The organism is Paenibacillus sp. FSL R7-0312, from assembly GCF_038004445.1.
In the GTDB taxonomy this organism is placed as follows: domain Bacteria; phylum Bacillota; class Bacilli; order Paenibacillales; family Paenibacillaceae; genus Paenibacillus_AQ.
In genome coordinates, this window is the sequence record NZ_JBBORE010000001.1 from 1498255 (window position 1) to 1553815 (window position 55561).

General features: G+C 51.9%; 59 protein-coding genes (2 of these 59 running past the window's edge). 31 read left to right on the forward strand and 28 right to left on the reverse strand.

Annotation, left to right across the window (positions count from 1 at the left end; all coding sequences use genetic code 11):
- Together MKX70_RS06480 and MKX70_RS06485 are read left to right on the forward strand one after the other, a co-directional pair.
- Positions 1-1059 carry the 3' portion of an amino acid permease gene (locus MKX70_RS06480; RefSeq protein ID WP_340839715.1) on the forward strand. The gene continues 318 nt to the left of window position 1, outside the view, so only the last 1059 of its 1377 coding nucleotides appear in the window; its start codon lies beyond the left edge, outside the window; its stop codon occupies positions 1057-1059.
- Positions 1060-1122: 63 nt separating this feature from the next.
- Positions 1123-1719: a Crp/Fnr family transcriptional regulator gene (locus MKX70_RS06485; protein ID WP_340839716.1), complete on the forward strand. Its 597-nt coding sequence runs from the start codon at positions 1123-1125 to the stop codon at positions 1717-1719.
- On the opposite strand, the gene MKX70_RS06490 is transcribed toward MKX70_RS06485, so the two are convergent.
- Positions 1676-2383, reverse strand: coding sequence for a DUF4386 domain-containing protein (locus MKX70_RS06490; protein WP_340839717.1), 708 nt, complete (start codon positions 2381-2383; stop codon positions 1676-1678). The two genes, MKX70_RS06485 and MKX70_RS06490, sit on opposite strands and share 44 nt — an antisense overlap.
- A gap of 268 nt (positions 2384-2651) precedes the next feature.
- Here MKX70_RS06490 and MKX70_RS06495 point away from each other — a divergent pair, with 268 nt between their 5' ends.
- Positions 2652-3377, forward strand: a complete 726-nt coding sequence (locus tag MKX70_RS06495) for a methyl-accepting chemotaxis protein (RefSeq protein WP_340839718.1) — start codon at positions 2652-2654, stop codon at positions 3375-3377.
- A gap of 23 nt (positions 3378-3400) precedes the next feature.
- On the opposite strand, the gene MKX70_RS06500 is transcribed toward MKX70_RS06495, so the two are convergent.
- Positions 3401-3769 carry a DUF1304 domain-containing protein gene (locus MKX70_RS06500; RefSeq protein ID WP_042240955.1) on the reverse strand — a complete coding sequence of 123 codons (369 nt, stop codon included), beginning with the start codon at positions 3767-3769 and terminating at the stop codon, positions 3401-3403.
- A 146-nt stretch (positions 3770-3915) separates the two neighbouring features.
- On the opposite strand from MKX70_RS06500, the gene MKX70_RS06505 reads away from it, so the two are divergent.
- Positions 3916-4419, forward strand: a complete 504-nt coding sequence (locus MKX70_RS06505) for a GNAT family N-acetyltransferase (RefSeq protein WP_042240954.1) — start codon at positions 3916-3918, stop codon at positions 4417-4419.
- Between the two features lie 119 nt (positions 4420-4538).
- On the opposite strand, the gene MKX70_RS06510 is transcribed toward MKX70_RS06505, so the two are convergent.
- From MKX70_RS06510 to MKX70_RS06520, 3 genes are all read right to left on the reverse strand, one after another.
- Positions 4539-5945: an S-layer homology domain-containing protein gene (locus MKX70_RS06510; protein WP_063840089.1), complete on the reverse strand. Its 1407-nt coding sequence runs from the start codon at positions 5943-5945 to the stop codon at positions 4539-4541.
- 121 nt (positions 5946-6066) lie between these two features.
- Positions 6067-6993 carry a phosphotransferase enzyme family protein gene (locus tag MKX70_RS06515; RefSeq protein ID WP_042240951.1) on the reverse strand — a complete coding sequence of 309 codons (927 nt, stop codon included), beginning with the start codon at positions 6991-6993 and terminating at the stop codon, positions 6067-6069.
- 170 nt (positions 6994-7163) lie between these two features.
- Complete coding sequence (locus MKX70_RS06520) at positions 7164-8798, reverse strand: histidine kinase N-terminal 7TM domain-containing diguanylate cyclase (RefSeq protein WP_340841626.1); 1635 nt, start codon at positions 8796-8798, stop codon at positions 7164-7166.
- Positions 8799-8976: 178 nt separating this feature from the next.
- On the opposite strand from MKX70_RS06520, the gene hprK reads away from it, so the two are divergent.
- A complete protein-coding gene (gene hprK / locus MKX70_RS06525; RefSeq protein WP_042240949.1) occupies positions 8977-9894 on the forward strand; it encodes an HPr(Ser) kinase/phosphatase in 918 nt (305 codons plus the stop codon).
- Positions 9895-9958: 64 nt separating this feature from the next.
- A complete protein-coding gene (locus tag MKX70_RS06530; protein WP_340839719.1) occupies positions 9959-10243 on the forward strand; it encodes an alpha/beta-type small acid-soluble spore protein in 285 nt (94 codons plus the stop codon).
- A gap of 74 nt (positions 10244-10317) precedes the next feature.
- On the opposite strand, the gene MKX70_RS06535 is transcribed toward MKX70_RS06530, so the two are convergent.
- From MKX70_RS06535 to MKX70_RS06545, 3 genes are all read right to left on the reverse strand, one after another.
- Entirely contained in the window at positions 10318-10896 is a 579-nt protein-coding gene (locus MKX70_RS06535) for a class I SAM-dependent methyltransferase (RefSeq protein ID WP_042240943.1), read from the reverse strand.
- 24 nt (positions 10897-10920) lie between these two features.
- Positions 10921-12420, reverse strand: a complete 1500-nt coding sequence (locus MKX70_RS06540; protein WP_340839721.1) for a GNAT family N-acetyltransferase — start codon at positions 12418-12420, stop codon at positions 10921-10923.
- A gap of 62 nt (positions 12421-12482) precedes the next feature.
- Positions 12483-13280, reverse strand: coding sequence for an AIM24 family protein (locus MKX70_RS06545; RefSeq protein ID WP_340781606.1), 798 nt, complete (start codon positions 13278-13280; stop codon positions 12483-12485).
- Positions 13281-13497: 217 nt separating this feature from the next.
- On the opposite strand from MKX70_RS06545, the gene MKX70_RS06550 reads away from it, so the two are divergent.
- The 5 genes from MKX70_RS06550 to MKX70_RS06570 all read left to right on the forward strand — a co-directional run bounded on the left by MKX70_RS06550 (position 13498) and on the right by MKX70_RS06570 (position 18811).
- Complete coding sequence (locus MKX70_RS06550; RefSeq protein WP_042240936.1) at positions 13498-14736, forward strand: ATP-binding protein; 1239 nt, start codon at positions 13498-13500, stop codon at positions 14734-14736.
- A gap of 90 nt (positions 14737-14826) precedes the next feature.
- The gene (locus tag MKX70_RS06555; protein ID WP_340839723.1) at positions 14827-15276 is read left to right on the forward strand and encodes a tetratricopeptide repeat protein; all 450 of its coding nucleotides are present in this window, start codon (positions 14827-14829) and stop codon (positions 15274-15276) included.
- 20 nt (positions 15277-15296) lie between these two features.
- Positions 15297-16109, forward strand: a complete 813-nt coding sequence (locus MKX70_RS06560; protein ID WP_340839724.1) for a sugar phosphate isomerase/epimerase family protein — start codon at positions 15297-15299, stop codon at positions 16107-16109.
- Positions 16110-16444: 335 nt separating this feature from the next.
- A complete protein-coding gene (locus MKX70_RS06565) occupies positions 16445-18151 on the forward strand; it encodes an ABC transporter ATP-binding protein (RefSeq protein WP_042240929.1) in 1707 nt (568 codons plus the stop codon).
- 78 nt (positions 18152-18229) lie between these two features.
- A complete protein-coding gene (locus tag MKX70_RS06570; RefSeq protein ID WP_042240926.1) occupies positions 18230-18811 on the forward strand; it encodes a GNAT family N-acetyltransferase in 582 nt (193 codons plus the stop codon).
- A 413-nt stretch (positions 18812-19224) separates the two neighbouring features.
- On the opposite strand, the gene infC is transcribed toward MKX70_RS06570, so the two are convergent.
- On the reverse strand, positions 19225-19737 hold the full coding sequence (gene infC / locus MKX70_RS06575; protein ID WP_340839726.1) for a translation initiation factor IF-3: 513 nt from the start codon (positions 19735-19737) through the stop codon (positions 19225-19227).
- Between the two features lie 192 nt (positions 19738-19929).
- Between infC and MKX70_RS06580 the strand changes: the two genes are divergently transcribed.
- Both MKX70_RS06580 and MKX70_RS06585 read left to right on the forward strand, forming a co-directional pair.
- Positions 19930-20511: an RNA polymerase sigma factor gene (locus MKX70_RS06580; RefSeq protein WP_042240923.1), complete on the forward strand. Its 582-nt coding sequence runs from the start codon at positions 19930-19932 to the stop codon at positions 20509-20511.
- Positions 20504-21349: an anti-sigma factor gene (locus MKX70_RS06585; protein WP_340839727.1), complete on the forward strand. Its 846-nt coding sequence runs from the start codon at positions 20504-20506 to the stop codon at positions 21347-21349. The genes MKX70_RS06580 and MKX70_RS06585 overlap by 8 nt, the downstream gene beginning before the upstream one ends.
- A 189-nt stretch (positions 21350-21538) precedes the next feature.
- On the opposite strand, the gene MKX70_RS06590 is transcribed toward MKX70_RS06585, so the two are convergent.
- Together MKX70_RS06590 and MKX70_RS06595 are read right to left on the reverse strand one after the other, a co-directional pair.
- Positions 21539-22792 carry an MFS transporter gene (locus MKX70_RS06590; protein ID WP_340839728.1) on the reverse strand — a complete coding sequence of 418 codons (1254 nt, stop codon included), beginning with the start codon at positions 22790-22792 and terminating at the stop codon, positions 21539-21541.
- Positions 22789-23961: a serine hydrolase domain-containing protein gene (locus MKX70_RS06595; RefSeq protein WP_340839729.1), complete on the reverse strand. Its 1173-nt coding sequence runs from the start codon at positions 23959-23961 to the stop codon at positions 22789-22791. Before MKX70_RS06595 ends, MKX70_RS06590 begins: the two co-directional genes overlap by 4 nt.
- A 177-nt stretch (positions 23962-24138) precedes the next feature.
- Between MKX70_RS06595 and MKX70_RS06600 the strand changes: the two genes are divergently transcribed.
- From MKX70_RS06600 to MKX70_RS06630, 7 genes are all read left to right on the forward strand, one after another.
- Positions 24139-24597 carry an Lrp/AsnC family transcriptional regulator gene (locus MKX70_RS06600; RefSeq protein WP_042240909.1) on the forward strand — a complete coding sequence of 153 codons (459 nt, stop codon included), beginning with the start codon at positions 24139-24141 and terminating at the stop codon, positions 24595-24597.
- Positions 24598-24735: 138 nt separating this feature from the next.
- Entirely contained in the window at positions 24736-25782 is a 1047-nt protein-coding gene (locus MKX70_RS06605) for a DUF4097 family beta strand repeat-containing protein (protein ID WP_340781617.1), read from the forward strand.
- Positions 25783-25806: 24 nt separating this feature from the next.
- Positions 25807-26484 (forward strand): response regulator transcription factor, encoded by a 678-nt coding sequence (locus tag MKX70_RS06610; protein WP_081956746.1) that lies wholly within the window; start codon positions 25807-25809, stop codon positions 26482-26484.
- Positions 26485-26493: 9 nt separating this feature from the next.
- Complete coding sequence (locus tag MKX70_RS06615; RefSeq protein WP_340839730.1) at positions 26494-27876, forward strand: sensor histidine kinase; 1383 nt, start codon at positions 26494-26496, stop codon at positions 27874-27876.
- Between the two features lie 149 nt (positions 27877-28025).
- The gene (locus MKX70_RS06620) at positions 28026-28349 is read left to right on the forward strand and encodes an ArsR/SmtB family transcription factor (protein WP_042140481.1); all 324 of its coding nucleotides are present in this window, start codon (positions 28026-28028) and stop codon (positions 28347-28349) included.
- Between the two features lie 19 nt (positions 28350-28368).
- Entirely contained in the window at positions 28369-28878 is a 510-nt protein-coding gene (locus MKX70_RS06625; protein ID WP_042240902.1) for an SRPBCC domain-containing protein, read from the forward strand.
- 251 nt (positions 28879-29129) lie between these two features.
- Positions 29130-30860 carry an Imm51 family immunity protein gene (locus tag MKX70_RS06630; protein WP_042240899.1) on the forward strand — a complete coding sequence of 577 codons (1731 nt, stop codon included), beginning with the start codon at positions 29130-29132 and terminating at the stop codon, positions 30858-30860.
- Between the two features lie 87 nt (positions 30861-30947).
- Here MKX70_RS06630 and MKX70_RS06635 read toward each other — a convergent pair whose 3' ends face one another.
- Positions 30948-32789 (reverse strand): collagen-like triple helix repeat-containing protein, encoded by a 1842-nt coding sequence (locus MKX70_RS06635; protein ID WP_197073013.1) that lies wholly within the window; start codon positions 32787-32789, stop codon positions 30948-30950.
- A 1013-nt stretch (positions 32790-33802) separates the two neighbouring features.
- On the opposite strand from MKX70_RS06635, the gene MKX70_RS06640 reads away from it, so the two are divergent.
- Positions 33803-33928, forward strand: a complete 126-nt coding sequence (locus MKX70_RS06640; protein ID WP_269322084.1) for a hypothetical protein — start codon at positions 33803-33805, stop codon at positions 33926-33928.
- Between the two features lie 2 nt (positions 33929-33930).
- Here MKX70_RS06640 and MKX70_RS06645 read toward each other — a convergent pair whose 3' ends face one another.
- On the reverse strand, positions 33931-34134 hold the full coding sequence (locus tag MKX70_RS06645) for a hypothetical protein (RefSeq protein ID WP_042240897.1): 204 nt from the start codon (positions 34132-34134) through the stop codon (positions 33931-33933).
- Between the two features lie 142 nt (positions 34135-34276).
- Between MKX70_RS06645 and MKX70_RS06650 the strand changes: the two genes are divergently transcribed.
- Positions 34277-34648: a RidA family protein gene (locus tag MKX70_RS06650; protein ID WP_042240894.1), complete on the forward strand. Its 372-nt coding sequence runs from the start codon at positions 34277-34279 to the stop codon at positions 34646-34648.
- A 331-nt stretch (positions 34649-34979) separates the two neighbouring features.
- Here the strand turns inward: MKX70_RS06650 and MKX70_RS06655 are convergent, their stop codons facing one another.
- The 8 genes from MKX70_RS06655 to MKX70_RS06690 form a co-directional block, all read right to left on the reverse strand.
- Positions 34980-35792: a hypothetical protein gene (locus MKX70_RS06655; protein WP_042240891.1), complete on the reverse strand. Its 813-nt coding sequence runs from the start codon at positions 35790-35792 to the stop codon at positions 34980-34982.
- Positions 35793-36009: 217 nt separating this feature from the next.
- On the reverse strand, positions 36010-36216 hold the full coding sequence (locus tag MKX70_RS06660; protein ID WP_197073012.1) for a hypothetical protein: 207 nt from the start codon (positions 36214-36216) through the stop codon (positions 36010-36012).
- Complete coding sequence (locus MKX70_RS06665) at positions 36206-36454, reverse strand: helix-turn-helix domain-containing protein (RefSeq protein ID WP_042240885.1); 249 nt, start codon at positions 36452-36454, stop codon at positions 36206-36208. The genes MKX70_RS06660 and MKX70_RS06665 overlap by 11 nt, the downstream gene beginning before the upstream one ends.
- A 5-nt stretch (positions 36455-36459) precedes the next feature.
- Positions 36460-36624, reverse strand: a complete 165-nt coding sequence (locus tag MKX70_RS06670; RefSeq protein ID WP_197073011.1) for a YvrJ family protein — start codon at positions 36622-36624, stop codon at positions 36460-36462.
- The gene (locus tag MKX70_RS06675; RefSeq protein WP_042240882.1) at positions 36617-37231 is read right to left on the reverse strand and encodes an RNA polymerase sigma factor; all 615 of its coding nucleotides are present in this window, start codon (positions 37229-37231) and stop codon (positions 36617-36619) included. Before MKX70_RS06675 ends, MKX70_RS06670 begins: the two co-directional genes overlap by 8 nt.
- A 246-nt stretch (positions 37232-37477) precedes the next feature.
- Positions 37478-38083 carry a hypothetical protein gene (locus tag MKX70_RS06680; protein WP_156123429.1) on the reverse strand — a complete coding sequence of 202 codons (606 nt, stop codon included), beginning with the start codon at positions 38081-38083 and terminating at the stop codon, positions 37478-37480.
- 413 nt (positions 38084-38496) lie between these two features.
- Positions 38497-39630 (reverse strand): SMP-30/gluconolactonase/LRE family protein, encoded by a 1134-nt coding sequence (locus MKX70_RS06685; protein ID WP_340839731.1) that lies wholly within the window; start codon positions 39628-39630, stop codon positions 38497-38499.
- A complete protein-coding gene (locus MKX70_RS06690) occupies positions 39630-40430 on the reverse strand; it encodes an SDR family NAD(P)-dependent oxidoreductase (protein WP_042240877.1) in 801 nt (266 codons plus the stop codon). The genes MKX70_RS06685 and MKX70_RS06690 overlap by 1 nt, the downstream gene beginning before the upstream one ends.
- Before the next feature lie 295 nt (positions 40431-40725).
- Here MKX70_RS06690 and MKX70_RS06695 point away from each other — a divergent pair, with 295 nt between their 5' ends.
- Entirely contained in the window at positions 40726-41421 is a 696-nt protein-coding gene (locus MKX70_RS06695) for a TetR/AcrR family transcriptional regulator (RefSeq protein ID WP_197073010.1), read from the forward strand.
- The gene (locus MKX70_RS06700; RefSeq protein WP_340839732.1) at positions 41418-42176 is read left to right on the forward strand and encodes a nucleotidyltransferase family protein; all 759 of its coding nucleotides are present in this window, start codon (positions 41418-41420) and stop codon (positions 42174-42176) included. The genes MKX70_RS06695 and MKX70_RS06700 overlap by 4 nt, the downstream gene beginning before the upstream one ends.
- Positions 42177-42265: 89 nt before the next feature.
- Here the strand turns inward: MKX70_RS06700 and MKX70_RS06705 are convergent, their stop codons facing one another.
- From MKX70_RS06705 to MKX70_RS06715, 3 genes are all read right to left on the reverse strand, one after another.
- A complete protein-coding gene (locus MKX70_RS06705) occupies positions 42266-42913 on the reverse strand; it encodes a Vat family streptogramin A O-acetyltransferase (RefSeq protein ID WP_042240869.1) in 648 nt (215 codons plus the stop codon).
- 140 nt (positions 42914-43053) lie between these two features.
- On the reverse strand, positions 43054-44322 hold the full coding sequence (locus MKX70_RS06710; RefSeq protein WP_042240866.1) for a sensor histidine kinase: 1269 nt from the start codon (positions 44320-44322) through the stop codon (positions 43054-43056).
- Positions 44322-44999 (reverse strand): response regulator transcription factor, encoded by a 678-nt coding sequence (locus tag MKX70_RS06715; protein WP_042240863.1) that lies wholly within the window; start codon positions 44997-44999, stop codon positions 44322-44324. The genes MKX70_RS06710 and MKX70_RS06715 overlap by 1 nt, the downstream gene beginning before the upstream one ends.
- A 332-nt stretch (positions 45000-45331) precedes the next feature.
- Between MKX70_RS06715 and MKX70_RS06720 the strand changes: the two genes are divergently transcribed.
- The 3 genes from MKX70_RS06720 to MKX70_RS06730 are packed head-to-tail and all read left to right on the forward strand — an operon-like array spanning position 45332 to position 48986.
- A complete protein-coding gene (locus MKX70_RS06720; RefSeq protein WP_340781629.1) occupies positions 45332-46075 on the forward strand; it encodes a polyphosphate polymerase domain-containing protein in 744 nt (247 codons plus the stop codon).
- Positions 46068-46751: a DUF4956 domain-containing protein gene (locus tag MKX70_RS06725; RefSeq protein WP_039295048.1), complete on the forward strand. Its 684-nt coding sequence runs from the start codon at positions 46068-46070 to the stop codon at positions 46749-46751. The genes MKX70_RS06720 and MKX70_RS06725 overlap by 8 nt, the downstream gene beginning before the upstream one ends.
- A 27-nt stretch (positions 46752-46778) precedes the next feature.
- Positions 46779-48986: a carbohydrate-binding domain-containing protein gene (locus tag MKX70_RS06730; RefSeq protein ID WP_340839733.1), complete on the forward strand. Its 2208-nt coding sequence runs from the start codon at positions 46779-46781 to the stop codon at positions 48984-48986.
- 101 nt (positions 48987-49087) lie between these two features.
- Here MKX70_RS06730 and MKX70_RS06735 read toward each other — a convergent pair whose 3' ends face one another.
- Positions 49088-50002 (reverse strand): phosphatidate cytidylyltransferase, encoded by a 915-nt coding sequence (locus MKX70_RS06735; protein WP_042240854.1) that lies wholly within the window; start codon positions 50000-50002, stop codon positions 49088-49090.
- A gap of 391 nt (positions 50003-50393) precedes the next feature.
- Here MKX70_RS06735 and MKX70_RS06740 point away from each other — a divergent pair, with 391 nt between their 5' ends.
- The 3 genes from MKX70_RS06740 (at position 50394) to MKX70_RS06750 (ending at position 52654) form a co-directional block, all read left to right on the forward strand.
- Positions 50394-50939, forward strand: a complete 546-nt coding sequence (locus tag MKX70_RS06740) for a hypothetical protein (protein WP_039295040.1) — start codon at positions 50394-50396, stop codon at positions 50937-50939.
- A 110-nt stretch (positions 50940-51049) separates the two neighbouring features.
- A complete protein-coding gene (locus MKX70_RS06745) occupies positions 51050-51526 on the forward strand; it encodes a DinB family protein (RefSeq protein ID WP_042240850.1) in 477 nt (158 codons plus the stop codon).
- A 243-nt stretch (positions 51527-51769) separates the two neighbouring features.
- Positions 51770-52654, forward strand: a complete 885-nt coding sequence (locus MKX70_RS06750) for a phosphotransferase family protein (protein WP_042240846.1) — start codon at positions 51770-51772, stop codon at positions 52652-52654.
- Positions 52655-52666: 12 nt separating this feature from the next.
- On the opposite strand, the gene MKX70_RS06755 is transcribed toward MKX70_RS06750, so the two are convergent.
- The 3 genes from MKX70_RS06755 to MKX70_RS06765 form a co-directional block, all read right to left on the reverse strand.
- Positions 52667-53554: a diacylglycerol/lipid kinase family protein gene (locus MKX70_RS06755; RefSeq protein ID WP_042240843.1), complete on the reverse strand. Its 888-nt coding sequence runs from the start codon at positions 53552-53554 to the stop codon at positions 52667-52669.
- 144 nt (positions 53555-53698) lie between these two features.
- Positions 53699-54658, reverse strand: a complete 960-nt coding sequence (locus MKX70_RS06760) for a catalase family peroxidase (RefSeq protein WP_340781632.1) — start codon at positions 54656-54658, stop codon at positions 53699-53701.
- A gap of 80 nt (positions 54659-54738) precedes the next feature.
- Positions 54739-55065, reverse strand: a complete 327-nt coding sequence (locus tag MKX70_RS06765; protein ID WP_340839734.1) for a GNAT family N-acetyltransferase — start codon at positions 55063-55065, stop codon at positions 54739-54741.
- A gap of 295 nt (positions 55066-55360) precedes the next feature.
- Here MKX70_RS06765 and MKX70_RS06770 point away from each other — a divergent pair, with 295 nt between their 5' ends.
- A protein-coding gene (locus MKX70_RS06770; RefSeq protein ID WP_039295098.1) for a zinc ribbon domain-containing protein YjdM crosses the window boundary here: on the forward strand, positions 55361-55561 show its 5' portion. The gene runs 141 nt beyond the window's last position; 201 of the gene's 342 nt are visible here — the first part of the coding sequence; its start codon is at positions 55361-55363; its stop codon lies off the right edge, out of view.

Sequence of the window (55561 nt, forward strand, 5' to 3'; positions counted from 1 at the left end):
ATTGCGGTGGGCGTCTATGTGCAGTACTGGTTCGATATCCCGCAGTGGGTACCGGCAGTCATCTGCCTGATTATTCTGTTAGGACTCAATCTGCTAACGGTCAAAAGCTTCGGCGAACTCGAATTCTGGTTTGCCCTAATCAAAGTCGTCACGATTCTTGCCTTAATCGGCCTGGGAATCATTCTGCTGGTCATCGGGTTCAAGACGGATGCAGGATCGGTGAGCGTTCGCAATCTCTGGGAGCACGGGGGCGTGTTCCCGAACGGTGTTAAGGGCTTCTTATTTTCCTTCCAGATGGTTGTGTTCGCTTATGTCGGTGTGGAGCTTGTGGGTGTATCAGCCGCAGAAACAGCGGATCCGGAGAAAAATATCCCCTCGGCGATTAACAAGATTCCTCTGCGGATTCTCTTCTTCTATGTGGGCGCGCTCTTCGTGCTGCTGTGCATTAACCCGTGGACCCAGCTCAGTGCGGCTGAAAGTCCTTTTGTGCGAACCTTCAGTCTAGTCGGGATTCCAGTTGCTGCGGGCATTATCAATTTCGTCGTCTTAACCTCAGCGGCTTCCGCCTGCAACAGCGGGATGTTCTCGACCAGCCGGATTCTGTATAATCTGAGTCGAAGAGATCAGGCATCCCCGCAGCTCGGCAAGCTGAACCGAAATCATGTGCCCGCGAACTCATTATTTATTTCTACATTTGTAATATCGGCCGGGGCGCTGCTCAGCAAGATTATTCCAGGCCAAGCGTTCGGCATCGTTACAACGATCAGCGCCATTTGTTTCATCTGGGTGTGGGGTGTTGTGCTCGTATGTCATATCAAGTATAAGAAGAACCGCCCGGACTTACATGCCTCGTCCAAATTCAAAGCACCGTTCACACCTGTTATCAATTATGCGGTTTTAACGTTGTTTGCCGCCATTTTGATCATTATGCTGTTCGCAGATGAGACCCGTCCGGCGCTGCTGTGTACGCCTCTATGGTTCATTCTGTTGTTCGTCCTGTACTCCATGCGGAGCAAGAAGGAGAAAAGTGATGCGGAAGTTAGTATAATCAATACATGAGTGAAAGAATGTTCAAACGCTACTGACATGTTGTCAGCAGCGTTATAAGGAGGAATCCGAAACATGAAGCATAGATTGCTCCAATATATGACCCGGCTGACCTCCCTCAGCGAAGAGGAGCAGCAGGCTATTCTGGATGAGATTCTTGTCGAGGAATACAGCAAGGGAACCATTCTGCTTAGGCAGGGTGAGGTTCCCGGTCATTGCTATTTCGTGTTAAAAGGCTGTGTGCGGCAGCATAGTGTAGACGTTACAGGCCGCGACATCACCTCGAACTTCTACACAGAGGAGCAGGCGATCGCTATCTTCAATGCGCATAAAGAGGAGGCCTCGTCAGAATATAGCCTGACTTGCCTGGAGGATTGCGTACTGGTTGTCGGTGCGCTGAATACCGAGACGGAAATGTACGCCAGACACACGCAGCTGGAGCTGATGACACGCCGGATGATCGAGGAGAATTTCGGACAGGTGCAGGCGGAATTCGCCGCCTTCATTGCGGCATCCCCCGAAGACCGACTCAAGGCACTGCTGCATCGGAGGCCCGGCCTGATCAGCCGCGTCCCCCAGCATCAGCTGGCCAGCTATCTCGGGATGACACCGGAGTCGCTCAGCCGGATTAAGAAGCGGCTTGAGCGCGAGCACGCGCAGCCGGGACTTTGAACAGCAGCCAGATGCCAAGCCCCAGCTCCCCTGCGGTCATCGGCAGCATGAACACCCATTTGATAATTTGAAGGAATTCCACATACCCGGGCACAAGTGTGCCGCACAGATGAACCACAATATAGCCGAAGCCTGCCAGCAGCAGCAGAACACTGATGGGCTTCGGAATATTCTCCGACCATACCGCCAGCATACCGATAATCAGCAGATGCCCCCCGAACAGAATTAAACCAGCCGACCATACCGCTTCAAAAGCATGAAGAATAAGCATGACCTCGGCCTGCAGCTCCCCTCGTGTGAAACCGGAAAGCGCAACCTCCCTGTTACCGGTAAGAAGTGATACCATGATCAGACTGGAGACAGCAATCCCCAACACTGCCGTATAAGCCAGGCGCAGCCATGCTCCCAGCAGGGACAGGCCCGGATGCACAGGCTTCAGCACCAGATATAAGGCCCAGGCAGCTGCCACATCACAGGCCATAATCAGTACCCAGCCCAGAATCCCGGCCCTGAACAGCGACGGAGAGGCCTGAAGATTGGCGAAGGTTGCAGCGGCATCTCCATCCACTACCAGACTCCCATGGACATATCCGTACGAGAGCGCGGCAGCAACCGCCATTACAATGAGGGATATTCCCCCGGTTCGAGCCACTGCAGCAGACATCAACATAACCCCCTGATTGATTATTGATTGTGGTTATATTGTACTAAGGCGCCTGCAGGGCTTCATTGACTTAAGTTAAGAGGAGATGATTAAATTTTAAATAATAAGTTTTTGAATAAAGGATAGTCATTGGAAAATGTCGAAGCGATTAATAAAGGAGAACCCACATCCATGAAGAACATTATCCGCTCCTTTGAAGATATAGTGAACCTGGCGCCGATCCTGAAAGCTGCCTTTCCCTACGACGTATCTATTGCTGCCCTGTGATGTGGAGAAGTTCATCGCGTATTTCCCTGGTACGTCCATTGATCTGGGAATTCGGGCAGGGCAGATAATTCTCGCGGACGAACCTCTGTACCATGCGCTGAGAAATGATGAATTCTCGAAAGCTAATGTCCCTAAGGAGTACTACGGGTATGAATTCGCCGGGACGGTTCTTCCGGTACACGGAGAGGATGGAAGCGTCTGCGGGGCGGTCTGTATCCAGGTCCGCAGACAGACCGAGCTGCGCGAAATCGCCGATCAGATCTCCGTCTCCCTAAATCAGGCACATGCCCGGATTGGGCATGTGGCAGAGGGCTCGGGACTGCTTGCCGATTACTCGCAGAAGCTGCTGCTCCAGTCAGAAACGACCGCCGAAAGTGTCAAAAAAAGCGATGAAGTGCTGGCTGTCCTCAGAAAGGTCGCCGACCAGACGAATCTGCTCGGGATTAATGCAGCCATTGAGGCCGCCCACGCCGGGGAAAAAGGGCGGGGATTCGATGTTGTAGCGAAAGAAATCCGCAAATTCTCGAAGGAAACCGAGCAGTCCGCGCAGCGGATCCGGGATACCCTGGGGGAGATCCAATCCGCGATGAAGCAGATCAGCCAATCCATCCATCAGATTGCGTCAGTCGGGCCGGAGCAGGCTGCTTCAACGAATGAAATCTCCAGCTTCATTGAGGAGATCCGGACGATGTCCGAGCAGCTGAACCAGTTCGCACAGAAGCTGTGAGGGAAGAGCGGCCATTCTAATAATTACAGATTCGCCAGAACAACGGCAAGCAGAGCAATGAAGGCCGGGAGGCCTTGAACCAAAAGAATGGATTTCTTGGCCGTGATGCCGCCATAGATGGCTGCAACTGCAACACAGATCAGGAAGAACAATTGAAGCTGAACACTGAAGGTATCGTTCGGATGCAGCAGGCTCCAGACTAGACCGGCCGCCAGAAAGCCGTTATACAATCCCTGGTTGGCAGCCAGCGATTTCGTTTCCCGGGCGAACTGCGGGGTGGTGCCGAACGATTTTTGCGCCCGCGGGGTAGTCCACAGGAACATTTCCAGCACTAGAATATACACATGCTCCAGTGCAACTAGGGCCACGAGTATTACACTCACCATCATCATAGTAAATCCCTCTTTTCATAATTATGTAAGATTGATCAACGGAAAAATTAAATTGTTTAAAATATAATTTTACACTGTCTAAATATAGCCAAATTCTGCAATTTTGTCAATTTGGAATCCATAAATTCCTTGAGGAGGCAAAACCGTTGTACCTAAGAATGCTGACATCTGTGGATGCGGAGGTTTACCGCGAGCTTCGGCTACAGTCGCTGCGGCTGCATCCGGAAGCCTATCTCAGCTCCTATGAATCGGAAAAGAAGCTGTCTATAGTCACCACCCGCATCAGGCTGGAGCCCTCGGAGAATAATTTCACACTGGGAGCTTTTGATGGTGAGGAGAAGCTGGTGGGTATCGTCACTTTCTTCCGGGAGAGCCGGCCCAAAATTGATCATAAAGCTAATATATATTCAGTATATGTGGATTCGGATGTCCGTAAACAAGGAGTGGGCCGCCGCTTGATGGTGGAGCTGATTGCCCGGGCGAGGCAGTTGCCGGGGCTCGAAATTCTGAATTTAACGGTAACCTCGAATAATGTAGCTGCCAAAAGACTATACGAATCTCTTGGATTCATCTGCTATGGCACAGAGCCGAAGGCGATGAAGCTTGGGGATGAATATCTGGATGAAGACCTGATGATTCTGATGCTGTAGCCTCTATCGTGTTGACAAGCATCCGGGCGGCGATCATAGAATATGCCAAAAAGCACAAGCCGTTGACTTGTGCTTTTTGAGCTGACTATAGCTGGCGGGAAATTGGAATGTTCCGGGTATTATTGATGGGCAGCAGCCCGTTTCAGGATCTCCTGAACCTGGCTAACCATAGCGGCCGCGTCTGTACGGGTGATTCCAGCCTGCGGATTGAACTTGCCGTCAGCATCCAGCTTCACGATCTTCAAGGCAATGGCCGTCTGAATGGCTCCCGAGTTCAGGATATTGATCTTGTCATTATCCTTGATCTCTACCGGAATCAGATTCAGCAGCGGCAGCTGGCCGCTGGTCTGGAGGGTATGCACCAGCAGGTAAGTGAACGATTCGCGGGACATGCTGGCTGCCGGATCAATCTTGATCTGCAGGTCCGCCTTCGGTCCTGCGGCTTCCTTGATCAGTTGAACAGCTTGCTCAGCCGTGAGAACTTCGCTCTCTGCTGCGGGTGCTTGATGAGTCTTCAAGTATTCCACCGCTTTATTCACGATATCCGTACCGGCGGTGCGTGTAATATCACCCTTTGGATTGAAATTGCCGGACTCATCCAGTGTAACGAAGCCAAGCGCCAGCGCGGTTTGAATAGCGCCCGAATTGGAGATATCCATCTGACTCGCATCCTTGACTTCAACCGGAATGAGCTTGATCATCGGCAGCTGTCCGCTGGTCTGGAGGGTATGCACCAGCAGGTAGGTGAACGATTCGCGGGACATGCTGGCTGCCGGATCAATCTTGATCTGCAGGTCCGCCTTCGGTCCTGCGGCTTCCTTGATCAGTTGAACAGCCTCTTCGGCAGTAAGCGTCTCACTCACCGCAGCCGGTGCCGGATGTGCCTTCAGATACGCCAGCGCATTGCTGATCGCTACAGCTGCTTCGGCGCGGGAGATTTCCTGCTTGGGGTTTAGCTTGCCACTGGCGTCCAGCTTCAGGACACCGTAGTTCAGGGCGCGCTGGATCGAACCGGAATATTCGGCTTTGACCTGATCCTGGTCCTTATAATCAATAACAACCGGCTTGATCATCGGCAGCTGGCCGCTGGCTTCGATCGCATCAATGAGCTGGTGCGTGAATTCTTCACGTGTCAGCTTCTGGTTTGGCTTCAGGTCGGCGGGCAGATCCAGCCCGTGGACACCGGCAATAATGAGCGCCTCTGCATACCAGGCGGAATCATTGGCATTCTTGAAATAGTCGGTGGCATGCGGCTCCTTCACGAACCGGATCAGATCCAGGTTCAGGTTAAGAGCATTTACGATCATCTGTACACCTTCAGCCTCAGAGATGCTGATATTTGGGCCGAACAGATCTTGGCTGATCCCTTTGATCAGGCCGCTATTCTGCAGTGCAATAATCTTGTCTTTATCCTGCACATTATTAATATCCTTGAAGGTTGCCGCAGAAGCGAACTGTTGCCCCGCGAAGCTGAGCGCCAGTGCAGCAGCAGCAGACATAGTAATGATCTTGAATGTGTTCTTCATTGTCAGTCACCTCGTAGAGTAGTTTGTGGTTTATTTGTGATCTTAGACGTGCCGCCCTGCAAAAAGGTTACAGCAGGATTTAATTTATCAAACCTAATAAACCCCGAGCCCTGTCTTAATGTTAGTATTGTTTGCTCAGACAAAGCTCCCGCCAATTCATAAGCCATTTGTACTGTTCATCGCAAAATTCCTTCGATACCGACTGCAAGCCCTGGCAGCGGACAATTCTGGAGATGATCTGATAATGTCTGACCGCAATGAAATCCAATACGGCTAAGCACTCCTTGTCACTCAAGGTCCGCAGCTTACTATATCCGGAATAGAACTGTTCAAACAGACGCCGGGTGTCATCATACATGGACTCGTGAAATTGATTAAAGTGAGTGTTATCAGACATATAGGCAACATCCATGGCCGGATAATCCCCTGAAGCGTCATCGAAGTCCATAAGGACGTATTGCCCGCGGCTGTCCCTGAGCATGTTGCCTGTATGCAGATCGCCATGACAAAAGTGTCTGGGTAGCTCTGACATACGGCTCCATAGTTCATTGCCATAGTGTTCGAGCGCAGTAACGGACTCGGAAGCACAGTCCAGTTCGCGCATAATGGAGAGATAGTCACCGATGTAGTCGGTTTTTGTCCGGTGGATCAGTTCATCCGGGTAGCCCTGCATAAGCTGATGCAGTTCGCCGGTTTGTTGACCGATAACCTCTGCTTCGGCTATCCCATCGGGCGTAGCCCCCTCGGCATAGCGGAAGAGCACCGCTGCCTGCAAGCCATCCTGAGCTTCAAGAAGGATATGACTCTCCTGCCCCGCCGTCCGCAGAACAGTAACGGCAGGATAAGAATGAGCCTCTAAATAATCAAGAATACGGACGGACTGCAGGGCATCGGCTGTCTTGAAGCTGCGGTATATTTTGAGTACATAACGCTTACCTTCGCCCTCTGCGAAATACACCCCGCCGATCATCTCCCGGTGAAGCCGGAGCTGCTCAATACGGAGCGGGTAGGAGCGGTTAATCTCGCGGATAAGATGATCATAATCCATCGGCGGTATCCCCTTTTGACGAATTGTTCTAACTGTTATTCATTATCCTGCTTGGCGAAACCGGATGTATAGAGAAAGCTTAGCTATAATTAAAGTTACAATAGGGAACAGCCCCGCAGACAAAAGTTAAGCCACCCGGTTTCCTGAGCCGGGTGGCTTATGTGTATTCGCTAACTTTTCACGGAAACAATCTGATTGCGGCCTTGATGCTTGGCTGCGTATAGGGCTTTATCCGCCGATTTGAACAAATCATTCAAGTAAGTCGTTGAGCTCATGGGCGGGGGGACCTTGAATTCCCCGATGCTAAGCAGTCCTATGCTGATGGTGATGGATATAGCCTCGTCTATATTATCAATTCTGATGTTATTGGTCTCAATGCTCGATTTAAGCTGTTCCGCCAGATTATACGCATCGGCCTCGTCCGTATCCGGCAGGTAGATTATGAATTCCTCGCCGCCATAACGGGCCAGGATATCGGATTGCCGCAGACTGCGCTGCAGAACCTCCACCGTACTGCAAATGACTTCATCTCCGGCGAGATGTCCGTAACGGTCATTGACCATTTTGAAATAATCGATGTCGATCAGTATAATGGTCGAAGGGGAGTGATGATCGCGCTCCTTCAGCAATTCATGCTCCAGCTGCTGCATCAGATAATGCCGGTTGAAGCAGCCGGTCAGGCTGTCGGTGATGGCCATCTTCCGGAGCTTGGCGTTCGTCTGGAACAGTTCTTCGTGGACTTTGATTAAAGCGGAGTTGCGCTCTTGCAGAATGGTGTTCTGCTGGTTCGTCTCATCAATGAGGCGCCGAAGCTCGGTTATATTCTGGAAGGTGACAATCCGTCCGACCCTCACACCGCTCACCATAATCGGTGCGGCATGAATGCTGATGTACATTTGGAGTGTGGGATACATTAGTTCTGTCTCGGCCACCTCAAGCGGATGGTCACGGTAGGCTTGCAGGAACTGTTCGGTCTTGACGGTATTGCCGCCGGGCAGGTGGCTGGCCATATCGAACCTCTCCCCGGGATTCAGCCGGATCTGGGGATGCAGAGCCTGGTTGATTTCGACCACCTGTTCTTGATCGTCGAGGACGAGAATTCCGTATTCCATCGTATTGATGATATCCTGGTGGGCGATAGTTACAATATCAAACACTTTGTCCTGGTGAATGGTAATCACGAAGAAGGTGGCTGACACCACAATGCCGAGCGAAGTAAAGCCCGGAATGACCGGCAGGTAATCGTCCAGCACTACGTTCAGGAACACATCGATCATCAGGAAGAAACAGACGGCAACGATCCCTTTTAGCATATACATGATCTGATTCTTGATTCGCGGCGCCTGACGGGACACCAGGGCTACATAAATGATGTACAGCGACACGCTGGCATTAAGAATAAGAATAGACATGTTGATCCAAAAAATAGGTCCGTAGATCCGCTCAACATATCCGCCGTTTACCGGGAGAACAAACCAGCCGTTCGGATTCAGCACAACAGCCAGCGAGGACAGGAATGCTGGAACAAGCAGGGCGATTAATGTTTTGCGGTTAAGAAATTGCGATTGGCCTGAGAGCAGAATGGTGAAGAAGATCCAGCCTGTAGTCAGCAGGGAGGCATCGATAAAGGCAAGCTTTACATAGAATAGCTGATAGATGGGATCATCAACGGTTCGGATGGCAAACTGGCAGTAGGGCCAGATCATCATGGAGAAATGAAAACCCAGGTAGACTTTGTGCAAATTGGTTATCGTACCCACAGAAATAAATATGTATATAAACAAAAGGAACAAGACAAAGCACATTATCAGATCAATCCAAGACTCCAAGGCCAATATACTACACCTTCTTGATATATTTAGTGTTTATTGCTTTTTCTGGGTCTAAGGTCTTATATATTGATTTTAATATATAATTAGCGTGTGCAGATTACAAGATTTTTAAGTGAATCTATCGGAATAAAATGGTTGGGAGGAGAATAATATGAAATCTATCACCGTTCAGAACCTTACGGACAAGTTCCATTTGGAAGTGCTGGCAGGATCAGGGTGCATGGACCGCATCATTACCCGTCCACGGACGCACAGGCCCGGACTTGAATTTGTCGGTTATTTCGATTTCTTTCCGATGGCGCGGGTGCAGGTGCTCGGCCGCAAGGAGATCAACTATTTATTAACGCTGAGTGTAGAGGAACGCATGCTGCACATCGGCAATATCGTCAAATATCATCCGCCTTGTTTCATTGTAACGAGCGGCCAGCAAGAGATCCCTTACCTCACCTTATACTGTAATCAGGAGGGCATTCCGCTGCTGCGGACACCAGAGGTGACCACGGAGTTTATTGCCAAGCTGGACAGCTATTTGGTAAAAACGCTGGCGCCGGAGCTGTCGATTCACGGGGTGTGTGTCAATGTGTCGGGCATCGGGATCCTGCTTCGGGGCAAGTCCGGGATCGGTAAAAGCGAAACGGCGCATACACTCATCCGGCGGGGCCACCGGTTCGTGGCCGATGATATTGTAGTGCTCAAGAAGCTGGGGCCGGCAACGCTTCTCGGGACGCACAATGAGACGACCCGCGAATTCCTGGCGCTGCGCAGCATCGGCCTGATCAATGTCGTACGCCAGTACGGGCGCAGGGCCTTCCAGGATGAGACGCGGATTGTACTGGATATCGAGCTGGCACCGTGGCAGGAGAATTCACTCAACAATGACCTGGAACTGGTTCCCCAGTTCACGGAATATCTCGGCGTTCAAATCCCGCATATCGAGGTTCAGCTTCAGCCGGGGCGCGATGTGGCCGGCCTGATCGAAGCTGCTGCGAATAATTGGTATCTCAAGCAGCTTGGATACAGCGCGGTAGAAGACTTCATGAAGCGGATTGAAGACGGGATGCAGTCTTAAGGCGGGATAATCCCACACACTCCAGGGCAACTTAGATAAAAGACAGCAGAGGAGTGTATCCGAAATGGCGAGAAGAAACAGGAGATATGCGGTGCCCGGGTCAGCTCAGGGCATGCAGACCTTCAAAGCAGAGGTCATGAAGCAGGAAGGATACCATGTAGATCCGAATCATCCGGACGATGTGAAATACGAGGTGGCGAAGGAGCTCGGTATCCCGCTGCAGGCGGGCAATAACGGCAATTTGACCACGGAATCTGCGGGGCAGATTGGCGGCAGAATCGGAGGCTCCATGGTCCGGGAGATGGTCCGTCTGGCACAGGAGCAGTTAGCGGACAAGGGGAAATCCTAGAATACGCGATCCCTCCAATGGCCCAAAGCAGCGGCATGCTTTTGGGCTATTTGCAGTTTATACGCAGGTAATATTCAGAAAATATAGACATACACCTTCGTCCGCAGCCGGTCCGGGCAGGTGATGATGCGGACCGGCTGCTTGTCCGGGAGAGCGAAGCAGACACTGATCACGGCTGCCCCCGGCGGCAGCTCCTGCCTGAACTTGGGAGCAAGCCGTTCCATGGCACCGGGGAACAGGTAGCAGAGCACAATATCGGCATCGCTATAAGAGCTTCTATATATGTCGCCCCGCCTAAAAATGACCTTGCCCTGCAGCCGCTCCCGTTCACTCTTCACTGGCAGAAACCGTGTGCATACTACCGCAAACAGCTGTGAGAACCCTAGGGGAATCCTTGAGTTCTCTATGCCGGTCAGCCGTTTGCCGGGGCAGCGGCGGATGACTTCCAGGCCCAGCGTTCCCCAGCCCGACCCCGCCTCCAGAACATTGGCATAACCCGGCATACGGTTCACCTCCACGGCTACTGCCGCCCTTACAGCCCTGGAGGCGGGCATCGGCGATATTCCGTTCTTCCAGCTTACGAGCACAATCCAGACTACGGACAGCAGAATGAGAAATGCGGCAATCCAGGGAATACTCTCGGTAACGGGCATATATCGCTCCTTCTTAATCTGTGCTCACGCCGGGCTGCCGCTGTAATATTTATACTCGAAATTGATCTTGAAGCCGGCATTGAGGTAGAGGGTCAAAGCCCGCTCATTCTCGGTGACAACACCTAGACGGATCGAAGAATAGTTCTTCTGCAGCAGGAAATCAACAGTCTGCCGGAGCACCTTCCCGCCATACCCTTGGCCCTGGCAAGCGGGCAATATGCAGAAATTATGGATAAAGGCGGTTGCCTCATTCACGTAATTCACCCGGATCAGGCCGATCCGCTGGCCGCCCGCCCAGGCAATATAGGTGATACGCTCTGGTTCCTTCGTCTGCAGGAAATACTCCCGGGTGGCGTCTTCGGGGTCCCCGAAGGCCCGGGACGAGCAGGAGACCATGAATTCGAAATCCTCCGGCAAGGAAGGCAGCAGACGCAATTCTGCCGGAGCGGGTTCTCTGCCGGACTCCGTATGGGCATATGACATCGCGTATTCAGAGCGGTCATACTCAGTACCGATAGCCTGGGCCGCGCGGAGTCCTGCCTGTGAGCGGCTTGGAACCCTGTAGCTGAGGCTGTGTACAGTGAGAGGCGCAATATCTTCCTTGGCCCGCTGCAAAAGGCTGCGGAATACACCCTGGCGGCGGTATTCCGGATGGACCATGGCATTGATCTGCGCATAATCGCCTTCGGAAGCAAACCAGCTCAGCAAACCTATGAGCTGGTTTCCGCGATAGCAGAGCAGGGCATGGTCGCCATCCTCTTTGACGAGATGCTCAAGATCTGAGCTTAATTTGAGCGAATCCGCGTGGCTGCACTGCTGCTCCAGTAGAGTAATGTCCGCCGCTTGCTGCTTGGAGTGGTAAGTCATTGCCATGATGTTATTTAACTTGAGAAGCTTGCGGAACTCATCAACACTGTCAAACACGCCATCGGGCGGGACATCGTAAGCCTGGCTCTGGAAGGTGGACAGCCAGCGGACACCGTAGGTCGGCAGTCCGGCAGCCTTGCCCGCGAGAATATCCGCATTACTGTCCCCAACGAATATAGCATTAGAGGGATCCATGCCAAGTGTACGCAGCGCCGAATGTATGCCTTCGGGATCAGGCTTGGGCTTAACGACATCATCTCCGGTAATGGAGATATCGAAGAAGCGCTCCAGATCCAGCGCCCCGGCCGATATCTGATAGGCCCGTCTGCTTTTACCGGTAATGACGCCAAGCTTCATCCCTTGCGCCTTCAGGGCCTGAAGTAATTCTACAATGTGCCCGTCATTCTGGAATTCTCCGAAATGCCCCTGCTCATATAATGAATAATAATCTTCTATAGCTTGCGGAACGGAAGACGGGTCAGCGAAATTGCCGCCAATGATGTCCTCCTCGGTGGGGCCAAACATGGCGACAAGTTCATCGCGGGTGACTTCTCTATGATCGTATTGCTGAAATACAGCCTGGAACGCATGGAAGGATAAAGGCAGTGTATCTGCAAGTGTTCCGTCGAAATCAAATAATACAGCTTGAATAGACATACGGATGGCCCGTCCTTTGGATGAATTAGGTGGATGGAGCATTGTCTCAAGTGGCCTCAGAGTCAGGAGGTAGGTGCAGCCTGAAACAGGCTGTTCTTGTAATTCATGAGCGGTGCCAGCCAGACCATACCGGTTCCCCGGTAGACATTGACCAGGCCTTCGCCGGAAACGGCAGAGCCCATGCGGGTCTTCCCTGATTTCTCTACGGTAAAGTCAAGCGAGTTCGACCACATCAACGCGAAATTGCCATCTACCTTCAGCACGTCATTCTGCAGCTCGACCACCACGGCTTCCTCGGATGGAATAGGAGCCTCAAGAGCGATAATCCCTTTCCCCCGTGCGCTCAGGTTGAACAGCCCTTCTCCGCCGAGGACGGCTGAGGATACATTCTTGCGTGCAGCGACAGCAATATCCAGCGTGGACTCGCAGGCCAGGAACATGCCGTCATCAATCACGATATGGTCGTTGTCGACATCAATCAGCCAGAGATATTTGTAGGTGGTTTCGAGCATAATCGTCCCCGTCCCTTTATAGAGCGGTTTGATGGCACTCGTGCCGGTTGCTGCACTGGATATAATATTGCGCATCAAGCCTCCGACACCTTTGACACCCGACGTCATTTCAATATTGCCGATCATATACTGCATAGCGCCTGCGCTCAGCATAACCTCGCTATTCGTTAGCTCAATCATCAGCTGCTTGTTGCGCATATTGCTCTTGCTCATGAAGAAGTTGGCCTGGGCTTCCAGCATGGAGGTGCTGCTAAGATCCTCCTTGTATTCAATGACCGAGAATCCGCCAAGCTGTTCCTTAATTACAACATTAGGGTTATCCTTCAAATTATTAATGGTAAAAGCCATAATGCTTCCTCCCCTGAGATGCAGTTATTTGGGCATGTCAATTGATTATAGCAGAGTCCATAACAGGTGGGTAAAATAATGGAAAATCATAGAAAATTCTAATAGTAATCCAGTTTAGCTTTACTTATAATAATAGATTAGCGTAATGTTCTAAGTATAGTGCTCAGAACACAAATGCAGATACCATACCCGTATTGGAGCCGAAAGGAAGTTACCCTTGTTTGAGACGTTGCTTCTTAATTTTTTGTTTATGCTGTTTCCGGTACTTATCTTTCTGATCTTCTTTGAGAATAGGCCACACGCCTATAACCGGAAGATTCTTGTGCTGCTCACAGCTATAACCATGATCCTGTGTATCGCCAAGCCGATCCGGCTGGAAACGGGGTTTATCTTTGACCTGCGGTATGTTCCGTTTCTTATCGCAGCTTTGTATGGAGGGTACAAAAATGTTCTTCCGCTCTATCTGATACTAAACGTATACCGTTTCTATATAGGCGGAGAGGGAACGATTCACTCGTTTCTTTTTTCAACAGCAGTTCTGGTCGTTGTGCCGTTATTAAGTTCAAGATTTATCCGTTCGAAGCCAAAGGTCCGGATCAGCTGGGCAACCGTCATTGCCGTGCTTACGATGGGCTGTTATCTGATTGTGCTGAGCATGGTTATGGAGTCGCTGGATATGCAGTTCTGGATGCTCGCCTTCTATGCTTTGACCACTCATGCAGCCGTGATGGCGGTCTTAATGATTCTGCTGGAGCAGATCATTACCAATCTCAGGAATCGTGACCGGATTATGCAGTCGGAGCGGCTTAATGTGGTTAGTGAGCTGGCGGCCAGCGTCTCCCATGAGATGCGGAATCCGTTAACCGTGACGAGCGGGTTCCTTCAGCTGCTGAACAAATCGAAGACGCTTACGCCCGAAGAGAAGGGGTATATTGAACTGTCGCTGCTGGAGCTGAACCGGGCGGAGAAGATCATCAGCGATTATCTCTCTTTTGCCAAGCCGCAGTCGGAGAATAGGGTCTATTCCAACCTCCAGGCGGAGTGTGAGTACACCAAGAATGTCATCATGCCGTATGCCACAATCCACAAGGTAGCGGTTGAGTTCCGCTTCAACAACTCGCTCTGCGCCCATTATGACCGGAATCTGATGCAGCAATGTCTGATTAATCTGTACAAAAACGGGATTGAAGCGATGAAGGGAATGGAAGACGGCGTTCTGACCATTGATATCTCCGAAAGGAAGCAGAATATTATCATTACCATCCGCGACACCGGCATCGGGATGACGAAGGATGAAATCTCACGTCTGGGCAAACCCTACTATTCCACCAAAGAAGAAGGTACGGGTCTGGGCATGCTCATGGCTTACAGTGCGATCAACAAAGTTAAGGGAGTTATCGAGGTTAGAAGCGAAAAAGGAAAGGGAACCACCTTCGAGATCGCCATCCCGGCTTAGGGCGGACAGGGCAACAGTGGGAAACTCTCCGTGAAAATGATAAAGTAGCTCTTAGAGGAATGGATATATTAACCGGGAGGCTGTTTGTAAATGAGACAAGAGTTAATTGCGCAATTGAATGCTTGGCATGAGGAAGATGAGTTCGAACAAATCGTATCCCGCATCAAAGAGGTGCCCACACCGCTGATCGATGATGAGCTGGCGGTCCATCTGGGCCGGGCGCTCAATAATCTGGGACGTTATAAGGAAGCGCTTAAATGGTTCAACAAGACTGCCGACAAAGGCAAAAAAGATCCGCTGTGGCATTTCCGCGTCGGTTACGCGCATTATTATCTGGACCAGTATGATGAGGCGATCAAGGCTTTTGAAAAGGCCCATAAGCTGGACCCTGAGGATCAGGACATTATTGAGTTCCTGGAATGGAGCCGGAATGAAGCGGGCGTGCAGGAGGGTCCTGACGATTCTGGGGATGCTGAGGATTCGGCCGAAGAAGCGGACGTTAGCTCGGATTCTAAGGATGCTGAGGATACTAAGCGCTAGGCTGAGAGGGGCTGGAGAGCTTGAAGCTGTCGGTATTTTACAATCATATTGTGAAGGCAAGCGAGCAGAGCGGCCTGCCGCTTACGGATGTACTGGACAAAGTGCATGCCTATGGCATAGAAGCGGTAGAGCTAGATCTGGAAGAGGCGCTGACCGGTACGGAGGCGATGATAAAAAGGCTGGATGCGGCGGGGCTCTCCGTGGCGTCGATGTATGCTTTTTTTGACTTCGGTAATCAGCCTGCACCGGAGCCGGGGTACGCATTTATCGATACGGCAGCCTACTTCGGAGCTGGCAAGGTGCTGGTCATCCCGGGCTTCACCCGGGATACGGCCAGCCCGGAGCAGCGGAGTCAGGCTCTTCAGAGCATGGCTGCAGCGCTGAATGCCATTTGTGATTACGCGGAGCGTAAGGGCATCCGTGTGACGATGGAGGATTTCGACGATATCCGGGCGCCGTTCTCGTCGGCGGACGAGCTGCTCTGGTTCCTGGAGCAGGTGCCTAAGCTGGCGATCACCTTCGACACCGGTAACTTCATCTACCGCGGCGAGGATGAATTGGAAGCGTTCGCGAAGCTGAAGGAGCGGACCGTTCATGTCCACTGCAAGGACCGGTCGCTGGAAGACAACGGCGGGGAGCCCAGAATCAGTGTAAGCGGGATTCCGCTGTATCCGTCCCCTGTAGGCTCAGGCTGCATCCGCATCGCCGAGGTGCTCCGGATGCTGAAGGCAGAGGGATACGCAGATACACTGGCCATCGAGCATTTCGATGCTGTAGACCAGCTGGGTTATATGGAGCAGTCGGCGGCTTGGCTGCGCTCCATGCTGGATTAGGCCGCCAATCTTGAAGGTTGACGGCCGGGCTGGCCGGGGCATACAATGAAAGACAATCTTACAATCGAGGTGAAATGGATGCCATTCCGTACCGTCGCAAGGAACTAGTTACCGGGCTGGGTAGAACGCGTACCAGCCACCAAGGGGGCAGTCTGTCCTCTTGGTCACAGATAACTATAACCTTGGACGGTGCCAGGCATTCATTTTTAGAGCCGGGACACTGAGTTATTCAACGTAAGGACCACACTGCGTATGCAGGGGGTTCATTAGCGTTGGGTGGCGAAGCGTGATCCCGGCTTTTTTTATACTCATATTGAAGATTGGGGATTGTAATTATGCTGCGGAAATGTCTTGTCCACCTCAAAGGGTGGATTGCTCTGTATATCCTTCTTGGTTTCGCCATTCAATTCTTAAGCAGCTTGGGCATAGTGGTCTTTCAGAAGATTCTCGATCAGGCGGTGGATGGAACGGGCTTCAGCGAAATCACACATTGGATTGTCATCTACGGGGTGCTGCTGGGTGCGAATGTACTTCTGAATTATGCGGATGAATATCCGGGCGCCCATCTGTCAAACAGCATCACGGAAAGGCTGAAGATTCTGGCCTTGTCCAAAATCTCCAGAATGGATTATACCGCCTATCAGAATATGGGCACAGGCCAGATGATCAAGGTGATTGAGAACGGGGCGGCGGCCGGAAACAGCATTCTGTTTTCTTTTATTCTGGGGACGTTGCACGAGCTGCTGCCTACCATCCTCTTCAGCTTGTTCTTCATCAGCTATTATGACCTCAGAATCATGCTGGTGATTGCAGGCGGGTATGTGGTGATCTTCGGGATCACGAATGTGCTGCTGAAGTACCTCTACCGGATTAAAGCGGCTGTGCTCCAGGAGCAGGAGGCTATGTCCCGCTATTCAATCCGCGGATTCATGGAGCTGGTTGTGTTCCGGACCAATAAGAAGTATGCGCAGGAAATCAGCAGATTGAACGAGACCGCACGGCAGATCATTCGGAAAAGCGCTCAGCTGCAGATGATCCATGAGTCTTTTTTTGCCTTATTCGAATTGTTCATTACGGTTATTAAAGTGATTGTCCTGCTCTATGGAGTGAAGAATGTGGTGTCCGGTCAGGCCTCGGTCGGGGTTATGGTGGCCTTGTTCATGTTCATTGAGAAAATATATACGCCGATTGCCATCTTCAACGTGTTATTCGTCGGCTACAAGCTGAACAGGGTGACCTACCAGCGGTTCGGGGAATTCCTGAACGCCCCGGAGGACGCCAATCTGGAGAAGGGGAAGGCGGTGGCCGGGCTGCAGGGCGATCTTGAATTCAGGGACGTGTCCTTCGGCTACGGGGAGGTTCAGGTGCTGGACCGGCTGTCCTTCTCCATCGCGCACGGAACCTCAGTTGCACTGGTTGGCTTAAGCGGAAGCGGAAAGTCGACGGTCATTAAGCTGATTACGGGCCTGCTGAAGAAAGGCGGCGGCAAGCTGCTGGTGGACGGCACGGATATCGATGAGCTGAGTCTGAACAGCTACTATGATCATATCTCCTATCTGTCGCAGGACAGTCCGGTATTCGATACCACGATCAGGGGCAATATGGTGTTTGACCAGGATGTGGCGGATGAGGAGCTGTATGCGGTTCTGGACAAGGTCCATCTGAAGGATAAGGTGCTGGAGCTGCCGGAGAAGCTGGACACGATGGTTGGTGAGCGTGGCCTGAAATTGTCGGGCGGTGAGCGACAGCGGCTGGCTTTTGCCCGGGCGATCCTGCAGAAGCGGAATCTGATCATTCTCGATGAGCCGGTATCAGCGCTGGATAATATCACGGAGAAGAGCCTGATGGAAACGGTATTTACGGAGTTCAGGAACAAGACGGTCATTATTATCGCGCACCGGCTGAATTTCATCAGCGGAGTAGATAAGATCCTGGTTATGGAGCAGGGCAGGCTGACGGGGGAAGGGGATTTCGATTCTCTGATCCAAGGCTGCGATTCCTTCCGAACGCTGTGGAATAACGGCAGGGGACAAACGGATTAAATCAAACTGTACCTTGTAGCCCCTCTCCGGCCTGTACTATGCTGGGTTCTAGAGAACCTGAAAGTGAGGCTGCCGGCAATGAATTCAATTCTGTCCAAGATGAGACTGGAAACGGAGCGATTAATCATCCGTCCCTATATTGAAAGTGATCTTGGCGCCTCCTTCGCGCTGATGCAGAATCCGGAGGTGCTGGCCTTCATGCATATGGAGGTCATGCAGCGGCATGAATATGAAGGCTTGTTCCGCTGGCTGATGTTCAGCTATCATACGCCGTTTGAGCTGCCGTTCAAATATTCCTTTGCGGTTTGTAGCAAGGCAACCGGACAGCTGATCGGCTGGTGCGGCCTCGGTGTGCTGGATTTCAGCGTACCGGATACCGAGCTGTATTATCTGATCGGGCGTGAGCACTGGGGCCTGGGGTATGCTACCGAGGCCGCCCGGGCGCTCACGGCTTATGCCTTCAATGTCATCGGGCTGGACCGGTTATACGCCAAGGCAGATCCGCTGAACACAGCGTCACTCGGGGTATTCCGGAAGCTGGGCTTCCGGTTTGAACGTGAGCTGGCCGGGCTAACCGGCGATTATGAGGACTGCAACGGTGAACTGCTGCATGTGCTGGAAAGGGAGCGGTTTGCTGGGCGGCTTGGCAGTGGAGGATAACCCTAGGATGAGCGGGAGATGTACGGAAGACGAGTAGAAGATGAGCGGCCCGGCGGGACAAGATAAGCGGAAGAAGATAGGGTTCAAGAATAACGGCTTTGCCGTCCTTTTACAGGACAGCAAAGCCGTTTCCACTTCATAGATAAGAATGTATATGCTTCGAGCCAGAGAGAACGAACGGGACAAGCTCGGATGCTATGAGGACCGGAAAGAGTTGGATATTGTCCACTTGCTGATGAACGATAGAACTCTGCTCAAATAACAGTTGGACTAACAGCACTTAAATCCTCCCTTTTCACCCACAGTAGCTAAACCTAACAATATTAGGTGTTGTTTTTCCACTTGCTTCTGTCTATCCCTCAGAAACAGGTAAATTAAGATACCTTTTTCCACTTGTTGCTCTCACAGCAATATTACGTACGCGGATTTACCCGTACCTGTGCGCCTTTGCCGCTGGTCTGAATTCCGGTGGTCTTGCTTCCGGCCTCCTTCAGATCTGCCAGCAGACGCTCCAGGACTGCCTTCGCGGCCGCCGCCTCCTTCGCGCCGGAGGACTTCACGACCAGCTGCACCGGCTTGCCGGAGCGCAGATGCTTGTCCGCCTGACGCAGCTTCGTGTCGTAGTCATGCTCTTCAATATGGGCGGTGAAGCGCAGCTCCTTCACCTTCTCAGTGCTGCCTCCGCCGCCTTGCGGACGGCTGGTATCGCCCTTGCGTGCCGCTTGCGCAGCGGCTTTGCCTGTGCCCTTGGCGACCAGGCTGCAGGGCGGCGGACTGCTCATCAGCGAGGTGCAGACCAGATCGGCTCCTGCGGATCTGGCCATAGCCAGCGCCTCCTCTCTGGATACGGTGCCGAGCTTCTGGCCCTTCAGCCCGGTAAGCTCGACCTCGGCGGCTCTAATCTGTTCATTAATAAGTACGGCCACGGAAATGAATCCTCCCTTTGCGGATATGATATAGCTATCATATATGGAAGCCGGCCGGGCTTCAATTCCGGAGGACATGATCCTTGATTCAAAGTTGAGCCGCTTGTGCAAAGCGGTTATACTCAGTGAAACGCAGGAAGTTCAGCGCGGGAGCGCCGGAGTACTAAATTTTTGTTGAATGGGGGATGGCAATTGAATGACACAGCTGACGATAAGCAGTTAATCCAGCTTATTGCACAGAAAGACTCGAATGCCCTCGAACTGCTCTATGACCGGTATGAACGGGTAATCTATAGTTTTGCTTACCAGATCGTGAAGGATTCGATGGCCGCTGAAGAAGTAATGCAGGAACTGTTCCTGCGGGTATGGAAGAATGCGGAGCAGATTGATTTCGGCAGGGGCAAGCTGCTTACCTGGATGTTCGCCGTTACCCGCAATCTGGCGATTGATCATCTCCGCAAACGCAGCTCCCGGCTGCCGCAGCAATCTGCAGACTCCGGGAATCTGGATATGATTCAAGACCATACAGCGCTCACCGAGGATCTCGTTGAGCTGCAGATGGCCGGGGAACAGATCAGGGACGCGCTGCTGGGGCTGAGCCGGGATCAGCAGCAGGTGATGGATATGATTTATTATCAGGGCTATACCCAGCAGGAAGTAGCGAACCTTGCGGCAATTCCGCTGGGGACGGTCAAAGGAAGGGTCCGATTGGCAATGAAGCAGCTGCACAAATCATTACGGCATTGGGGAAGGAGGGATCATGCGCATGAGTGAACATAAGGATGATCTCTGTGAACTGGCCGAATTATATGTTCTGGGCGCACTGACGGCAGAAGAGACAGCGCAGTTCGCTGCCCATGCAGAAGCCTGCAGTGAATGCAAGGAGCTGGTAAGTGAATACCGGCAGGTACTGGGCCATCTTCCCCTTGCTTCCGAGCCCGCAGAGCCGCCTTCCGGAATGAAGGATCGGATATTATCACGGGTATTAGAGTCGGAAAAGTTGAGTACACCGGCTGCTCCGCCGAAAGCCAGCCCTAATATTCAGCCTGCGGCAGAACGCACCATTGAGCGTGAGTCCGTTAAGGTGGCACCTATAGAACAGGGCCTGCCCAAGGCGAGAATTCCAGAGCCTAGAAAAACCCGCTTCTGGGGTTACTTGAGCCTCGGGCTGGCTGTGGCCGTGCTGCTGCTGATTGTCTATACCGGCCAGCTGCGCGGGGATGTAGACCAGCTGCAGCGGCAGATTGCCTCCGGCACCGGGCCCCTGCAGGGGCTTAAGGTGAATGAGACGGTGGCGCTTAGCCCGTCGGGAGAGGCTGTTTCCGCCAAGGGTGTAGCGACCATTGTTGCTGATACATCCGGGACCCACCTCGTAATCCAGGCAGAGGATCTGCCGGAGCTTACAGGTACAGAGGTCTACCAGGTATGGCTGATCAAAGGGGATACGCCGCAGAATGCGGGCACCTTCATCTCACAGGACGGAAACGGGGCACTCTATTATTCGTTTGATCCGAAGGCCTACGATACCGTGGCAATTACGCTGGAGCCGGATGACGGGGGAGACGCCCCGCGGGGACAGATCATTCTGGCAGCGCCGATTAAGCAGGGGTAGCAGCTGAATTCCGCAATGCCGATATTGGCGGGAACTCAATGTAATGAAGAACAGCCGGGAGGGTTCCCGGCTGTTTTTGCGCAAATATAAGAATTCACATGATAGCTTATCCTTCTATTTCCCGCTGAAACGGTACCGTCCTTACAAAAGGACGGCAAAGCCGTTTCTACTTGTGGGCAGGTCGTGAAGTTATTTATCGCGATGGATATCCATGGTTCCGGGAGGGAATCCATGTTTTCTGCTGCGCCGGACTATCCATACAGAAAGGGCCAGCAAGACAAACAACGCCCATGGGAATGACATGACACCCGTTGTTTCGAGAAGAATTCCACCGATTATACCGCCTCCGCCAATGGCCAGATTCCATGCGGTTACAAGCATGGATTGCGCTACATCTGCGCTCTCTCCACTAGCTGCAGCCATTGCTGTTTGCAGCAGCGTGGCTGCTCCCCCGAACGTTAAGCCCCATACAGCAGCTACTAGATAGATTACAACAGGCTTGCCGCTGCCTATACTGAGCAGAACAGATGCCAATGCAAATGCAGTGAGGCTGATCAGAACCAGCAGCCTCAGGTGACAATCTATCCAGATACCGGTTAACCAGATGCCAAGAAGTGCTGTAATACCGAAAATAAGAAGCACCAAGTCCACGCGTCCGGTTAACCCGGCCTGAGTAAGGTACGGTGCTATATAGGTATACAGGATATTGTGGGCCAGTACCCAGGCCAGCACGACAAACAGGATCGGCCGCACTCCGGGGCTTGTGAAGACCTTATTTAGAGGGAGCCGCTGATCTGCAGCTTCTCCCGGATAGTCCGGTAGCTTCCAGAGTATCCAAATGGTCAGCAGCAGAGCGAACAGCGACAAGACTCCAAAGATATTACGCCAGCCTGCAAGATCACCCAAAAACGTTCCGGCAGGGACACCGAGCGCCAGAGCAAGCGGCGTTCCCGCCATTGCAATAGCCATAGCCCGTCCCTTAAGCTGCTCCGGTACCATGCGCCGTGCATAGCCTGCGATCATTCCCCACAGGACACCAGCGGACACACCCGCGAAGAAACGGGCCGCAAGCGTCAGGGGATAGCTCGAAGATAAGGCAGTAACGGTATTGAATATGAGAAAACCAAGGATGCAAATGAGTAGCAAGGGTCTACGTCTCCAGCCGCGTGTTACCGTGGTCAATGGAATGGCTGCGAGTAAAGAACCCAGGGCATATAAGGTAACAAGCTGACCCGCCATGGCCTCTGTTACTCCAAGCCCCTTACTGATCTGAAGCAGGAGTCCGGCGGGAATCGTTTCAGTCAGAATACAGATAAACCCGGTCATTGCCAGAGCAAGTAGTCCGGCCCAGGGAAGGTGTAAGGAAGCAGGAGCACTGGAGCTTTGCTGCGGGGAAGCAATTGTGCTGCCGCTCCTCCCGGCGATCTCTTTTGTGTTGTTCATGACGGGTCCAATCTGCCATAGATAGCATTGCAAAGGTCAACCGTGAACGGACCCGACATGCCCTCCAGTGCGGTATTGGTGAAGGCTACCACGCTTAGCCGCTGCCTGGTATCGACGAACCACGAATGGCCATAGGTGCCGCCCATGCGCCATGTGCCAAGGGACTCCGCTGTGTCTGCGGCAGCAGGATCTTTAAGGACTGTGATCCCAAGGCCAAACCCCCGTCCCGGCCAGAAGGGCATGGGCAGGTCACCAATCTGGTTGGTGATCATTTCGCGGACCAGGGATTCCGGCAGCAGGGGCGCCCCTCCCTTCCGCAACGTTTCCAGCAGCTGCAGAAAATCTCCGGCGCTGCCTACCATACCGGCTCCCCCGGAAGCGTAGGCAGTGCTGTCTAACGCCCGGCCCGGTGCGAGCCGGAAGCCCGCCGTTCCTTCTACAAAGCCCAGCCTATCGGGATTCTTCATAGGCCGCAGTCCCGGAATGTCATCGGCATAAGCTGTGGTCAGGCGCTTCGGGTCCACGGCAACGAAACTGGTATCTTTCATATCGAGGGGTTGAGTAATAAGTGAGCGGATCGTTTCACTGAGTGTGTTCCCGCTTACGTTAGCAATTACTGCCCCCAGTACATCTGTTGCAATAGAGTATCTCCACTGGGTGCCTGGTTTATAGAGAAGTGGAACAGACGCGAGCCGCTTCAGGTTCTCTTCAAGCGTGATACCAGACTGATCCATGCCATCAGATACACCAGCCTGCTCATAGGTACCGCCTTCTTCCTGAAAGAAGCGGTAGGTCAGACCAGCGGTGTGCGTCATTAAGTGACGGACAGTCATTGCTGCAGTCTCTCCATTCTCCAGCCGTGGCTTAAATTCCGGCAGCCACCGGTCTACACGGTCATCCAGCTTCAGGCGATCTTGCGCCACCAGAATCAGGGCTGCCGTAGAGGTAATCGGTTTGGAAACCGAGGCGAGCCGGAACAACGCGTCCTCCCGCATAGGCTGGTTTAGCTCACGGCTCGCATAACCAGCAGCACGGCTATAGATGAGTTGTCCATCTAGCGCTACCTTTATGACAACACCTGCCAGGCGCTTGTCGGTTAGTGTCTCATCAATGACCTTGTCGATCCGCTCCGGGATACGGTTAGGGTTGGTTGTGTTCGAATAGGGCATACTCAACATCCTTTCGCTATAGTTAAAGCAGCAACTGCCTTCGCTTTACTATTGTAAGTAAAGTATATAAAATAAATTAACTTGAATACATGAGCCGATAAAGGTAAAACCCACTTATAACATTTAAAATAAAGGCATTTTAAACCGATAATCTTAAAATTAAAGGAGTGGTTAAAAATGGACTCTATTGATAAGCAAATTCTGTTTCATCTTCAAAGTCAGGCGAGAATTTCCATGACAGAGCTGGGGAAAAGCGTGGGCTTGTCTCAGCCCGCAGTAACGGAAAGAGTGAAGCGGATGGAGGAAAATGGGGTGATCAAGGAGTACCGGACGATCATTTCTCCGGAGAAAATCGGGAAACAGGCAGCTGCCTATATCCTTTTCCACTCCAGAGAGTGTCATGCCTTTCTGGACTTCTGCCGTACCCATCCCAATGTCGTCGAATGCTATCGCATCAGCGGAGAACACAATTATCTGTTAAAAGTCATGTCAGACTCCACTCAGGGTCTTGAGGAGTTTGGAAATCAGTGTGATAAATATGGGAATTATACGATTCTAATCGTCATGTCATCCCCTATTGAGCCTAAAAATCTCATTCCTTCGCTGGAGGAAGCAAGCGTAAACCTGCTTAAATAGAAAATAAACAATAGGGCTCTTTAGAACTTGGGGCGGAGTCCCCAGATATTCTCATCAAACTCTAATCTCCCTGCAAAGTCTTTCTCATCAAGGATGGTTTACCCTAAGGGTAATCACAAGAACTGGAGGAGAGAGAATATGAGAATGACGTGGAAACGGCTAATCACAAGCGCCTCGCTGGCGGCGGTATTAATGTACATGGGCATAGCGGATGGAGGGAGCGCCGGTGCGCGGCCGCTGTCCGAGGCGGACTTTGAATCCGCGACAGCACAGGCCTCGGTGTCAGCTCCGGCGGCTGCAGTCTCTCTGGAGACAACGGGGAAGAAGACGGGGACGGGATACTCTTTTGACAAAGGCATTACCCGCGTCAGCTTGCCGGCCGGCACGCAAAGTGTCTCTATTGCTAACACGAACGGAACCATCGAAATTAAGCAGGGCAATGTTAAGGAGCTGGAGGTCCATATGACAGTGAATGTCCATCAGGCAAACGCGGATGAGGCGAAGGCCGTAGCGGACAAGGCGGGGATGAAGGTAAGCAAAGGGGCTGATCTGGAGATTAGAACCTACAGCGAGTCCTATGGCAATTGGCGATATCCAAGCCTTGATCTGACGGTTACACTGCCGCAGGGCATAAAGGCCGAGCTTCAGGCAGAGACGGAGAACGGCAATCTTTCTTTGTCAAAAGTTTCTAGTACAGGTAGAATTGAGTTAGCGGCTGTGAACGGAAATATATCTGCTTCCGGCATCGGCAATGCACTCAAATTACATACGGTGAATGGCAATGTGCAGGTCTCTGAAGCGAAGAACCGCGTAGAAGTCACACTTACCAACGGCAACGTGAAAGCAGAGCAAATTGCCGGAGCCTTGACCCTGAAGGCCACAAACGGCAATTTGTCGGTGAAGGACGCATTGGCTGCTGTAGAAGCGGTCACTGTAGCCGGGAACATTCATGTGAAGAGCCGGAAGGTCGGCGGAGACTGGAAGGTAACTACAGCGGTAGGGGACGTAGAGCTGGCCTGGCCGGGGAATGCGGGTGTCGTGGTCGATGCCGAATCCGCTTTTGAAGAGATTGAAACGGACTTCCCGCTGACAGTGAAGAATCACCGGGCCAGCGGGAAGCTGGGCGCAGGTACGTATCAGATCCGTGCCAAATCTATGGCCGGGTTGTCGCTAATGCAGAACTGATGTTGTGAAGAGGTGGACGAGAGGTTGAAGGAACGCGTATTGGTTATTGAGGATGAGCCTGCCATGATCCGCCTGCTGGAGCTGGAACTGTCCTATGAAGGTTATGACATTACGGTTGCGTGCGATGGTCTTACGGGTGCCGGGAAAGCGCTGGGGGAGCATTTTGACATCATTCTGCTCGATTTGAATCTGCCGGGCATCAGCGGAATAGAAGTATGCAAGCGGGTACGCGCGGTGAAGCAGACTCCAATCATTATGCTGACTGCCAGGGACACGGTGAGTGACCGGGTACGGGGACTGGACACCGGGGCGGATGATTATGTGCCGAAGCCCTTCGCCATCGAAGAGCTGCTGGCCCGCATGCGTTCCCTGCAGCGCAGGCTGCACGCCGCAGAAGCCGGAGATGAAGTCCTGCATGCCAAGGATCTGATACTGGACAGGGCTGCGCACCGGGTCAGCCGCGCCGGGCGCGAGATTGAATGCTCACAGCGCGAATTCGAGCTGCTGCACTGCCTGCTGGTCCATAAGAACCGGCTGATGAACCGAGAGGCACTGCTGAACCTGGTCTGGGGCTACTCGTATGAAGGCGAGACGAATGTGGTGGATGTCTATATCCGGTATGTGCGCATGAAGGTGGATGAAGGCTTCAGCGAGAAGCTGATTCATACGGTCCGGGGCAGCGGGTATATTCTGAGAGACTGAGGTGAGTGAATGAAGCCATGGACGTTCTCCCGTAAAGTCAGTGCTTCAATTGCACTCACTGCACTGGCCGTTACGGCGGTGGTCAGCGGATTTGTCTATATTACCTTCAAACATTGGACAGACAGCCAGGAGACCCGGCTGCTGGATGCGAAGCTTAGACAGTTTGAGCTGCGGGTCGGTGAGGTGGAATTCCTGCCGTCCCTGCTTCAGCCCGGATTGGGCAAAGGAAGCGGTGCAGCGGCTTTTTTGAAGCCGGATTTCTCCGTTTTTGCCCCTGAGCTGGATAAAGGTCAGGTTCTGCAAATGTTGGATGCACGCGGGCGTGTGCTCGCAGAAGCGGGCGAGGGTGAACCGGCGCCCGGTTCAGATGTTTACAGCGCAGAGAAGGAGCTGTCCTTGCCCGTGTATGGGCTTGTCCGGCTGCAGCTTACGGACAGCGGGCAATCACGCAGCGCCACCGCCGAGAAGGAGGTGGGCAGACTGCTGCTGCTGGGGCTGCTGCTGGCTGCCGGAATGGCTGTGCTTGCAGGGGGCATCGTCTCCCGTTCAGCGCTGAAGCCGATCCGCAGCATGATTGGCGAGGTGCGAAGCATCGGAACGAACAGCTTGTCCCGGCGGCTGCATGTTCCTGCCGCACAGGACGAGCTCCAGCAGTTGGGCGAGACCTTTAACGGGTTCCTGCATAAGCTGGAGGTTTCCTTCGACCAGCAGCGCCGCTTCATCGCCGATGCTTCCCATGAGCTTAAGACACCGCTGGCCATTATTGAAGGCCATACGCATATGATCCAGCGGTGGGGCAGGCAGTCTCCGGAGGTGCTGGATGAATCGCTGGCGTTCATGATGGATGAGACCCGGAGGATGAAGGAGCTGATCTCCCAGCTGCTGCTGCTTGCGGAAGCAGAGGCGGAGGCGCTGGCCCCGGAGGGCGGAGAAGAAGCCTGCAATCTGAAGTCCGTGCTGAACGAACTGCTGCCTCAGACTGTTCATGTTAATCCGGGGGTGCGGCTTGATTATGACGGCGGCTCTGGTGAACAGGCGCTGCCCATCCGAATGCCTGGCAGCGCCTGCTATCAGGTGCTCCGCAACATCGTAGAGAATGCACTGAAGTATACGCCTGAAGGCGGAGCGGTAACGATCGGGCATTCCCGTTCGGATGACGGTAAGGTGATCCTGAGCGTAGCCGATACTGGCATCGGAATATCCGCTGAGCAGCTGCCGCATATCTTCGAGCGCTTTTACCGTACGGAGGCTTCACGCAACCGCTCGCAGGGCGGCTCGGGCTTGGGTCTGGCCATTGCCAAGGCAATCATGGAGCGGTATGGCGGCTCCATCGCCATCGACAGCACGCCGGGACAAGGTACAACCGTAACGCTGACGTTTGCAGGAGCATAAGCGGGCGGTGGTATAAGTAAGGTCTATCCAACGAATCAATAACCTGATTTAACAGAGTGAATTATAATATTCCTTGACTGGAATATTCCGATTGGGGTATATTATAGCTGTACCCCAATACTAAAGATTTCACTAAAGGAACATCTGAAATGGACACAACGACATTTAGCGCACTTGCCGAACCAACCCGCCTGCGGATGGTAGAGATTCTGAAGGAGGGGCCGCTGAGCGTAGGCGATATTGCTGAGCGTCTGGAACTGCGGCAGCCTCAGGCCTCGAAGCATTTGCGCGTACTGCTGGAAGCCGGACTGGTTGAGGTAGAGGCGGCGGCGAACCGCCGGAATTACAGGCTGCGTACAGAGCCGCTGGAGGCTATGGATGCTTGGCTGGAGGCCTATCGTAAGCTGTGGAGTGAACGCTTCGACAATCTGGATGAGTATCTCCGGAAGCTGCAATCCAAAGACAATTCATGATTATCAGGAGGGATTAGGAATGTCCAGCAAAATGATTACGAGAGTAGAAGGTCTTGAACTGGTTCTTGAACGTGTATTCGATGCACCGCGTGAGCTTGTATTCAAAGTATTCTCCGAGGCTGAGCATCTGAAGCAGTGGTGGGGCCCGCGCGGCTGGATCGTTCCCTTCTGCAGCGTTGATTTTCGTCCGGGCGGCGTCTGGCACTACTGTATGAAATGTGTGGATGAGAAGCAGGGCGATTTCTTCGGCATGGAATCCTGGGGCAAGGGGGTCTACCATGAGATCACCGACGGTGAGAGTTTTGTCTATACCGATTACTTCTCGGATGCCGAAGGCAACGAAACCGAAGGTATGCCGTCCACGCTGGTCAGCATGTTCTTTGAAGAATACGATGGGAAGACGAAGCTGGTGAGCCGGTCGAAATACGATTCCGCGGAAGCGCTCAAGACGGTGATGGATATGGGGATGGAGCAGGGGATTACCGAAACCTGGGACCGCCTCGAGGAGCATCTGCAAGCGATTCAGTAACCGGACGGGCAGCGGAGCAGATAAGTGTAGTAGGAGTGATAATACGAAGAGGCTGTTTCCTTGCCGGATGTTGGCGGGGGATGGGCTCTTTTTTGATAATACGCATTTATATATTTGGGGTATATTCCAAACCTATGTTTAGAGCTGTCCATTCAGGGTGAATGGGTAATAGCGATTTAACTGACTGCAAGCAGTCCGGCAGCGATCGCGTACGGGCTTATTTGCATTGTCACTATGGGGAGGCCGAAGGCATGGACGAGGAGTTGCTGGCACAGCTGAAACGCTGGCACGAAGATAATGAGTATCAGCAGATAGTGGACCGCATTCAGGAGATTCCGCCGGATACAAGAGATTATGAGACGATCAGCCAGTTGGCCAGAGCCTATAACAACCTGGAACATTACGGGGAGGCACTGGAGCAGCTGCTGAGTATTGCGGGGGAGGGCGGGAATGATCCGCTGTGGCATTTTCGCATAGGATATTCCTATTATTATCTGAAGCAATATGAACAGTCTATAAGCGCATTCGAACAGGCGGACCAACTGGCTCCCGGGGATGGGGATACCCACATGCTGCTGAAGTGGAGCCGGAGCGGCGCGCAGCGGGAGAAGCGGGAGCAGGCAAGGCGTGCCGCAGCGCTGCGTGCCTCCAATGCACAGGGGGCTGCGGACGGAAGAGACCTGAACTCTTTCATCGAATACTGCGCGGATTTCTGGGAGGACAGCGACTATGCCCGGAAGGAGTATGTGTCGGCGCCGCCCAGTGACGAAGGGATTGCTTCTGTGGAGCAGGAGCTGGGCTATAAGCTGCCGTCCTCTTACATCGCGATGATGAAGCAGCAGAACGGCGGAATTCCCCGCAACACCTGCTTTCCGGTAGAGGAATCCACGTCCTGGGCTGAAGATCATATCGCAATATCGGGAATTGCCGGTATCGGCCGGGACAAAAGCTATGCCCTCTGCGGCGATCTCGGCAGCCAGTTCATGATTGAGGAGTGGGGATACCCCGATATTGGAGTGGTTATTGGGGACTGTCCGTCTGCAGGCCATGATGTGGTGATGCTGGATTACCGCTACTGCGGGCCGGAGGGAGAACCCGAGGTCATTCATGTGGACCAGGAGAACAACTATGAAATTACGTTCCTGGCCAAGGATTATGAGACCTTCATCCGCGGGCTGGTGAGCGAGGAGGTCTATGATACATCGGAGGAAGATAAGCAGGACGATCTGCGGAAGGTAGCCGCCGGGCAATTCTCGCCTCTGCTTCAGGAGCTATGCGATAAAGTCACCGGAGTGGACAACATAGAGGGGATCATCCGCAGCATCTGCACCGCCATCGTTGAAGAGAAGGGCCATTTCTCTCTTCATGTGGACGAACGCTCGACCTTGATGTATGATCTGCAGTTCTGGCTGTACACCAGTGCCTATCCGCAGACCAGCCGTGATCAATATCTTGAAGTCTATTCGAAAATAATCGCGTTCGGCGGCGAATTCAGCACTGGCGCATATGCCCCGGGCTTCATCTCAGACTGGCTGGATGAACGGGTGCGGCAGGGAATGATCGTGGAGCGTGAGGGAGCGCTGCGGTTCACGGATATAGCAGAGGAACAATTGCTAGAGAAGCTGAGGGAGGCGGAGGCCACGGAAGCTGTGAATGTTAAGCCGTTTATTATAGTAGAGCAGGGGAATGGCGGGAAATCGGTGATTCTGAACGTGGGCAGCTACAAGGCCGAAGTGTTTGCTGCGCGGGAGGAAGAAGGATTCCAAGGCAATGGATATGACTGGGGCTCTCTGGCTGCGGTATTCCTTGAGGAACAGATGCCTGAACTCGCCGGAATCATCCGTTTTGACCCGGAGGCCGATATGTTCTGCGCGTATGCCTCCGATGGAGCTGCGGTCGTAGCCTTCGCCTCCGCATTCAAGCGGGCTTGTGAGAACGACGCACTCATACGGGATTTATTCTCGCGTGCGGAGCTGGATTAAGCGGGGCGCTTGAGCGGCATATAGAAACGGGAACTGCCGTTTTATAGGACAGTCCCCGTTTTATTTGTACCATGCGCCAAGGAAGGGTTAAGCAAGTCCCGCCAGCCAAGGCGACAGCAGGATAGAATCGCTCGTATTGATAGACTGGCCTGTTGTAAATCCCGTGAGGTTCTGTGATCTGAAATTAATCGGCGGTGCTGCCAGCCCGGAGGTGCCTGTGCTCCGGCCTCCGAGGTTGGAGCCGTTAACCTGGTTGTAGACAGCAAGCTGATACGTGATATCCCCTGAAAGTGTCAGAGAGGCCGTCAGCGGGAGAATAAATATTCCTGCCCGTAAAGAGGTCGCTACAGTGGTTACTCCAATAACTGTAGACTGGGAGGAGCTGGTCGGCTGCAGGACAGCCATCTGAAAAATACCCGTAGAGCCTAGTTGAGTAACGTAAGCTGCAAGCCTGTTGATCGTTATTTGCGATCCGCTGAATGCGAGCGCCCCGATAGCCTCATTATTTCCGCCCCCGGCATTAAATGGGATCTGGGTGTTGAGATCCCCGATTTTCAGCGTCTCGATGAATGCCGAGCCTGCTCCTGCTATCCCTGGTGAGCCCGCCAGACCGGGCGCGCCCGTTGCTCCTGCCGGTCCTGTTGCTCCTATTGCACCTGTCGCTCCAGTTGCGCCAGTTGCACCTGTAACACCTGGCAAGCCGGCCGTTCCCGGCAAGCCCATAAGACCCATTGGTCCCGGAATCCCGGTCACTCCAGTTGCGCCAGTTGCCCCGGTTATGCCTTCGAGGCCCATTAAGCCCATTGCCCCCATAGCACCCATAAGTCCCATATCGCCCATGGCTCCAATATTGCCCATGAGTCCAATGCTGCCCATGGCTCCGGTTGCTCCTGTCACACCCATGAGCCCAATCGAGCCCATGAGCCCGATGCTGCCCATCGCGCCGGTGGCCCCGGTCACGCCCATGGCTCCAATGTTGCCCATGAGCCCGATACTGCCCATCGCGCCCGTCGCTCCGGTCGCGCCCATGGCGCCGATCGAGCCCATGAGCCCGATGCTGCCCATCGCGCCGGTCGCTCCGGTTGCGCCCATGGCGCCTATGGTGCCCATGAGTCCGATGCTGCCCATCGCGCCGGTCGTTCCGGTTGCACCCATGGCGCCGATGGTGCCCATGAGCCCGATGCTGCCCATCGCGCCGGTGGCCCCGGTCACGCCCATGGCTCCTATGTTGCCCATGAGCCCTATACTGCCCATCGCGCCCGTCGCTCCGGTCGAGCCCATGGCTCCGATGGTGCCCATGAGCCCGATGCTGCCCATCGTGCCGGTCGTGCCGGTCGCCCCGGTCGCACCCATCGCGCCGATGTTGCCCATGAGCCCAATGCTGCCCATTGCGCCCGTTGCCCCGGTCGCGCCCATCGCGCCGATGGTGCCCATGAGCCCGATGCTGCCCATCGTGCCGGTTGCCCCGGTCGCACCCATCGCGCCGATGGTGCCCATGAGCCCGATGCTGCCCATCGTGCCGGTCGCCCCGGTCGCACCCATCGCGCCGATGGTGCCCATGAGCCCAATGCTGCCCATTGCGCCCGTTGCCCCGGTCGCGCCCATCGCGCCAATGGTGCCCATGAGCCCAATGCTGCCCATTGAGCCCGTTGCCCCGGTCACGCCCATGGCTCCAATGCTGCCGCTAAGTCCGATGCTGCCCATCGCACCTGTTGCCCCGGTAGCTCCCATCACCCCAATGCTGCCCATGAGTCCGATCGTGCCCATTGCACCTGTCGTCCCCGTTGCGCCAGTCGCTCCAACATTGCCCATCAGTCCAATGCTGCCCATCACTCCGGTCGCCCCGGTCGCGCCCATAACACCGATACTGCCCATGAGTCCTACAGCGCCAGTGGCTCCCTGCATCCCCATTGCAGCCATGTTTTGCATGAGTTCCATCATGCTCATTGGACCTGGTGAAGCTGCTGTCTCACTAGGCGGACACTTAGCACTCCGTGAAGCAGGATTCCCTTTGGCGCTGCGCTTCCCTTTTAGAATCCTGCTTTTTTTCAGGTGCTTATTATATTTATACATTGTGTTGCTATAGAGCCGAAGCTTTATCCGTTTTCTTTTGATTCGCTGCAGCTTGAGCTTCCTATTCTTATCTGCATCCGACTTATTCATGCTATCCCACCTTCTGCCGGTCAGGTTTATACATAACCACTCGGGCTTCTGTATAACGTATGAGGGCTAGTGTGGAATGGAGTAGACGTATGCCTCGTGGATTCCGGTTTCTTTTGGCCGATATGCAATTGCCCTGAGTTCCTCCTGCTTGCCCCAGCAGCTTCTCCATTAGTCTTAATGGAGCGCACACATCAGAGAGTGAATCGATGGAGGGTGAGGGCAACCCCTTCTCTTCTGTCTGAGTTGCAAGTTCATTCTACAATGGAGGTAATTACATGCTAACAAGGTTCAAGCTTCACAAGCTCGCGGTATACTTGCTGATTCTGGCTTTACTGGCGGTTCCAGTTCCGCTGGGTAATGTTGAATCTGCTGCGCCACAGATTTCAGACACGATTTACCAAAATGGTTTTCACTAGTTTAAATCTGGCGCTATAAATAGGAGGGATAATGATCATTTATAAAGAATTTTAGGTAAAAAGGAGTGAGTGAATGATAATCAAAGCGGTTCTTTTTAATCTGGATGGAACACTGCTGGACCGTGACTCATCACTATTAGAGTTTGTCAGAGCATCAATACGACCGTTACCGGGAGTTTCAGATCGTTAATAAGAAAGTTTTGTTAAGCGGTTCATCGAACCTGATAATCATGGTTACATGTGGAAGGACAAAGTTTATCAGCAGATTATAAATGAATTCTCTATTCAAAACATAGAAATGGACGTTACTTTTAGAGGGTTACATAAGAAATATCCAAAAGTATTGTATAGGTTTTGTGAACTGTGTTGTTCGAATCGCTGCGTGAGAAAGTGACGATAGAAGAGGAGCAACGGTATCATGAGGTACTGGCAGCGTGTCTGGGACAGGTTATTGTGGAGCTTCATGAGCCTCCGCAGGTGGGAGTCTAGATTCAGACCGTTCTCTTCTTCTGCACAAGAAAGATCGGTCCGCCAACCAAGAAGCCGCTGATTATCCCGGCTAATATGGACTTAAAGATACTCCATACAATATCTGCAGCCGTGCTGTCAGGAGTTGCCGTCAGATTCACAATGAACAGCAGGCTGAACAGAACAGATGTAATCAGGAAAGATTTTGAGGTAAGAAATCGTTTCATGGTTCTCCTCCGTTTCAGGTGCAATCCTTTTTCACTCATTCTAATATTACCATAATTATCCTATAAAACCACGACACACAGCTGTCCGGTTTCCCCCGTTATACTTGGCATATCTCAGATGACAAGGGGAGAACAAGCGAACATGGGCGAAATCATCAGACATGATGTGAACGCGGAATACGCGTACTCGGGTTTTGTGGAGGCCGGGGATTTTATTTTTCTCAGCTTCTGTGTGGGCAATCTGGGCGGAACGGTGGAAGAGCAGGTAGAAGGTGCGCTGAATGATATGAGCGGCCGCCTGGGGCAGGTGGGTCTTACGCTAACAGATGTGGTGAAGATGGATATTCTGCTGCGGGATGTATGGGATATTCCGGTCATGGAAGAGGTGTTTAAGCGCAGATTCCAAGGCAATTATCCGGCACGCAAAACCATATCCACCGAGTTCGCGCATGTTGGCGGCCCGGAGGGACTCAAGGTTCAGATCGACGGTGTGGCGTATAGACCGCGACTCTGAATGACGGCACAATTTCCCGGCGAGGCGGTTTGGAGCGATTGGCGACATCATATACGTGATGGTGTGGCTGGACTGGATACACAGATGCGGGTTCTTTCGCTGGAAGAGAGGCCGCAGTAACTGTGTTCGAACATTTGTGCATTTGCGCTGTATATTTATAAAAATTCACGCTGCCGTTGTTCTCGCCTTATCCGGCTATAGAACGGGCAGCGTGATAAAGGATAAGCAAAGGGCGATTCATCCTGTAGGGGGTGCGCTTTTTTGCCTGGATATGATGTAACTTATGCGAAAGGTCTTCAACCTTCCAAGTTATAACCATCGAAATTAACGATTATTTAGTCTGAAGCTTATAAGTATATTCTTTATCATTGTAGTTAAACTTAATTGAGTCGGATGATTGTCCGCTAAGAGAATAATCTTCTAGCTTCACTTTCTTTCCGGTAGAAATATTATAAACATAGGCTTCAGAGTTGCTGCTGCCATCAGAATTTCCAGGGGTTACACTAACCCAAATATAGAGATTTTCAATTTGATCAGTTGCATATTTGTAAGAATCTCCTCCCGTTGAGTGAAACTCATTAATTACTCTATTGTATGAGGGGTCTTCTACCTTCATAATCCAGGTTTGTTGTCTTAGCGGCTGAGCACCATCTGTAAAGACAGATGATGTATGGTAGAGAATATAATCTCCAAATCCAAATAAATCATCTACAATCAGCGTAGCTGCACTATCTTTAAGTGGCAAGGTAAATAACTTTTTAGACTTCTCTAAAGTAAGAATTTTTTCATTAGGAGAACTCAAATAAAAAACAAACGGTTCAGTCGGAAAATAAAATGGATTTGTTTCTGTTCCGGGAGCTATCTCCATTTTAGGCGCTGGCAACCAAACAATACCGGCTAATGTATTGACAGCAAAATTGTACTTTTTTGTTTTTTCATCATTTAATGGAATGCTGTAGCTTTCTTCCCCGATTTGTACACTTTTACTGCTTGGGTTTGAAGTTGAGTTTGCCTTTTCCTCTTGATGAGAGAGTATGTTTGAAGTAGCGCTATTGTTAAGAGAATTATTACTGTTATTACATGCCGAGATAAGCAAAGTGCCTGCAAGAATTGTTGTCAACGTATAGAATTTTGCATATTTCATTTTGAACTCCTCTAAAGATTTTATTTTGAACATTTTTAATTATACATTATGAAAATAGTTTTTTGTTACATATTTGCAATTATATTCAAATGATAATTCAAAATACTGTAACTGTAACTACGTATAATTAGACGCTCCGACCTAATAAAATGTTTAACAAATAATAACATTAAATTTATATGTCGAATACTATACGAAATAGAATTCGAAATTGGGGTTAGCAATTTGACGGTATAACGACGCAATTATCGCTTTTTAAGGTAAGGCATTCTTCTTGGATTTCTTTCAATTTTAAAACATAGAGCTGTCCAATTGAATCGTAGAATGCCAGATCTTCCGGTGCGGCAGTAATTATTTTTTTACTTAACATGCAAATTTCTTTTTGAATTTCTAATTGTCTTTCCATATTACTTTTAATCATCATTAAGTTCCCCTTTCAATTTTTTGAAATGTGAAAAATCAGGTGAATGTTCGATATCGAAGTGTAGTGTTTTTTCTATTAATAGCTCTCTTAAAGTCTGAAGTAAATCGTCTTGGTCGTTCAAACCAACCATCCTCTTTTGTTTATTAAGTAAGGGGGAGAACATTTCAAGAATACTCTCTAACGCCCCTCGATCTCCTTGCTGGGCCAAACTGACTAAGGTATATAAATCTTTTTCCATAGAACTCATTTCTCCTTTGATTCATTTATTGAAGTGAGCAGGTCGTGTATGACGTTAGTCAGAGCATCTATCTTTTTTTCAAATCTAACTACTAAATATCCAATCATAACAATTGGAAAGCCAACATTATTTATTGCAGTAATGAAAATAGTAAATGCCTCACTATCCACTGATGTTCACCACCTTACTGGAATAAATTGCTCTCATTTTAACTAACGCCTTTCTTTTTCTATTAAATACTGCTTGCGGGCTAATGGAGAGAAATTTAGCAATTTCAATGTCTTGGTAGGACATCGTGTAAGACAATAAAATAACCTGTTTTTGTTTAGGACTTAGATCGATCCAAGCAAAGTAAAGTGCGTCGTCTTCAATACTATCTCTAAAAAATTCATCTCCTGAAAAGTATTGATCTAACAGTGGAGAATGGTTATATAGAAATTCGTCTTTATTGTTTTTCTCAGAGGTATCATTATCTAAGAAAAGAGGATTTCTTTCTTTGGCCTTCCTCATTCTTCGTATAAAATCAATAGCTGCGAAGCGAATAGTTGAAGAAATAAAGCGAATAAAACGTATCCTGAAGTAATGTTTTTTGAACGCCCTATTGAGAAGTTGCAAGTTAGCGTCATTCCCTTTTATTGCCGATAACAACCACTCTATATGTTGTTCCTCATCAAAAAAGGAATTGACAATTGGATTTAGAAACGGAATTGTTTTATCATTTTGAAAAAAATTTCTTACGATTACTGACTCTGCTTCATTCAATAATGTTAAATTCATCTGATAGCCTCCTTTTAGATTCTTTCCATTAATAAAGTGAAGAAAAAACTTCCATAATCAACCTAACACAGAACATATGTTCTATTATATCTCATAAATCTACATTTTTTGATTGTTTTTCAAAGAACAATATACTTCCTTTTAGTCTTAATATTACTTAGGTCTAAAATACAAAAAAAAGGACGCGTTATTCCCGTAATGGGAATTTCGCGTCCTTATGTCTATACCTACTATTTTGTTTAAATTTTAGCTGCAACAACTGGGCGCTAAAGTTGTACCGATTTTAGTTTTGGATATAGCAGAGTAATAAATCTCCCACCAACGTTGAAGGATATTTCCGGCTGCGCTAGGAATTGCACCAACAGCAGAACCAGAAGAGTAGTAAAAACTTTGAGCCCACCCCATTGCTCCCATAGCAGCACATCCAGCACCGAAACCAGGAGCATAATAAGTGCCAGCACCAGGGATTGATCCGTACCTATTACTGGCTGGCAGCGTGTAGCCGTTAGCAATAGCGTCTTTGATATACTTAGATGCAGAACGTCCATTTGCATCAACAGCACTAACACTAAAATTTGTTCCTGTCATCAGATTAATGAAGTCTGTAACGCCTACGCAGATATTTGCATACGGGTGATCAGGGCCACTTCCATAAGCATTTGCTGGATTGTTGTAGGGAGTATTAATATTTTTAATTCCTTTCCCGCTTTCGTGGTACCACATGATCAGGATCATTACATAGGGAACGCCTGTCTTGTAACTTGCCCAGTCCGCATATTTCCCATAAATTGATTCGAACGTAGAAGCTGAAAGTTCGACTCCGCCTCCATTTGTTGTACACGTAAATGCCATAAATCAACACATCCTTAAATAGAATTTAAGCTCAAACAATTCACCATGGATGATATTGCTCTCTTGCTTATAATTAATAAAGTGAAACCTAAATCCTTATAATCAACCTCATTCACTATTTGGAATTTTTAAGAATTAGGAGTATGTTTCAACTGAACGGTAACGCCACGAAGCAGGTGGAATGCCTGTCCAGAGATTGTCGGATTATATATGCCTGCTAGCACAGGTCGCGGGGGAACGACTAGGTTTACGCGGAAGGAGCGCTGAGTGAGTTTAGTGAACGTATGGCAGGCGGGTCTTACGCTAACAGAAGAAGATGCCTCAAGCCAAACAGCAGCCCCTCCTGTCAGAGTGAGCTGCTGTTTGGGATATTTACAAGCGGCAGTGGATAGATGAATGCAGCAATCCAATCCCTATGGTTTCAGAAGCACCCGATGAACACCCTGGCTTCCTCCCGGTGCGGTTCCGAGATATAAATATCCTCCCTGGCTTACGGCAGTGGTGATGCCATACAAGGTTCCTTCAGGATCATGCCAGCTGTTCACAAGCTCTCCTTCGGGTCCATATTCTGCGACAAGTCCGTGCTTCACCGGCGCACTTGCTCCATTTAACAAGGCCTGCGGAACTTTGGACATCATCGCTGCTACCCAGGGATGACTATGCATGTAATCGGCAAAAGCCAGACGGGTTGTGAATACCCCCACCCAGAAATTTCCCTGAGCGTCGCGGGTGATATTGTCTGGAAACCCCGCCAGGTTCTCCGCAAAAATATCAGAGGTACCTTGCTTTGGCCCCTTCAGCCAATATCTTGTCAGCTGGTAATGGTACGATTCAGCAACAAGCACGAAATCTTCTTCAGCAGATAATACGACTCCGTTGGCGAAATACAAATCCTTCAGCAGAACGGTTGTCTGTTTGGTCTGCGGATCATATTTCAACAACCGTCCATGCGGTTTGTTCTCGGCAATTTCTTTGAACATGACCTTGCCATAGTTAGAGGTGTCGGAGAAATAGACCGATCCGTCTTGCCCGATGTCCAGCTCGTTCGCCAGATAGATCGGTCCTCCATCTACTTCAGTGGCCAATACTTCAATCTTTCCATTCGGGTCAATCGACAGCAGCCCCTTCTGAATATCCGCCACGATCAAATTTCCGTCAGCATCGAATTTCAGCCCGTTAGGTGTTCCCTGGGTATCGGCGAACACTTCGGCTGGCTGCGCCTTGCCTTCCGCATCGAAGGCCACTCTGTAGATTGTGCCGTCAGAGTCGCCTGTATACAGCCGCCCGGTAGAATCAAAAGTGATAAATTCCGGGAACTTCGCGCGGTCTGTCACAAGCTCTGCGGAGCTAAGCTTGCTGTTCTCTTTCCAGGGACCCTCCTTCTCAAAAGAAGGGGCGGCAGGTGCAGACCATACAGCAGGCTCTACCGGAGCAGGCATCAGCAGGAACCCGGCGATTCCCAGCACAATTACGCCGAGCAGGACCAAGCCCCATCTGCGAATGTGTTGACCGGTGGAACGTTTACGTGGATTGGTTTCTGTAGACATTATTGATCCTCCTTAGGGTGTGTAGGGCGAAGCATACCACCGACCAGCCGCAGACTTTGTCTGCGGGTCATGAACCGGGTAATCTGGGCACTGAGGTAATTGCGGAGTCCCGGAACAAGGTACTGCTTCCCTCGGGCCATAGCGCGCAGTGTAAGGGCCACTACCCGCTCCGGCGAGTCCTTCGCGCCGCCGACAGAGGCATCCTCCGTACCCACCACGTTGAAGAAATTGGTCTCCGTCGAGCCTGGACACAGGGCGAAGAATTGGACGCCGCGATTACGATTCTCCCACCACAGGGCGTCGGTAAAGGACAGGACAAAAGCTTTGGTCGCCCCGTAGACAGCCATATAAGGCAGCGGCTGAAAGCCTGCGGTAGACGATACATTGATCACAGCGCCTGCCCCTCTGTGGAGCATTCCGGGAAGGAATAAATGAGTCATATCGACTACAGCGGTGACGTTGAGCATCACTTCTTCATGCTGGCGTTCGCCGGAGACCTCTTCAAACAGGCCATGGGTGGCAAAACCCGCATTGTTAACCAGCAGATCGATGCTCAGGCCGAGCTGTTGGCATTGCTGGTACAGATCTCCGGCAGCGCCTTCGAGCGATAGATCCAGGGGGATGACCCGGCACTGAACTCCATGGCTGCGCGTCAATTCGGCTGAGAGCGCATCGAGTTTGCTTTTGGTTCTGGCTACAAGCACCAGATGACTGCCTTCCTTGGCTAATTGTCTTGCGAACTGTTCGCCGATTCCCGAAGAGGCTCCGGTGATTAACGACCATTTCCCTTTAGTATTCATAGTTTCTACTCCTCTGTTACAATGTTTTGTAATGGAAACAACGTTACCGGATTCGAAAAAAATATGACCGATCTTAGCGGCCATAAGTCCGTTATCAACGGCATAAATCCGTTATCAGCGGCATGAATACAATTGGTAACGGTGTTTCATATATGAATCATAGTAACCAAAATGACACACCTGTGTCAACTCGTTTTTTTCAGCGTGAGGGTTCAATTGACAACCTATGTTCAAATGTTTAGAATTCCTGTTAGAACCCGGCAACTCTGTTGCTGGTCAATAACATGATATCCGAATGAAGGTGATTGTTATCAGTACCGAAGACCAACCCACACCCTCCACGGGGCGGGTATTAAAAACATATCAGGAAGCCCGTCTGCAAAATACGGAGAATCTCCGTAAGCTTGTGGTGGATGCCGCCGCTGCTATTCTCCAGGAAGAGGGGCCGGAGGCCGTCACTGTGCGTAGAGTATCGCAGAAGATGGGCTGCTCCACCAAGATCATTTACAGTTTGTTTGTCAATAAAGAGGGACTGGCCCAGCAATTGTATCTGGAGGGCTGCAAACTGCTGGCCCAGCGTTTTGAAGAAGTGCCGCCATCGCCTGATCTGCAGCAGCATTTGCTGGATCTGGGCGAAGCCTTCTGGGAGTTCGGACAGGACTACGCGAGCTACTATAAGCTGATGTTTGGGGGGGCTTTTGCCGAGTTCAAGCCGGATGCGGAGAGTATGCAGGGAACGATGACAGCTATACACCGTCTGCTGGTTCTAATCAGCACTGCCCAGGAACGAGGACAGATTTCGGATCAGGAAGAGACGGGGACCCTAGTTAGTACGATATGGGCATCGTTGCACGGTGTAATCCACCTGTATATGGGCGGGTTCCTTGGTGATGTAGCGGCAGCCCATACCATATACAGACAAACAATGGGTTTACTGTCTGAATCCTTGTTTGCGTCATCAAGCCAGGGTAGAGGAGCGAACAAGGGATGATTGCACTAATCTTGGCTGCGGGGTATGCGACCCGCCTGTATCCTTTAACCAAAGACACACCCAAGCCGCTACTGCCTGTTCAAGGGAACCGGACGATTCTGGATCTGCTGATCGGCCGCCTGGAGGTGCTGGAGGACATCACGGAGATTCTCATTGTGACGAATGACCGTTTCTTTCATGCTTTTGGGCAGTGGCAGCTTCAGTATCAGGGGGAGAAGCTGATCCGTATTCTGAATGACGGCACTTCCTCCCCGGAAGGACGTTTAGGTGCAATTGGCGATATCCAATATGTGCTGGAGCGGGAGCAGCTGCAGGAGGATCTGCTGGTACTGGCAGGAGACAATGTGCTCGGATTCGGCCTGGACGGGTACTTGAACTATTTTCATCAAGTGGATAGGGACTGTATTCTGGTCCGTACCGTAGACAATATAGAAGAGCTTCGCAGTGTCGGTGTGGCGGAGCTGGACGCAGAGATGCGGGTCCTGTCGCTGGAAGAGAAGCCGCAGGAGCCGCGTTCCAACATTGGCGTATTCGCCCTCTATATCTATAAGCGGACTACACTGCCGCTGATTTCGCGCTATCTTGCGGAGGGAGGCAACCCGGATGCGCCGAGTTATTTCCCGGAGTGGCTGCATTCCCGCCAGGAGATGCGGGCCTATTATACGGAGGGGACGATCGATGATGTCGGCACCCCGGAGGCGTATGCGGAGATGCGGGCCAGACTAAGCGCGGGCGAGGATAAGGCATCTTACTGAACTTAATAGCAGAAAAAACGGCTGTCCGGGAAGGTAGGAATACCCTTGGACAGCCGTTTTTGTATTCAACGGTTAGCTGTGCTGCGAAGTTAGCTGCCAGCTGCCAGGCTTCTGATCCGCTCCGGATCACTGCTGCACAGTACCTCCAGATTCGCCGTAATCTTCTCCGGGCTCCAGTCCCACCATTTCAGCTCCAGCAGCAGCCGGATCAGTTCATCGCTGAAGCGCTGCCGCAGAATCCGGGCCGGATTGCCTCCGGCAATATGATAGGCGGGAACATCCTTGGTAAGGGTAGCGTTAGCGGCGATGATCGCCCCGTCGCCAATCGTCACGCCCGGCATGATCGTAGCATTCTGGCCGATCCAGACATCGCTTCCGATAATGGTATCGCCTTTGTAGGGGAGATCCGCCAGCTCAGGTGTCGCCTGCTCCCAGCCCCCGCCCATAATGTTGAAGGGGTAGGTGGTCACCGAGCCCATCCGGTGGTTGGCCCCATTCATAATGAATTCGACGCCTCGGGCGATGGCGCAGAATTTGCCGATGATCAGCTTGTCCCCGATGAACTCATAGTGATGGGTTACGCGGCTCTCGAAGGATACCGACTCGTCAGGATCATCATAGTAAGAGAAGTCTCCGGCGGTAATATTGGGGCGGGTGAGCGTATTTTTGATGAAACGGACTTGCTTGATATGGGGATTCGGATGAATTGCGTTCGGATTAGGTCCTGTAGAAGGCATAAGGTCACACCTTTCCTGGAATATTGTATGCGGGTAGCTGCATGTATCATAATTATAACCCAAGCCTGTCTGCTAAGTGACAAAAACGTCACGCGATGCACCCCTGGTTCTATGGTTGCCAGTCTCCTTGTGAGCAACCCTCACGGCAGCTGCACATAGAACGTCGTAGATTCTCCTATCACACTCTTCGCGTAAATCTTCCCCTTATGCTGATCCACAATCGACCTCGCGATTGCAAGACCCAGGCCGTAGCCGCCCTGCTTGCGCGCTCTGGAAGTGTCCGTCCGGTAAAAGCGGTCAAAGATCCGCGTCAGATGCTCGGCCCCAATACCTTCCCCGGTATTCGAGACGGAGAGGAGGACATCGTTATTTTGTTTTTTGAGCGAGATGTTTACAGCGCCCCTGGGACTGGTATACTTCACCGCGTTGTCCAGCAGGATCATCACGACTTGCTTGATCTGCTCGCTGTTCCCCAGCACGGTAAGCTCCGGATCAATGTCATAGGCGAAGGAGATATGCTTCTCGAAGATGACGGCCTCCATGGTCAGGATAATATTCTCTACCGCATCACTTATATTGAACTTGCTGTGGATCATCCCGGTCCGCGAATCATCCATCTCTGTCAGGTACAGCAGGTCATTGGTCAGCCGGGTCATGCGCTCCGTCTCCGACTTAATATACTGCAGCCACTTCGCCTGATTGCGGATCGTATCGTCACTGTTCGAGAGCAGCACATCCGCGTTGGTGTTGATGATCGTCAGCGGCGTCTTCAGCTCATGCGAGGCATCGGCGATGAACTGCTTTTGCTTGTCGAAGGCCTCCCGGACCGGTGCGATCGAACGGTTCGCGAAGAACCGGCTGGTGAAGTAGAGAATAATCAGCATCAGCAGGCCGACAGCTGTGAAGGTATAGATCAGGTTGGTCAGGATCTTCTGCTGTGAAGTGATGTCCATGAAGACGATCTGCCTCCCGGCCGCTGTGTGCTTGACCATAAAGATCCACCGGCTGCCGTCCAGCGTGAAGCGTCCAATATCCTTGCCGTTACTAAGGGCTTCCTTAAGCGCAGCGTCATAGAACTCATCATCCATCGTGAATTTGGAATCCTTGCTGACCAGCGTACCGCTTGCATCGGTTTGTATGGTGAATGAGACGGAACGGTCCGGCTGGTAGGCGTCAATGGGCCCTTTATCTATGGGCATGCCGCCTCCATCTGCTGCGCCGCGCGGGCCTCCATATGCACCGCCGGGTCCCTTCTGCTCATTGTCCGCAATCCGGTGCAGCGCCATATTAATATCGCTCTGCACATTAACGTACATGATAATATAGATCGAGGCGAAGGCAATCAGCATTATGATGGAGATGGTAGCCAGATTGACAATCAGGAACCGGTTTCTGAGTTTCTTGAACATTAAGCACTCACCTCTAATACATAACCCACGCCTCTAATCGTGCTGATGCGCACCTCTGAACCCAGGAAGGTAAGCTTTTTGCGCAAAAAAGAGATATAGACCTCTACGTTATTATGCTCCGCTTCGGAATCGAAGCCCCACAGCTTCTCAATAATCTGCTCCTTCGAGGTAACGGCCTGCTTCCTTAAGATCAGCAGCTCCAGCAGCTCGGTTTCCTTAAGGTTCAGCTTGATTTCCTTGCCCTTCACGGTCAGCTTCGGATTCGCCGTATTCAGCTCAATATCTCCGAACTTCAGGCCATCCTCAGGAATCACTTCCCCTTTGCGCCGCAGGGCGGCCCGGATTCTGGCCAGCAGCTCCTCCGAGGAGAACGGCTTGGCGATATAATCGTCCGCTCCGTGATCGAGTCCGGTGACCATATCGGTGATCTCCCCTTTGGCCGTCAGCATAATGACCGGCGTGGAGATTCCGTCCTTCCGCAGGGCCTTCAGCACGCTGATTCCATCCATCTCCGGCATCATAATATCAAGCAGCAGCAGGTCATAGATCCCGCTCTGCGCATAATCGAGACCTGATCTGCCGTCATGGACGGCGTCCACCGAGTAATTGTGCTTCTTCAATATTTGGGTCAAGGCTTCCGCCAGATGAATCTCGTCTTCTACAATTAATATTCTCATGGGATGGCTCATCCTCTTCATAAGTAATGTACTTGCTGCTGAAGCCATTATAGCAAGATTACCTTTAATCAACCTTAACTGTACTGCTGTTCAAGTGCTCCCGGAGGTATTCAGGGCGAGATCATCGGATGAAATTCCAACCGCTCCAGGGCACTTATATAGAAGATGAATTCGGAAGTGTTATCCCTGTGTTAAAAAGTCAGCGCAGTGTAAAACCATTTAAGATTCATTAAAGGTTCGGGGGCTAAGATACATTCATAAGCAAGCGAGGGCATACACGAAAGGGCAGATAAATGCAGCCTCCATTACAACCCGAAAGGATCTGAACCCCTATGGCTATCGAAGTGTTCAACCGTTACGAGAACAAATACCTGTTTGACACCGAATCCTACCTGAAGCTCTATAACGAACTGCTCGAATATATGGAGCCCGATGAGTACAACAAGCAGCATGAGTATTACTCCATCACCAACCTGTATTATGACACACCGCATGATTCCCTGATCCGCAGCAGCCTGGCCAAGCCGAAATACAAGGAGAAGCTTCGCATCCGGGCCTACGGCATTCCTACCGGCGACACCAAGGTCTATCTGGAGATTAAGAAGAAGGTGTTCGGCCTGGTGAACAAGAGAAGAACCTCGCTCAAGCTGAATGAAGCCTATGATTTTGTCGCCAGCGGGATCGAGCCTGAATTCAAGAGCTACATGAACAAGCAGGTAATTGAAGAAATCAAGTACATGCTGACCCGCTATGATCTGCAGCCGAAGCTGTACCTGTCCTATGACCGCAAAGCAATGTTCTGCAAAAATAACCGCGACCTGCGCATCACCTTCGATACGAATATCCGCTGCCGGCGGTACGATCTGAAGATGGAGCATGGTGTATACGGCGAAGAGCTGCTGGAGCCGGGCCAATGGCTGATGGAAGTGAAGGCCGAGAAGACGATTCCGGTCTGGCTGGCCAAGATGCTCTCGGAGCACCAGATGTACCGCACCAGCTTCTCCAAATACGGCAACGAATATAAAAAAATGCTGAAGAACAGCAAAGCAGAAAGAGAGAGTGTTCGATATGCTTGATTCGATTTTTTCCGCAGCCCTGACCACTACGGAGCTAACCTTCACGAATGCCATTCTAACCATATTGATCTCGATTGTACTTGGCGGACTGATCAGCTTCACCTACATGAAGACGAACCCTGCTGGCTATTCGCAGAGCTTCACGCTTACGATGGTCCTGCTGCCAGTCATTGTGGCCATCATTATCCTGCTCATCGGCAGCAACGTTGCCCGGGCCTTCAGCCTTGCCGGCGCCTTCTCCATCATCCGGTTCAGAAGCGCACCCGGCGATCCCAAGGATATCACCTTCGTCCTGTTCACTATGGCCTCCGGCCTGGCCTGCGGGGTTGGATCATTCGGGTATGCGGTACTCTTCACCCTTATTCTCTGCATCCTGATGGTCGTGCTGAACCGCACAGGCTTTGGTCTTAGAAAGTCGATGCAAAAGACACTGAAGGTGACAATTCCCGAGAATCTAGGGTATGAGGAAGCCTTTGCGGAAGTCTTCAACAAGTTTGGTGTGGCTTACGAGCTGAAGAAGATCAGAACCACCGAACTAGGCAGCCTGTATGAACTGGTCTATGCCGTAACGATTGATGAGCACACGAGCCAGAAGGAATTACTTGACGCTATCCGCACACGCAACGGTAACCTTGACCTCTCACTGACCATGGCTCCGGTCATGAATGATTATTAATGCTAAAACAGAAGGGAAAGATGACAGATGAAGAACTTAATCTTAGGCGGTAAAATAGGACTGGTGCTGTTATGCGCCGCAGTCATGTCGGCTTGCAGCACAAACGCCGCTACGCAAAATACTACAAGTAACAACGCAGGTACTGCAGTAACGGCTGAGCAGAGCAGTACGTCTGCCGCAGTGCAGCTGGCAAGTGTGAAGCTGGCGGATCTGGTAACTTTTGATGAAGACGATGCTGAGACGGCCTGGACGGAGGCGGATTCGACCGCGATTACCCTAACCGGAACGGGCGCTACTGTCAACGGCGCCGGTGCCGCAGCTGCGGACGGAACAGTAACGATTACGGAAGCAGGGACTTATGTACTCAGCGGCACGCTCAGTGACGGGCAGATTATTGTAGACGAGCAGGCGAAGGGAACCGTACGGCTGGTAATGAACGGTGTACAGCTGACGGACAGCGACAGTGCACCGATCTATATTAAGGAAGCGGGTAAAGTAGTGATTACCCTGCAGGAAGGCACAGAGAATAGCGTGACTGACGGAGCGGCTTATGTGTTCGCAGATGCGGCTACCGACGAACCGAGCGCAGCCATTTACAGCAAAGCCGATTTGACCATTAACGGCACCGGCAAGCTGATCGTAACCGGCAACTACAACGATGGTATTTCAAGCAAAGACGATCTGAAGATCATGTCCGGCACGTTTGAAGTGAAGGCAGCAGATGATGGCATCGTCGGCAAAGACCTGATCGCCGTACAGGACGGTAATATTACCATTAATGCAGAGGGCGATGGCATCAAATCAACTAATGACGAAGATGCGGACAAAGGCTTCATCGCGATTGCAGCAGGAACCTTTGATATTACCGCAGGCAATGACGGCATTCAAGCCGAGACGGCGGCAGTGATTGACGGCGGCACCTACACCCTGGTAACCGGCGGCGGCAGTGTGAATGCGAAAGTGAAGGCAGGCGAAGGCGGAATGGGCATGGGCGGCGGCTTCGGCGGTCAACGTCCGGGAACAGAGACTTCTGGGGATCAGCCAGCAGCCGGGGGTACGCCGCCTGCGATGGATGCAGCGGCAACAACAGACCAGGCTGCAACCGCAGCGGCTGAAACAGACACCGCAGCGGCGGCTGAGACCGAGTCCACGAGCGCCAAGGGGCTGAAAGCAGGCGGAGATCTCACCGTGAACGGAGGAAGCTTCACGATTGATTCCGCAGATGATGCGGTGCACAGTAACAGCAATGTCTCCATCACGGATGGACAATTCGAAATTGCCGCAGGAGATGATGGTATCCATGCCGATTCCCTGACCTCCCTGTCCGGCGGAACGATCAACATTACGAAGAGCTATGAAGGGATTGAAGGAGGAAGCATTACCGTATCCGGTGGTGAGATTCATGTAGTCGCGACGGATGACGGCGTGAATGTGGCCGGAGGCAACGATAATAACGCGGCTTCTGGAGGAACGCAGGCACAAGATCAATTCAGCAGCACCGGAAGCAACCTGCTGACCATCAGCGGCGGAACCCTGACCGTGGATGCAGCAGGCGACGGTCTGGATTCAAACGGGTCGATCACTATGACCGGCGGCACCGCAATTGTGAATGGCCCTGAGAATTCGGGCAACGGGGCACTGGATTACGACGGAACCTTCAATATGACGGGCGGATATCTGGTAGCAGCAGGTGCCTCTGGTATGGCGCAGGCTCCTGGTGAAGACTCCAGCCAGTATTCGGTAGGCATGACCTTCTCGGAAACCCAGCAGGCCGGAACCCTGGTTCACCTGGAAGACGCTGATGGTAATACGATCCTGACCTTCACTCCATCGAAGAGCTTCCAGACGGTAGTTGTGAGCTCTCCTGAGCTGAAAGAAGGCTCATACACTGTCTATACCGGAGGCAGCTCTACCGGAACAGCCGTAGACGGATTGTATACGGATGGTGAGTACAACGGAGGGACCGAATTCGTGACCTTTGATATCACCAGCAGTGTAACCTGGGTCAATGAGTCGGGTATAACCACTGCCCCAAGCGGCATGGGCGGCCCTGGCGGTGGAGGCGGATTCGGCGGCGGCGGCAGAGGCAACGGCCAAAGCGGTACACCGCCAGCGGACGCGGGCACCACGAAGCCAGCGGATGCGGGCACCACGAAGCCAGCAGACGCAGGAACTACCAAGCCAGCGGATGCCGGCACAACAGCTCCTGCAGATGCAGCAGCAAGCACTAAGTAAGCAGGCTGAGCATTTGTAGCCTGACAGGACAACAGAGACTATCCATTGGCGGATAGTCTCTGTTTTTTGCGTTCCGGAGCGGCAACGGGTCTGCCGGGCGGCTACATGAAGTCGAAGAAGTAACGGATCACATGGAAGAATACCGGAGCGGTATAGGTAAGGCTGTCGATACGGCTGAGGTAGCTTTTCTTCAGCGCAGCGAATTTATCATCATCGCCGATCAGAAGATCGCGCTTGAGCACAGATACGGTCAGGCTGCCGAAGAAGCCGCTGAGGCTGATCAGCATGCCGGAGAGATACCCGAAGGCCGGATTCAGCGGTGTGAGGTGCGGATAGATCAGATAGGACACCGCTGTAGTTACAACGAACGCGCAGGCGAATCCTTCCCAGGTCAGGTAGGGGTTGGAGGTAGGGACGATTTTGTGTTTGCCGAAATAGATCGAGGCCAAATAGTGAACGGCATCATTAAGCTGGGTCAGCACGACCAGAAACAGGACAAGACCGGCCCCATATTCCGGCGACGCAAACTGGAAGTAGGCCAGGTGGCTTAGCCCGAAGACCATCAGCATCAGCCCCCACTGGGTGGCGCTGACACTGCGCAGGAAGCCCAGTGTTCCTTTGTTGATCAGCCGCGGAAGCGGCAGCAGCAGGAACACGTAGACTGGAATGAAGACGATGAACATCCCGTACCACTCAATATAGACCCAGTAGAATTGCAGGGGAATGGACAGGTACGCCCAGAGGAACAGTCTGCGGTCCGCTTTTCTTGTCCGGATCATGGAGAAATATTCTTTGAGCGCGAAGAAGGCCAGCACCATCAGGGACAGCAGGGAAACAACGGAATTGGACAGGGTAGCCAGGCAGAAGATGAACAGCATGCCCCACCAGGTTTTGATCCGGAAGCCGATTCCGGTGTAGTCCTTATCCTTCTGCAGTCTGCTGACAGCAAGATATAATAAGTGTATAACCGACAAAGCTGCAAAAATAAGTACAAGCGTAAATAACGAGCGGTCCATCAGCAATCACCAACTTATCTCGGGGTGGAATTTCAATAAAGGAATTTTATGTTAGAATAAACAGAGTGTCCAGCTTATTTTGAAGCTTCCACTTGATCTGATCCGTTTCCAGCCGTCTGTGGAGCCTTCTTAGTAGGCACTGTAGACATAAATGTTGTACGTGCTACAACTCTGAATTATTGATAACCGGGTGCTTGGGGGGAATGTTGTATGAAATACAGGAATATTCCCGCTAAGCCGCTCGGAAGAGGCGAAATGCTGCCTTTTGGAGACAATTTTGTGTTTGAACCGATTTAATAAGTGAAATGTTGTATTATGTGCAGGATTCTAGAGAGTTACAGGATCACTGCCACATAAGGCCTATATACCAGACTATAAGGGGAAAATTGCAATGTCAGCTGATTCTTCGGTCTATATTCTGCTCACCAATACAGGTACGCTTTTTACGAAGCTGATCCAGGGCTACACGAAGGCTCCGTATAATCATGCCTCCATCTCGTTTAACCGGGAGCTGTCAGAGCTGTACAGCTTCGGGCGGAAGCATCCGGCCAATCCGCTGAACGGCGGGTTCGTGAAGGAGGATATCCGTACAGGTACATACAGCAAGTATCCGGGTACAACATGCGTCATCTACAGGCTTCAGGTTACAGACCGTGAGGTGGAGAAAATGAAGCGGGTTCTGCATGTCTTCATCCGCAGCCGCCAGAAGTATCTCTATAATATTCTCGGCGTCATCGGCATAGCGCTGAAGGAGCCGGTTGAATTCAGCAACTCCTACTTCTGCTCGCAGTTTGTTGCCGAGATTCTGGAGCGCTCTGGAATTAAGCTGTGGAATAAGCTGCCTGCACTCGTGACCCCGGATGATTTCCGGCAGAGCGACCGGCTGGAGCTGGTTTATTACGGTAAGTTAAGCGATTATCACCCTTCTGGGATGTAGAGAAAGTCCTCGTTTCCGTTAAGGGAAGAGGACTTTAATTATAGTTGAACCCTACCTGGCTTATGATGTCCGGATTGTGGTATTTTCAGTAAGAAAAGGAGAGTGGAAGTATGGTTCATGCCAAGGATGTGCTTGCCAATCAATTATTGGCGAATGCCAATGACCCCAGCTGGCATCTTCCGTTCATTCAGGCGGTAGAGGCGGTTACAGAGGAAGAAGCTTTCTGGAAGCCCGGAGCGGGCTTGAACAGTATTGCTGAACTCACCGGGCATTTGCTGTACTGGAATGAGACCTGGCAGATTAGGTACCGGGCGGGGCGGGTGGATGCTGTCCCTCCGGTTGGTGATAACAACCGCAGCTTTGTGATTCCGGAGGGTACGGCATTCAGCGAACTGCGGGAAAGCCTGCTGCAGGTCTTGCTGCAATGGCAGACCCTGTTGTCCGAAGCGAGACTTGAGGAACAGGTGGAAGGATTCCCTGGACCGGCTGTCTGGTGGGAAATCATCAGCAATGCGGCTACGCATAATGCCTACCATATCGGCCAAATGGTCCTGCTTCACAAGCTGTACGGCACGCTTCAGCAGTAACCCATCTGCGAAAATACTGCCGGAACGATAAGAAGCATCCCGAACAGACCCGTAAGGTTACTTGCGGGTCTGTTTATACTGCATAGATAAGAATATATAGGTTGCACACGATTTTCCGCTGAAGCGGATTCCTGAATTTGCCCGCCGCCTGCTTGTGCAGAATGCCTGAATCTGTAATAAACTGGAGCATGTGATATTCTTGGAATATTGTCTACTGAAGGAAAAAGAGAGGGATTTCATATCATGAATGCTAATATCATCAGAGCGCTGGAAATAAGATATGCCTGCCGGTTGGAGCGGCTTACAGGAGGGTATACAAATTTCGCCTATCTGATGGCAGGGGCGGAGCCTCCGCTTGTAGCCAAAGTAACGAATCTGTCTAACGAAGACACGCTCAATGAGATCCAGGCAATGAAGCTGGTACAGGGAAGCTGTGATACACCGGCCATACATGATGTGTCAGAGATGGACGGGATGCGGATACTCGTGATGGACTGCCTGCCGGGCGTAAGTGCACAATCCGTTCTTGATGCAGGAGACTGGGCGAGAGCGAAGCAAATATACAGCAGAATGGGCCAGCTGCTGGCTTCCCAGATTCATTCGCAGCCGTACCAACTGCAAGAGCAAGGGCTACGCCTCAGCAACAGATCTGCACTTAGTCAGATGATTAAGAAGAAGTTAGAGTTCGTACCGGGCCCCCTGAGCAGGTATTCGCTCCAGCTCCTATCGGCTGCCGATGCCCAGGACCAGCCTTGGGTTCTGACGCATGGGGATTACGGGGTACATAATATACTTTGTGAACCGGAAGGTACTCTTCATGTGCTGGACTGGGAATGGGCAGAATGGGGCGGTCCGCTCAATGACGTGGCCTGGGTCTGCTGGTTCACGAAGCTGCATTACCCCGGGCAAGCCCAGGAGCTGAATGCAGCCTTCATCCGGGGCTACCTGTCCGGGAATCCGCTGTCGTTCACACCGCAGCAGTTGAAGGCATCCAGCCTATATAAAGTGTGGAATGTGCTGCACCGGCTGCGGATTGCTCCCAAAGAGGTGCAGCGTGAGTGGGTTCGGCGTCTGGAATGGACGCTGAATGAGGATTTCAGCGATCTGCACGGGAGTAGTCTTCCGTAACCGGCTGGCCAGTCACTGCTCCGGCACAATAACCCGGATGTGACGCGGAATCGTGCTTAGCCGGATGGGGAGCGGCGGGCCTTCTTCACCATCGACATTGGTCTTCACCAGCTCGGAAGAGTGCACCGTGACTTGTCTAGCCGTGAAATAGATAACATCTTTATGATTTCTCAGGTTGCCGAGCAGCAAGGAGATGCTGACCGTTACGGTGTTCAGCAGATTAAGATCCTTGACGATGAAGCAGTGAAGCAGCCCGTCATCTACAGCAGCACCGGGCGCAAGCTTCTCGAATCCGCCTACTGAATTCGTAAGCGCCGCGATAAACAGCGGCGAAGAGCCTTCCCAGATCTCCCCGTCATGCGTAATGGTCAGAGCGTGTGCGCTGTTGCTGGCCAGCTCTTTAATGCCCTCTTTCAGATAGGCCAGGAAACCCAGCCGGGTCTTGTCTTCGGTGGTAACAGAAGAGAGTGAGCCGGCCAGTGAGCCCGCAGCAACCACATTTACGAACAGCCGGTCGTTCAGCCGGCCCATGTCGACTCTTTGCGTACGGGTGGAAGAGAGCGTCCGGATGGCATCCGCAGGACTTAGCGGAATCTGCAGGGCACGGGCGAAGTCATTCACCGTTCCCATGGGCACGATCCCCAGCTTAGGGCGGTGCTCCTGATCGGCAAGCCCGTTCATGGTCTCGTGAAGGGTGCCGTCTCCGCCGATGGCCACCACCAGATCATAGCCCCCGCTGCATGCCTGCACGCAGAACGCAGTTGCATCCCCCTCCCCGGCGGTTTCATGGATGGTAACCTGATATCCTGCGCTTTGCAGAATCTCTTCCGCACTGCGGATATAGTCCCGCGCGTCTGCTTTGCCGGACGCGGGGTTGATGATAATCATAGCCTGCTGCATACTGCACTCCTCTCTGTGTGTCTGGATTATTATCCATTACCCAACCAGGCCTAGCGATTGAATCAAAAGCGCCAAAGGGCAGCAAAAAGTCCCTTTGGCGCTTAATTTGTATCCGGACATCCTGCGCCACAGCTCCGGCCGGGATTATCTTCCTTCACTTCGTCTATGATGAGAATCGGCATAGGCTGCGCTGCGGAAGTTAAGAATCGGATCGTCCGACAGCAGTATCCCGGACGTGATTGCGGTGGGGTCCATTACCAGTCCCTCCGGTTCCGGAATGATCTCCGAGAGATGCAGCCGGCCGAGATCGATTCTCCGGCGGTCCTCCGGCCAGGCACGGGTCGGGTCATCCGTCGGGTCCCCTTCTTCACCGAGAACAGCCACGAGCTGGAAGATGGCCGACTCATCCTTGAAGCGAAGCTCAAGTTCATCCTCCAGATAATGATCCGGCTGCTGCGCCGCATCCTCAGCCGATAAGGTACGCACTCCCGTCTCGGGAATCCACTCGAACCGTACGGGCTGCTGCCTTCCCTCTGCATTCACCAAATAATAAGCATGAATGCAGTAATAATGACTCTCTGCGTAGCTGGCAGGCGGCTTCAGCCGTTTCACGGCCAGCAGACTCGTCTTGCTCTCGCTGAAGTGGACCGTGATCTCCTTGATCAGCTCCAGGGTCCCGAGTGTGCCGGCCTGTGCGCGGTGGGCCGTACGGACAATATCTATGAATGACTCAGGGGTGCGGGCAAAAAAGACAGGTATCGTCACTCCGACCAGATTGGTAATCCCTCCACCCGGCAGGCTGAACTGGACCGCCATACCCTTGGCGGGCGAGAGAAGGTCCGCCAGCGCCGGATCGGTGGAGCTGCCCGAGAAACGGACCACTGCGTCCACCTGCTGCTCCTGAAGATGTGCGGCGGTGGTGAATTCCATGCCCAGGCCGCTTGGCCGGAAGAAAGCACGGCAGCAGATTCCCTTGGCATGCGCGCGGCGGTATCCGGGATGCACCCCGGACAGATCCTCGATCGCGTCTACGGCCTCAGCGGCCAGGCTGGAATATTCGTCCCCGCTTGCGGGAAGATGGCTGATCCGATCAGATGTATTCATGCCATACTCACTCCTCGTAAGTTCATTTGTACCCGGACAAGCTGCATCAGCTGGATCATAGTTATTACCACACCGGCTTTTTACTTAAACTGCTTCTCGTAGACATCCACTTCATTATTATGGTTATCCATGGCACTTCTGATCCGGACATAGCCGTTCGCAGTCCAGAATGCTTCCCCGGCCTTATTCTCCAGCTGAACCGCCAGCCTGACCGCGGTTAAGCCTTGCTGCTTAAACATCTGCTCCAGCTCATGGACGGCAGTCTTCCCGATACCCTGCCGGCTATACTGCTGGTGAATAACCAGAAGCCCGATCCATGGATGATGATCCTGTCCGTAATCGGGATGGTAGGTAATTAGCCCAGCGTACCCGGTGTGGGCCTTGATGTACAGCATCTTTTCTCCCATTTCGAGGTTCACCCGGTTGTCTTCGCGGATTTCCAGCGGTTCGAGGTACGCTTTATGCTCCACCATGAGGTTGAAGGCAGGCTGGGAATTAAGGATTGAGGCTTGAATTTGAAGGCTTTCCGGGGATAGGGGATCTGGAACGGCTTCTAATTGGATGATGATAACCACCAGCTTTCTATTAGATAAACATCTAATTAGATGATAATATAATTGTCGCTGGCTAGCAAGCTATATGCTAAAATTAAGCAGGATCATCCCCAAAATAGTGCTTAAGCAGAAATGGAGAAAAGAAATAATGAATGAATTACCAAACTGCCCGCAGTGCAGTTCCGTGTACACCTATGAGGACGGAGCGCTTCTGGTATGCCCGGAATGCGGACATGAGTGGTCTTTGGACACAGAGAATGCAAGCAACGTGGACCAGAAGGTGGTTAAGGATTCGAACGGCAATGTTCTGGCTGACGGGGACACTATAACGGTGATTAAAGACCTCAAG

What these genes read in the sequence shown, in the direction of transcription:
- MKX70_RS06520 (WP_340841626.1), bottom strand. Translation starts at nt 8,798, where the DNA reads ATGTGCTTTGTCTTGTTCCTTTTGTTTATATACATATTTATTTCTGTG.
- MKX70_RS06565 (WP_042240929.1), top strand. Translation starts at nt 16,445, where the DNA reads ATGCTGCGGAAATGTCTTGTCCACCTCAAAGGGTGGATTGCTCTGTAT.
- MKX70_RS06765 (WP_340839734.1), bottom strand. Translation starts at nt 55,065, where the DNA reads ATGGGAGAAAAGATGCTGTACATCAAGGCCCACACCGGGTACGCTGGG.
- MKX70_RS06515 (WP_042240951.1), bottom strand. Translation starts at nt 6,993, where the DNA reads ATGGATTATGATCATCTTATCCGCGAGATTAACCGCTCCTACCCGCTC.
- MKX70_RS06645 (WP_042240897.1), bottom strand. Translation starts at nt 34,134, where the DNA reads ATGAAACGATTTCTTACCTCAAAATCTTTCCTGATTACATCTGTTCTG.
- MKX70_RS06600 (WP_042240909.1), top strand. Translation starts at nt 24,139, where the DNA reads ATGGACTCTATTGATAAGCAAATTCTGTTTCATCTTCAAAGTCAGGCG.
- MKX70_RS06710 (WP_042240866.1), bottom strand. Translation starts at nt 44,322, where the DNA reads ATGTTCAAGAAACTCAGAAACCGGTTCCTGATTGTCAATCTGGCTACC.
- MKX70_RS06705 (WP_042240869.1), bottom strand. Translation starts at nt 42,913, where the DNA reads ATGCCTTCTACAGGACCTAATCCGAACGCAATTCATCCGAATCCCCAT.
- MKX70_RS06660 (WP_197073012.1), bottom strand. Translation starts at nt 36,216, where the DNA reads ATGATGATTAAAAGTAATATGGAAAGACAATTAGAAATTCAAAAAGAA.
- MKX70_RS06730 (WP_340839733.1), top strand. Translation starts at nt 46,779, where the DNA reads ATGAAGAACTTAATCTTAGGCGGTAAAATAGGACTGGTGCTGTTATGC.
- MKX70_RS06530 (WP_340839719.1), top strand. Translation starts at nt 9,959, where the DNA reads ATGGCGAGAAGAAACAGGAGATATGCGGTGCCCGGGTCAGCTCAGGGC.
- MKX70_RS06655 (WP_042240891.1), bottom strand. Translation starts at nt 35,792, where the DNA reads ATGAAATATGCAAAATTCTATACGTTGACAACAATTCTTGCAGGCACT.
- MKX70_RS06750 (WP_042240846.1), top strand. Translation starts at nt 51,770, where the DNA reads ATGAATGCTAATATCATCAGAGCGCTGGAAATAAGATATGCCTGCCGG.
- MKX70_RS06630 (WP_042240899.1), top strand. Translation starts at nt 29,130, where the DNA reads ATGGACGAGGAGTTGCTGGCACAGCTGAAACGCTGGCACGAAGATAAT.
- MKX70_RS06715 (WP_042240863.1), bottom strand. Translation starts at nt 44,999, where the DNA reads ATGAGAATATTAATTGTAGAAGACGAGATTCATCTGGCGGAAGCCTTG.
- MKX70_RS06665 (WP_042240885.1), bottom strand. Translation starts at nt 36,454, where the DNA reads ATGGAAAAAGATTTATATACCTTAGTCAGTTTGGCCCAGCAAGGAGAT.
- MKX70_RS06650 (WP_042240894.1), top strand. Translation starts at nt 34,277, where the DNA reads ATGGGCGAAATCATCAGACATGATGTGAACGCGGAATACGCGTACTCG.
- MKX70_RS06485 (WP_340839716.1), top strand. Translation starts at nt 1,123, where the DNA reads ATGAAGCATAGATTGCTCCAATATATGACCCGGCTGACCTCCCTCAGC.
- MKX70_RS06585 (WP_340839727.1), top strand. Translation starts at nt 20,504, where the DNA reads ATGAGTGAACATAAGGATGATCTCTGTGAACTGGCCGAATTATATGTT.
- MKX70_RS06675 (WP_042240882.1), bottom strand. Translation starts at nt 37,231, where the DNA reads ATGAATTTAACATTATTGAATGAAGCAGAGTCAGTAATCGTAAGAAAT.
- MKX70_RS06690 (WP_042240877.1), bottom strand. Translation starts at nt 40,430, where the DNA reads ATGAATACTAAAGGGAAATGGTCGTTAATCACCGGAGCCTCTTCGGGA.
- MKX70_RS06510 (WP_063840089.1), bottom strand. Translation starts at nt 5,945, where the DNA reads ATGAAGAACACATTCAAGATCATTACTATGTCTGCTGCTGCTGCACTG.
- hprK (WP_042240949.1), top strand. Translation starts at nt 8,977, where the DNA reads ATGAAATCTATCACCGTTCAGAACCTTACGGACAAGTTCCATTTGGAA.
- MKX70_RS06555 (WP_340839723.1), top strand. Translation starts at nt 14,827, where the DNA reads ATGAGACAAGAGTTAATTGCGCAATTGAATGCTTGGCATGAGGAAGAT.
- MKX70_RS06620 (WP_042140481.1), top strand. Translation starts at nt 28,026, where the DNA reads ATGGACACAACGACATTTAGCGCACTTGCCGAACCAACCCGCCTGCGG.
- MKX70_RS06625 (WP_042240902.1), top strand. Translation starts at nt 28,369, where the DNA reads ATGTCCAGCAAAATGATTACGAGAGTAGAAGGTCTTGAACTGGTTCTT.
- MKX70_RS06590 (WP_340839728.1), bottom strand. Translation starts at nt 22,792, where the DNA reads ATGAACAACACAAAAGAGATCGCCGGGAGGAGCGGCAGCACAATTGCT.
- MKX70_RS06695 (WP_197073010.1), top strand. Translation starts at nt 40,726, where the DNA reads ATGAAGGTGATTGTTATCAGTACCGAAGACCAACCCACACCCTCCACG.
- MKX70_RS06685 (WP_340839731.1), bottom strand. Translation starts at nt 39,630, where the DNA reads ATGTCTACAGAAACCAATCCACGTAAACGTTCCACCGGTCAACACATT.
- MKX70_RS06735 (WP_042240854.1), bottom strand. Translation starts at nt 50,002, where the DNA reads ATGGACCGCTCGTTATTTACGCTTGTACTTATTTTTGCAGCTTTGTCG.
- MKX70_RS06535 (WP_042240943.1), bottom strand. Translation starts at nt 10,896, where the DNA reads ATGCCCGTTACCGAGAGTATTCCCTGGATTGCCGCATTTCTCATTCTG.
- MKX70_RS06755 (WP_042240843.1), bottom strand. Translation starts at nt 53,554, where the DNA reads ATGCAGCAGGCTATGATTATCATCAACCCCGCGTCCGGCAAAGCAGAC.
- MKX70_RS06760 (WP_340781632.1), bottom strand. Translation starts at nt 54,658, where the DNA reads ATGAATACATCTGATCGGATCAGCCATCTTCCCGCAAGCGGGGACGAA.
- MKX70_RS06635 (WP_197073013.1), bottom strand. Translation starts at nt 32,789, where the DNA reads ATGCAAAACATGGCTGCAATGGGGATGCAGGGAGCCACTGGCGCTGTA.
- MKX70_RS06615 (WP_340839730.1), top strand. Translation starts at nt 26,494, where the DNA reads ATGAAGCCATGGACGTTCTCCCGTAAAGTCAGTGCTTCAATTGCACTC.
- MKX70_RS06700 (WP_340839732.1), top strand. Translation starts at nt 41,418, where the DNA reads ATGATTGCACTAATCTTGGCTGCGGGGTATGCGACCCGCCTGTATCCT.
- MKX70_RS06545 (WP_340781606.1), bottom strand. Translation starts at nt 13,280, where the DNA reads ATGGCTTTTACCATTAATAATTTGAAGGATAACCCTAATGTTGTAATT.
- MKX70_RS06745 (WP_042240850.1), top strand. Translation starts at nt 51,050, where the DNA reads ATGGTTCATGCCAAGGATGTGCTTGCCAATCAATTATTGGCGAATGCC.
- MKX70_RS06720 (WP_340781629.1), top strand. Translation starts at nt 45,332, where the DNA reads ATGGCTATCGAAGTGTTCAACCGTTACGAGAACAAATACCTGTTTGAC.
- MKX70_RS06570 (WP_042240926.1), top strand. Translation starts at nt 18,230, where the DNA reads ATGAATTCAATTCTGTCCAAGATGAGACTGGAAACGGAGCGATTAATC.
- MKX70_RS06540 (WP_340839721.1), bottom strand. Translation starts at nt 12,420, where the DNA reads ATGTCTATTCAAGCTGTATTATTTGATTTCGACGGAACACTTGCAGAT.
- MKX70_RS06595 (WP_340839729.1), bottom strand. Translation starts at nt 23,961, where the DNA reads ATGCCCTATTCGAACACAACCAACCCTAACCGTATCCCGGAGCGGATC.
- MKX70_RS06740 (WP_039295040.1), top strand. Translation starts at nt 50,394, where the DNA reads ATGTCAGCTGATTCTTCGGTCTATATTCTGCTCACCAATACAGGTACG.
- MKX70_RS06490 (WP_340839717.1), bottom strand. Translation starts at nt 2,383, where the DNA reads ATGTCTGCTGCAGTGGCTCGAACCGGGGGAATATCCCTCATTGTAATG.
- MKX70_RS06680 (WP_156123429.1), bottom strand. Translation starts at nt 38,083, where the DNA reads ATGGCATTTACGTGTACAACAAATGGAGGCGGAGTCGAACTTTCAGCT.
- MKX70_RS06605 (WP_340781617.1), top strand. Translation starts at nt 24,736, where the DNA reads ATGAGAATGACGTGGAAACGGCTAATCACAAGCGCCTCGCTGGCGGCG.
- MKX70_RS06725 (WP_039295048.1), top strand. Translation starts at nt 46,068, where the DNA reads ATGCTTGATTCGATTTTTTCCGCAGCCCTGACCACTACGGAGCTAACC.
- MKX70_RS06500 (WP_042240955.1), bottom strand. Translation starts at nt 3,769, where the DNA reads ATGATGATGGTGAGTGTAATACTCGTGGCCCTAGTTGCACTGGAGCAT.